At 59.2% G+C, this 57,219-nt stretch carries 50 protein-coding genes, 3 tRNA genes, 1 other RNA gene and 1 pseudogene (1 of these 55 cut by a window edge); 18 read left to right on the top strand and 37 right to left on the bottom strand.

Translation table 11 applies throughout. From position 1 onward, the window contains the following. Positions 1 to 69: the end of a carboxylating nicotinate-nucleotide diphosphorylase gene (nadC, locus tag AC3WMV_RS17835; protein ID WP_103367758.1), read on the top strand. The gene continues 780 nt to the left of window position 1, outside the view; only the last 69 of its 849 coding nucleotides appear in the window; the start codon falls outside the window, past its left edge; the stop codon is at positions 67 to 69. Positions 70 to 120: 51 nt separating this feature from the next. Here the strand turns inward: nadC and AC3WMV_RS17830 are convergent, their stop codons facing one another. The 17 genes from AC3WMV_RS17830 to rlmE form a co-directional block, all read right to left on the bottom strand. Then, positions 121 to 420, bottom strand: a complete 300-nt coding sequence (locus tag AC3WMV_RS17830) for a DUF6388 family protein (RefSeq protein WP_027610784.1) — start codon at positions 418 to 420, stop codon at positions 121 to 123. 229 nt (positions 421 to 649) lie between these two features. After that, positions 650 to 725 (bottom strand) — tRNA-Thr (locus AC3WMV_RS17825). 129 nt (positions 726 to 854) lie between these two features. Next, the gene (gene pnp, locus AC3WMV_RS17820; protein WP_007961443.1) at positions 855 to 2,960 is read right to left on the bottom strand and encodes a polyribonucleotide nucleotidyltransferase; all 2,106 of its coding nucleotides are present in this window, start codon (positions 2,958 to 2,960) and stop codon (positions 855 to 857) included. Positions 2,961 to 3,153: 193 nt separating this feature from the next. Continuing rightward, positions 3,154 to 3,423, bottom strand: a complete 270-nt coding sequence (rpsO, locus tag AC3WMV_RS17815; protein WP_003221553.1) for a 30S ribosomal protein S15 — start codon at positions 3,421 to 3,423, stop codon at positions 3,154 to 3,156. A gap of 115 nt (positions 3,424 to 3,538) precedes the next feature. Then, positions 3,539 to 4,456: a tRNA pseudouridine(55) synthase TruB gene (truB, locus tag AC3WMV_RS17810; protein ID WP_103367757.1), complete on the bottom strand. Its 918-nt coding sequence runs from the start codon at positions 4,454 to 4,456 to the stop codon at positions 3,539 to 3,541. Between the two features lie 4 nt (positions 4,457 to 4,460). Continuing rightward, positions 4,461 to 4,859, bottom strand: coding sequence for a 30S ribosome-binding factor RbfA (gene rbfA / locus AC3WMV_RS17805; protein WP_007961438.1), 399 nt, complete (start codon positions 4,857 to 4,859; stop codon positions 4,461 to 4,463). Between the two features lie 160 nt (positions 4,860 to 5,019). Continuing rightward, positions 5,020 to 7,539 (bottom strand): translation initiation factor IF-2, encoded by a 2,520-nt coding sequence (gene infB, locus AC3WMV_RS17800; protein WP_027610783.1) that lies wholly within the window; start codon positions 7,537 to 7,539, stop codon positions 5,020 to 5,022. A 27-nt stretch (positions 7,540 to 7,566) separates the two neighbouring features. Then, entirely contained in the window at positions 7,567 to 9,048 is a 1,482-nt protein-coding gene (nusA, locus tag AC3WMV_RS17795) for a transcription termination factor NusA (protein ID WP_003221546.1), read from the bottom strand. 47 nt (positions 9,049 to 9,095) lie between these two features. Next, positions 9,096 to 9,554, bottom strand: coding sequence for a ribosome maturation factor RimP (gene rimP, locus AC3WMV_RS17790; RefSeq protein ID WP_007915250.1), 459 nt, complete (start codon positions 9,552 to 9,554; stop codon positions 9,096 to 9,098). A 138-nt stretch (positions 9,555 to 9,692) separates the two neighbouring features. After that, positions 9,693 to 9,769 (bottom strand) — tRNA-Met (locus AC3WMV_RS17785). Between the two features lie 97 nt (positions 9,770 to 9,866). Continuing rightward, positions 9,867 to 9,952 (bottom strand) — tRNA-Leu (locus tag AC3WMV_RS17780). 22 nt (positions 9,953 to 9,974) lie between these two features. After that, entirely contained in the window at positions 9,975 to 10,361 is a 387-nt protein-coding gene (secG, locus tag AC3WMV_RS17775; RefSeq protein ID WP_027610782.1) for a preprotein translocase subunit SecG, read from the bottom strand. 4 nt (positions 10,362 to 10,365) lie between these two features. Further along, positions 10,366 to 11,121: a triose-phosphate isomerase gene (gene tpiA, locus AC3WMV_RS17770; protein ID WP_008088336.1), complete on the bottom strand. Its 756-nt coding sequence runs from the start codon at positions 11,119 to 11,121 to the stop codon at positions 10,366 to 10,368. A 65-nt stretch (positions 11,122 to 11,186) separates the two neighbouring features. Beyond that, positions 11,187 to 12,524 (bottom strand): phosphoglucosamine mutase, encoded by a 1,338-nt coding sequence (gene glmM, locus AC3WMV_RS17765; protein WP_027610781.1) that lies wholly within the window; start codon positions 12,522 to 12,524, stop codon positions 11,187 to 11,189. Between the two features lie 16 nt (positions 12,525 to 12,540). After that, positions 12,541 to 13,392, bottom strand: coding sequence for a dihydropteroate synthase (gene folP, locus AC3WMV_RS17760; RefSeq protein WP_027610780.1), 852 nt, complete (start codon positions 13,390 to 13,392; stop codon positions 12,541 to 12,543). Positions 13,393 to 13,400: 8 nt separating this feature from the next. Then, entirely contained in the window at positions 13,401 to 15,308 is a 1,908-nt protein-coding gene (ftsH, locus tag AC3WMV_RS17755; RefSeq protein WP_027610779.1) for an ATP-dependent zinc metalloprotease FtsH, read from the bottom strand. A gap of 202 nt (positions 15,309 to 15,510) precedes the next feature. Continuing rightward, the gene (rlmE, locus tag AC3WMV_RS17750; RefSeq protein ID WP_003221536.1) at positions 15,511 to 16,140 is read right to left on the bottom strand and encodes a 23S rRNA (uridine(2552)-2'-O)-methyltransferase RlmE; all 630 of its coding nucleotides are present in this window, start codon (positions 16,138 to 16,140) and stop codon (positions 15,511 to 15,513) included. A gap of 101 nt (positions 16,141 to 16,241) precedes the next feature. Here rlmE and AC3WMV_RS17745 point away from each other — a divergent pair, with 101 nt between their 5' ends. Next, the gene (locus tag AC3WMV_RS17745; RefSeq protein WP_003221534.1) at positions 16,242 to 16,550 is read left to right on the top strand and encodes a YhbY family RNA-binding protein; all 309 of its coding nucleotides are present in this window, start codon (positions 16,242 to 16,244) and stop codon (positions 16,548 to 16,550) included. Between the two features lie 9 nt (positions 16,551 to 16,559). On the opposite strand, the gene AC3WMV_RS17740 is transcribed toward AC3WMV_RS17745, so the two are convergent. From AC3WMV_RS17740 to grpE, 8 genes are all read right to left on the bottom strand, one after another. Continuing rightward, entirely contained in the window at positions 16,560 to 16,964 is a 405-nt protein-coding gene (locus AC3WMV_RS17740) for a hypothetical protein (RefSeq protein WP_027610778.1), read from the bottom strand. Between the two features lie 28 nt (positions 16,965 to 16,992). Next, entirely contained in the window at positions 16,993 to 17,469 is a 477-nt protein-coding gene (greA, locus tag AC3WMV_RS17735; RefSeq protein ID WP_003221530.1) for a transcription elongation factor GreA, read from the bottom strand. Next, positions 17,466 to 20,687: a carbamoyl-phosphate synthase large subunit gene (gene carB / locus AC3WMV_RS17730; protein ID WP_007961429.1), complete on the bottom strand. Its 3,222-nt coding sequence runs from the start codon at positions 20,685 to 20,687 to the stop codon at positions 17,466 to 17,468. Before carB ends, greA begins: the two co-directional genes overlap by 4 nt. A 126-nt stretch (positions 20,688 to 20,813) precedes the next feature. Then, positions 20,814 to 21,950, bottom strand: coding sequence for a glutamine-hydrolyzing carbamoyl-phosphate synthase small subunit (gene carA, locus AC3WMV_RS17725; RefSeq protein WP_027610776.1), 1,137 nt, complete (start codon positions 21,948 to 21,950; stop codon positions 20,814 to 20,816). 257 nt (positions 21,951 to 22,207) lie between these two features. Then, entirely contained in the window at positions 22,208 to 23,014 is an 807-nt protein-coding gene (dapB, locus tag AC3WMV_RS17720) for a 4-hydroxy-tetrahydrodipicolinate reductase (RefSeq protein ID WP_003221523.1), read from the bottom strand. A gap of 9 nt (positions 23,015 to 23,023) precedes the next feature. Next, positions 23,024 to 24,148 (bottom strand): molecular chaperone DnaJ, encoded by a 1,125-nt coding sequence (gene dnaJ, locus AC3WMV_RS17715; RefSeq protein ID WP_003221522.1) that lies wholly within the window; start codon positions 24,146 to 24,148, stop codon positions 23,024 to 23,026. 297 nt (positions 24,149 to 24,445) lie between these two features. After that, positions 24,446 to 26,362 (bottom strand): molecular chaperone DnaK, encoded by a 1,917-nt coding sequence (gene dnaK / locus AC3WMV_RS17710; protein ID WP_003221521.1) that lies wholly within the window; start codon positions 26,360 to 26,362, stop codon positions 24,446 to 24,448. Positions 26,363 to 26,464: 102 nt separating this feature from the next. After that, entirely contained in the window at positions 26,465 to 27,031 is a 567-nt protein-coding gene (gene grpE, locus AC3WMV_RS17705; RefSeq protein WP_007961425.1) for a nucleotide exchange factor GrpE, read from the bottom strand. A gap of 240 nt (positions 27,032 to 27,271) precedes the next feature. Here grpE and recN point away from each other — a divergent pair, with 240 nt between their 5' ends. Further along, positions 27,272 to 28,945 carry a DNA repair protein RecN gene (gene recN, locus AC3WMV_RS17700; RefSeq protein ID WP_103367756.1) on the top strand — a complete coding sequence of 558 codons (1,674 nt, stop codon included), beginning with the start codon at positions 27,272 to 27,274 and terminating at the stop codon, positions 28,943 to 28,945. Between the two features lie 75 nt (positions 28,946 to 29,020). On the opposite strand, the gene fur is transcribed toward recN, so the two are convergent. Then, the gene (gene fur, locus AC3WMV_RS17695; protein ID WP_003221515.1) at positions 29,021 to 29,425 is read right to left on the bottom strand and encodes a ferric iron uptake transcriptional regulator; all 405 of its coding nucleotides are present in this window, start codon (positions 29,423 to 29,425) and stop codon (positions 29,021 to 29,023) included. A 97-nt stretch (positions 29,426 to 29,522) separates the two neighbouring features. Here fur and AC3WMV_RS17690 point away from each other — a divergent pair, with 97 nt between their 5' ends. Then, entirely contained in the window at positions 29,523 to 30,050 is a 528-nt protein-coding gene (locus AC3WMV_RS17690) for an outer membrane protein assembly factor BamE (protein WP_027610774.1), read from the top strand. Positions 30,051 to 30,111: 61 nt separating this feature from the next. Here the strand turns inward: AC3WMV_RS17690 and AC3WMV_RS17685 are convergent, their stop codons facing one another. The 3 genes from AC3WMV_RS17685 to AC3WMV_RS17675 are packed head-to-tail and all read right to left on the bottom strand — an operon-like array spanning position 30,112 to position 32,264. Next, complete coding sequence (locus tag AC3WMV_RS17685) at positions 30,112 to 30,426, bottom strand: RnfH family protein (RefSeq protein WP_027610773.1); 315 nt, start codon at positions 30,424 to 30,426, stop codon at positions 30,112 to 30,114. After that, a complete protein-coding gene (locus AC3WMV_RS17680; protein WP_003221509.1) occupies positions 30,419 to 30,853 on the bottom strand; it encodes a type II toxin-antitoxin system RatA family toxin in 435 nt (144 codons plus the stop codon). Before AC3WMV_RS17680 ends, AC3WMV_RS17685 begins: the two co-directional genes overlap by 8 nt. A 7-nt stretch (positions 30,854 to 30,860) precedes the next feature. After that, complete coding sequence (locus tag AC3WMV_RS17675; protein ID WP_007961408.1) at positions 30,861 to 32,264, bottom strand: sodium-dependent transporter; 1,404 nt, start codon at positions 32,262 to 32,264, stop codon at positions 30,861 to 30,863. A 119-nt stretch (positions 32,265 to 32,383) separates the two neighbouring features. Here AC3WMV_RS17675 and smpB point away from each other — a divergent pair, with 119 nt between their 5' ends. Further along, positions 32,384 to 32,866 carry an SsrA-binding protein SmpB gene (smpB, locus tag AC3WMV_RS17670; RefSeq protein ID WP_003221505.1) on the top strand — a complete coding sequence of 161 codons (483 nt, stop codon included), beginning with the start codon at positions 32,384 to 32,386 and terminating at the stop codon, positions 32,864 to 32,866. A 102-nt stretch (positions 32,867 to 32,968) separates the two neighbouring features. Here the strand turns inward: smpB and AC3WMV_RS17665 are convergent, their stop codons facing one another. After that, positions 32,969 to 33,736, bottom strand: a complete 768-nt coding sequence (locus AC3WMV_RS17665) for a GntR family transcriptional regulator (protein WP_103367755.1) — start codon at positions 33,734 to 33,736, stop codon at positions 32,969 to 32,971. A gap of 261 nt (positions 33,737 to 33,997) precedes the next feature. Between AC3WMV_RS17665 and AC3WMV_RS17660 the strand changes: the two genes are divergently transcribed. From AC3WMV_RS17660 to ssrA, 8 genes are all read left to right on the top strand, one after another. Beyond that, complete coding sequence (locus tag AC3WMV_RS17660) at positions 33,998 to 35,692, top strand: lactate permease LctP family transporter (RefSeq protein ID WP_027610771.1); 1,695 nt, start codon at positions 33,998 to 34,000, stop codon at positions 35,690 to 35,692. Positions 35,693 to 35,842: 150 nt separating this feature from the next. After that, the gene (locus tag AC3WMV_RS17655) at positions 35,843 to 36,667 is read left to right on the top strand and encodes a (Fe-S)-binding protein (protein ID WP_027610770.1); all 825 of its coding nucleotides are present in this window, start codon (positions 35,843 to 35,845) and stop codon (positions 36,665 to 36,667) included. Further along, on the top strand, positions 36,664 to 38,118 hold the full coding sequence (locus AC3WMV_RS17650) for a LutB/LldF family L-lactate oxidation iron-sulfur protein (RefSeq protein WP_103367754.1): 1,455 nt from the start codon (positions 36,664 to 36,666) through the stop codon (positions 38,116 to 38,118). The genes AC3WMV_RS17655 and AC3WMV_RS17650 overlap by 4 nt, the downstream gene beginning before the upstream one ends. Next, complete coding sequence (locus AC3WMV_RS17645) at positions 38,118 to 38,789, top strand: LutC/YkgG family protein (RefSeq protein ID WP_097090466.1); 672 nt, start codon at positions 38,118 to 38,120, stop codon at positions 38,787 to 38,789. The genes AC3WMV_RS17650 and AC3WMV_RS17645 overlap by 1 nt, the downstream gene beginning before the upstream one ends. After that, entirely contained in the window at positions 38,786 to 41,596 is a 2,811-nt protein-coding gene (locus tag AC3WMV_RS17640) for an FAD-binding and (Fe-S)-binding domain-containing protein (RefSeq protein WP_103367753.1), read from the top strand. The genes AC3WMV_RS17645 and AC3WMV_RS17640 overlap by 4 nt, the downstream gene beginning before the upstream one ends. A gap of 132 nt (positions 41,597 to 41,728) precedes the next feature. Then, on the top strand, positions 41,729 to 42,010 hold the full coding sequence (locus AC3WMV_RS17635) for a PA2433 domain-containing protein (RefSeq protein WP_027610766.1): 282 nt from the start codon (positions 41,729 to 41,731) through the stop codon (positions 42,008 to 42,010). A 197-nt stretch (positions 42,011 to 42,207) separates the two neighbouring features. After that, a complete protein-coding gene (locus AC3WMV_RS17630; RefSeq protein ID WP_027610765.1) occupies positions 42,208 to 42,483 on the top strand; it encodes a PA2433 domain-containing protein in 276 nt (91 codons plus the stop codon). Between the two features lie 96 nt (positions 42,484 to 42,579). Further along, positions 42,580 to 42,969, top strand: a transfer-messenger RNA (tmRNA) gene (ssrA, locus tag AC3WMV_RS17625). A gap of 177 nt (positions 42,970 to 43,146) precedes the next feature. On the opposite strand, the gene AC3WMV_RS17620 is transcribed toward ssrA, so the two are convergent. Both AC3WMV_RS17620 and AC3WMV_RS17615 read right to left on the bottom strand, forming a co-directional pair. Beyond that, complete coding sequence (locus AC3WMV_RS17620) at positions 43,147 to 43,776, bottom strand: hypothetical protein (RefSeq protein WP_047291136.1); 630 nt, start codon at positions 43,774 to 43,776, stop codon at positions 43,147 to 43,149. 81 nt (positions 43,777 to 43,857) lie between these two features. Further along, positions 43,858 to 44,898 carry a DMT family transporter gene (locus AC3WMV_RS17615; protein ID WP_027614118.1) on the bottom strand — a complete coding sequence of 347 codons (1,041 nt, stop codon included), beginning with the start codon at positions 44,896 to 44,898 and terminating at the stop codon, positions 43,858 to 43,860. A 205-nt stretch (positions 44,899 to 45,103) separates the two neighbouring features. On the opposite strand from AC3WMV_RS17615, the gene AC3WMV_RS17610 reads away from it, so the two are divergent. Next, positions 45,104 to 46,027: a hypothetical protein gene (locus tag AC3WMV_RS17610; RefSeq protein ID WP_103367752.1), complete on the top strand. Its 924-nt coding sequence runs from the start codon at positions 45,104 to 45,106 to the stop codon at positions 46,025 to 46,027. Between the two features lie 151 nt (positions 46,028 to 46,178). On the opposite strand, the gene AC3WMV_RS17605 is transcribed toward AC3WMV_RS17610, so the two are convergent. Next, positions 46,179 to 46,751, bottom strand: coding sequence for a GNAT family N-acetyltransferase (locus tag AC3WMV_RS17605; protein WP_103367751.1), 573 nt, complete (start codon positions 46,749 to 46,751; stop codon positions 46,179 to 46,181). A gap of 142 nt (positions 46,752 to 46,893) precedes the next feature. On the opposite strand from AC3WMV_RS17605, the gene rimJ reads away from it, so the two are divergent. Both rimJ and AC3WMV_RS17595 read left to right on the top strand, forming a co-directional pair. After that, complete coding sequence (rimJ, locus tag AC3WMV_RS17600; RefSeq protein WP_103367750.1) at positions 46,894 to 47,481, top strand: ribosomal protein S5-alanine N-acetyltransferase; 588 nt, start codon at positions 46,894 to 46,896, stop codon at positions 47,479 to 47,481. A 30-nt stretch (positions 47,482 to 47,511) separates the two neighbouring features. Continuing rightward, entirely contained in the window at positions 47,512 to 48,990 is a 1,479-nt protein-coding gene (locus AC3WMV_RS17595; RefSeq protein WP_103367749.1) for an ArnT family glycosyltransferase, read from the top strand. A gap of 76 nt (positions 48,991 to 49,066) precedes the next feature. On the opposite strand, the gene pmrG is transcribed toward AC3WMV_RS17595, so the two are convergent. Beyond that, positions 49,067 to 49,738, bottom strand: coding sequence for a lipopolysaccharide core heptose(II)-phosphate phosphatase PmrG (gene pmrG / locus AC3WMV_RS17590; RefSeq protein ID WP_097090453.1), 672 nt, complete (start codon positions 49,736 to 49,738; stop codon positions 49,067 to 49,069). 255 nt (positions 49,739 to 49,993) lie between these two features. Between pmrG and AC3WMV_RS17585 the strand changes: the two are divergent. Beyond that, a pseudogene (locus AC3WMV_RS17585) lies at positions 49,994 to 51,007 on the top strand (methyl-accepting chemotaxis protein); the annotation flags it as partial. A 42-nt stretch (positions 51,008 to 51,049) separates the two neighbouring features. Continuing rightward, complete coding sequence (locus AC3WMV_RS17580; RefSeq protein WP_371260362.1) at positions 51,050 to 51,913, top strand: methyl-accepting chemotaxis protein; 864 nt, start codon at positions 51,050 to 51,052, stop codon at positions 51,911 to 51,913. 280 nt (positions 51,914 to 52,193) lie between these two features. On the opposite strand, the gene AC3WMV_RS17575 is transcribed toward AC3WMV_RS17580, so the two are convergent. The 3 genes from AC3WMV_RS17575 to AC3WMV_RS17565 form a co-directional block, all read right to left on the bottom strand. Beyond that, a complete protein-coding gene (locus AC3WMV_RS17575) occupies positions 52,194 to 53,567 on the bottom strand; it encodes a DUF1329 domain-containing protein (protein WP_027614127.1) in 1,374 nt (457 codons plus the stop codon). A gap of 151 nt (positions 53,568 to 53,718) precedes the next feature. Further along, positions 53,719 to 55,677, bottom strand: a complete 1,959-nt coding sequence (locus tag AC3WMV_RS17570) for a DUF1302 domain-containing protein (RefSeq protein ID WP_103367747.1) — start codon at positions 55,675 to 55,677, stop codon at positions 53,719 to 53,721. A 43-nt stretch (positions 55,678 to 55,720) separates the two neighbouring features. After that, the gene (locus AC3WMV_RS17565) at positions 55,721 to 57,010 is read right to left on the bottom strand and encodes a phospholipase C/P1 nuclease family protein (protein ID WP_103367746.1); all 1,290 of its coding nucleotides are present in this window, start codon (positions 57,008 to 57,010) and stop codon (positions 55,721 to 55,723) included. Between the last annotated feature and the right edge of the window lie 209 nt (positions 57,011 to 57,219).

The following is a 57,219-nucleotide window of genomic DNA, read 5'->3' as shown; positions in this document are numbered from 1 at the left end:
TACATCTCGATCGGGGCGATGACCAAGGACGTGAAGGCGGTGGACCTGTCGATGCGTCTGAGCCTCTGAGGCTGTCACGCAATAAAAAACGCCAGCCCGGTTGAGGCTGGCGTTTTTGTTTCAGACCACCAGATTGTTCATCTCGCAGTACTCGTCCCACTCGACGCCCAACACCTCGGCCGCCTCCTTGTGCAGCTCCAGGCGCTTGGCCTCAAACTCTTCAGGGGTGCTGGTGTACTTGAGCGTCAGCTCCCACGGCTGCAAGCCCTGGGCTTCGGCTTCGTCCTCGAATGCCCACTGGATCTGGTCTTTCTGATCATCAGGACTCAGGTCCTTGATCTCTTCTTTCAGGTCCGGGACGTCCTGAATGTATTTTTCCAGCGCTAGTGCGTGACGTTGCTCTTGAGTTAATTCGGTCATGGCGTTCTCGCTGATCGTAAGAATGGAGGATGGATCTGGATCATCAAGGATCTCTCTGACGCGGATTGTCCGGCCTTCGGAACCATTCGGGATCATCTGAAAACTGCTAAGCGATGCTCATGCAGGCACCGAATATAGGACGTTTGCATGACGAATTACACGGCTCTTTACATCTCTCGCACAAAAACTTTGACCTGGGAGACATAAATCGCGGGATTGCGCGAGGGGATGGTGCCCGAGACAGGAATCGAACCTGCGACCTTCGCGTTACGAGTGCGCTGCTCTACCGGCTGAGCTACACGGGCGGTGGGCTAAACCTAGCACCGGTCTTGAAGTCCGGCAACTTCAAAGCCTGTCCCGGTATTTCGCAGACAAAAAAATGCCCCGCCGTTTTCACGGCGGGGCATTTTCATTGCGCTAAAGCTGTGGGCTGATTAAACGCCCGAAGCCTTGGCCGCTGCCACGTCTTTGATGGACAGCTTGATACGACCGCGGTTGTCCACGTCCAGTACCAGCACTTCCACTTCCTGGCCTTCTTTCAGGATGTCGGTGACTTTCTCTACGCGAGCGTCGCTCAGCATCGAGATGTGCACCAGACCGTCCTTGCCCGGCAGGATGTTGACGAATGCGCCGAAGTCGACGATGCGTTCAACCTTGCCGACGTAGATCTTGCCGATCTCGGCTTCTGCAGTGATGCTCAGAACGCGCTGACGAGCAGCTTCTGCGGCATCCTTGGTTTCGCCGAAGATCTTGATCGAGCCGTCGTCTTCGATGTCGATCGAAGCCTTGGTTTCTTCGCAGATCGCACGGATGGTCGCGCCACCTTTACCGATAACGTCACGAATCTTGTCGGTGTCGATCTTCATCGCGATCATGGTCGGAGCGTTGGCCGACAGTTCGGTACGCGACTGGCCGATGATCTGGTTCATCTGGCCGAGGATGTTCAGGCGCGCTTCCAGGGCTTGGCCCAGAGCGATTTCCATGATCTCTTCGGTGATGCCCTTGATCTTGATGTCCATCTGCAGCGCAGTAACGCCTTTGGCGGTACCGGCTACTTTGAAGTCCATGTCGCCCAGGTGGTCTTCGTCACCCAGGATGTCGGTCAGGACGGCGAACTTCTCGCCTTCTTTAACCAGACCCATGGCGATACCGGCAACCGGTGCCTTCATTGGCACACCAGCGTCCATCAGGGCCAGGGAAGCGCCGCAAACGGAAGCCATCGAGCTCGAACCGTTGGATTCGGTGATTTCCGAAACCACACGGATGGTGTACGGGAACACGTCAGCGGCTGGCAGCATGGCCGAAACCGAACGACGGGCCAGACGGCCGTGACCGATTTCACGACGACCGGCACCACCCATGCGACCGCACTCGCCCACCGAGAACGGAGGGAAGTTGTAGTGCAGCATGAACGGGTCTTTTTTCTCGCCTTCCAGGGTGTCCAGCAGCTGTGCGTCGCGGGCAGTACCCAGCGTCGCGACTACCAGAGCCTGGGTTTCGCCACGGGTGAACAGCGCCGAACCGTGAGTCTTCGGCAGAACGCCGACCTCGATGTTCAGCGGACGTACGGTGCGGGTGTCGCGGCCGTCGATACGTGGCTTGCCGTTAACGATGTTTTCGCGAACGGTGCGGTATTCGATTTCGCCGAAAGCGGCTTTGACGTCAGCAGCAGAAGGCTGGCCTTCTTCGCCGGACAGCTTGGCAACGACCTGGTCTTTCAGCTCGCCCAGACGTGCGTAGCGGTCAGCCTTGACGGTGATGGTGTAAGCCTGGGAGATCGCTTCGCCGAACTCGGCACGGATCGCGCCCAGCAGTTCGGTGGCTTCTGGAGCAGGAGCCCAGGTCCAGGTTGGCTTGGCAGCTTCAGCGGCCAGTTCTTTGACGGCGTTGATCACCACCTGGAACTCGTCGTGAGCAAACAGTACCGCGCCCAGCATCTGGTCTTCGGTCAGCTCTTTGGCTTCCGATTCAACCATCAGTACGGCGTCAGAGGTACCGGCAACGACCATGTCCAGGCTCGAAGCAGCTTGCTGCTCGTAGGTCGGGTTCAGCAGGTAGCCGGTGCTTTCGTGGAAAGCGACGCGAGCGGCGCCGATCGGGCCGTCGAACGGAATGCCCGAGATGGCCAGGGCAGCCGAGGTACCGATCATCGCAGCGATGTCCGGATCGGTCTTCTTGCTGGTGGAAACGACGGTGCAGACAACCTGCACTTCGTTCATGAAGCCTTCCGGGAACAGCGGACGGATCGGACGGTCGATCAGTCGGGAAGTCAGGGTTTCTTTCTCGGAAGGACGGCCTTCACGCTTGAAGAAACCGCCAGGGATCTTACCGGCAGCGTAAGTCTTTTCCTGGTAGTGAACGGACAGAGGGAAGAAGCCCTTGCCTGGATCGGCTTGCTTGGCACCGACTACGGTCACCAATACGCTGACGTCGTCGTCAACGGTGACCAATACTGCGCCGGAGGCCTGACGGGCGATACGGCCAGTCTCGAGGGTAACGGTCGACTGACCGAACTGGAATTTTTTGATTACCGGGTTCACGGTGTCCTACCTTCTTTGTGGCTCTTGGGGGAACTGGTTTCTTGCGAAATTCTTGGGCAATGTCGGGAATCGGCCCGCTGACTGTCCGGGTAAAACGGTAGTGCAGATAAAACTTGAGGCTGGGAGCCTGCCAGCCACCAACGGAAAACCGCTGATGCCTGACAGACAACCAACCTCATAGCGCAATCGCTGATTAGCGACGCAGACCCAGGCGGCCGATCAGAGCGCTGTAACGGCTCAGATCTTTGCCTTTCAGGTAGTCCAGCAGCTTGCGACGCTGGTTTACCATGCGGATCAGACCACGACGGGAGTGGTGGTCTTTACCGTTGGCCTTGAAGTGACCTTGCAGTTTGTTGATGTTGGCGGTCAGCAGTGCAACTTGCACTTCTGGCGAACCAGTATCACCAACAGCTTGCTGGTAGTCGGCAACGATTTGAGCTTTTTCTTGAACGTCGAGAGCCATGAGGCAATCCTTTTATCAGGAAACTGTTTCAAAAACAGTTTCAACAGGCCAGGGACAAATCCCTGTATCTATAAATGAGTAGTGACCGTGCCTGTTAACAGCCACACTCGTTCGGTCATTCTGACCGAATCAGTCGACGCGGCGCGATGCGCCCGTCTTCGCTCACTTCACCGATACCGATGAAGCGACCATTGTGATCCTGTACCCGTACCATGCCGAACTTCGGAGCATCCGGGGCGCGTACCGGCTGGCCGTTGAGCCAGTAGAACGCACTCGCTTCGGAGAAGTGCAGCAGCGGCCAATCCTGCAGGCCGCTGTCCGATGGCATCAGGAAGCGGTCGACCGCTTCGTTGCCGCCTTCGGCATGTACCGCTTCCAGCTCTTCGAGGGTCACGGTCTGCGCCAGGGTGAAAGGCCCGGCCTGGGTACGACGCAGTTCCGCGACGTACGCACCACAACCGAGTTGCTCACCGATATCCTCCACCAGGGTGCGGATATAGGTGCCCTTGCTGCAATCCACCGCAAGACGCGCAGTATCACCTTCGAAGGCCAGCAATTCCAAGCGCGCAATAGTAACAGAACGCGGTTCGCGCTCCACTACTTCGCCTGCACGGGCCAGCTTGTACAGCGGCTGACCGTCACGCTTGAGTGCCGAGTACATCGGCGGTATCTGACTGATTTGCCCGCGAAATTTCGGCAGAAGCGCTTCGACATCGGCGCGACCAACGGTCACCGGGCGCTCCTGCAAAACCTCACCCTCGGCGTCCGCCGTGGTAGTGGTCTTGCCCAGTTGCGCCAGGGTTTCGTAACCCTTGTCGGAATCGAGCAGGTACTGCGAGAACTTCGTTGCCTCGCCAAAGCACAGCGGCAAGACACCGGTGGCCAGCGGGTCGAGACTGCCGGTGTGACCGGCCTTCTCGGCGTTGAGCAACCAGCGAACCTTCTGCAACGCGGCGTTGGAGGTGAACCCCAGCGGCTTGTCGAGCAGGATGATACCGCTGACGTTACGACGGATACGTTTGACCTGAGCCACCGAATTACTCCTTGGTGTCTTCAGGTGCAGCGGCCACGTGCTGATTGTCCTCAGCCACGGCGCGCTCGATCAGGGCCGACAGGTGCGCGCCACGCACGACGCTTTCGTCGTAGTGGAAGTGCAATTGCGGCACGCTGCGCAGCTTCATTTCACGGGCCAGCTGCATGCGCAGGAAACCTGCGGCAGCGTTGAGCACCTTGATGCTTTGCGCGATGTCTTCAGCGTTGTCCTGCCCCATCACCGTGATGAAGATCTTCGCGTGACCGACGTCACGGCTGACTTCCACAGCGGTAATGGTGACCAGGCCGACGCGCGGGTCTTTGACTTCACGACGGATCAGCTGGGCCAGCTCACGCTGCATCTGATCGCCGATACGTTGGGTACGGCTGTATTCTTTTGCCATGATTTTGTTACCTGTTACTGCCCCACGGTGAAACCCGCAAGGTCTGAAAGCGGCAAACGCCCGGCCTGACAAAAGCCAGACCGGGCGTTGCGTTTAGAGTCCTGACGCCGTGGCGCGCATCTGCATGCGGCGGCTCGGCGTGGCCCTTGAAGTGCGCGAGTCAGAGGCTGCGAGCAACCTGAACCTTCTCGAAGACTTCGATCTTGTCACCGACTTTGACGTCGTTGTAGCTCTTCACGCCGATACCGCATTCCATGCCGGCACGTACTTCGGAAGCGTCATCCTTGAAGCGGCGCAGGGATTCCAGCTCGCCTTCGAAGATAACGATGTCTTCACGCAGTACACGGATCGGACGGTTACGGTGCACAACACCTTCGATCACCATGCAACCGGCGATCGCGCCAAACTTCGGCGAACGGAACACGTCGCGCACTTCGGCCACGCCCAGGATGTTCTCGCGAACATCGCTGCCGAGCATGCCGGTCAGGGCTTTCTTGACGTCTTCGATGATGTCGTAGATCACGTTGTAGTAACGCATGTCCAGACCTTCCTGCTCGACGATCTTCCGTGCACCAGCATCGGCACGCACGTTGAAGCCGAACAGTACAGCGTTGGAAGCCAGTGCCAGGTTGGCGTCGGATTCGGTGATACCACCGACACCGCCACCGACTACGCGCACTTGCACTTCGTCGTTGCCCAGGCCGTTCAGAGCGCCCTGCAAAGCTTCCAGCGAACCACGGACGTCGGATTTGAGGACGATGTTGAGCGTCTTCTTCTCTTCCTGGCCCATGTTTTCAAAGATGTTTTCCAGCTTGCCGGCGTGAGCGCGAGCCAGTTTGACTTCGCGGAACTTGCCTTGACGGAACAGAGCCACTTCACGGGCTTTCTTCTCGTCGGCAACCACGCTCATCTCGTCGCCAGCGTCCGGCGTACCGTCAAGACCCAGGATCTCGACCGGAATGGCCGGACCTGCTTCCTTGATCGGCTTGCCGTTCTCGTCGAGCATGGCGCGCACGCGGCCATAGTTCGAGCCGACCAGCACCATGTCGCCTTGACGCAGCGTACCGTCCTGAACCAGAACAGTGGCTACCGGGCCACGGCCCTTGTCCAGACGCGATTCGACGACTACACCACGGCCAGGAGCCGATGGAGTGGCGGTCAGTTCGAGTACTTCGGCCTGCAGCAGAACCGCTTCGAGCAGCTCGTCAACGCCGGTACCCATTTTCGCCGAGACCGGTACGAATGGAGTGTCGCCGCCCCAGTCTTCGGAGGTCACGCCGTGAACCGACAGTTCGCTGCGGATGCGATCGAGGTCGGCACCCGGCTTGTCGATCTTGTTCACCGCAACCACCAGAGGAACGCCAGCCGCCTGAGCGTGCTGAACAGCCTCGATGGTTTGCGGCATCACGCCGTCGTCCGCCGCAACCACCAGGATCACGATGTCGGTCGCCTTGGCACCACGGGCACGCATTGCGGTAAACGCAGCGTGACCCGGGGTGTCGAGGAACGTCACCATGCCGCGGTCGGTTTCAACGTGGTACGCACCGATGTGCTGGGTAATGCCGCCGGCTTCGCCCGCTGCTACCTTGGCACGACGGATGTAGTCGAGCAGGGAAGTCTTACCGTGGTCAACGTGGCCCATTACGGTCACGACTGGCGCACGAGAAACTGCCTCACCTTCAAACTTCAGGGACTCGGCCAAGGAATCTTCCAGGGCGGTGTCGCTGACCAGGGTCACTTTGTGGCCCAGCTCTTCAGCTACCAGTTGAGCAGTTTCCTGATCGAGTACCTGGTTGATGGTCGCTGGAGTGCCCAGTTTGAACATGAACTTGATGATTTCAGCAGCCTTGACCGACATCTGCTGGGCGAGATCGCCAACAGTGATGGTCTCGCCGATCTTCACTTCACGCACGACAGGACCGGTAGGGTTCTGGAAACCGTGAGCGTTGCGTTTTTTCAGCTTGGCCTTGCCGCGACCACCACGACGGAAGCCATCGCTTTCTTCGTCGGTAGTGCGTGGCGCCACACGTGGAGCCGGCGCTTTTTCTTTGACCGATGCGCGATGCGGAGCGTTTTTGCGCTCGCCATCGCCACCACCGCCGCGACGATTGTTATCGTCGGCACGTGGCTTGTCCGGACGGCGCTGTTCGTCACGCTTGCGAGTGTCGGCAGCCGGCGCAGCAGCAACCGGCGCGGCGTCGCGCACTGGTTCAGCGACTGGCGCAGGTGCTGCAACAGCTTCGGCAGGAGCGGACGGCGCAGCAGCAGGCTGGCGACGCGCTTCTTCTTCAGCGCGCTGCTTGGCTTCTTCTTCAGCCTTCTGACGAGCAGCATTTTCTACTGCGCGACGCTCTTCCAGTTCACGCTTGCGCTCGGCTTCGATTTCTTCCGGGCTACGCTGTACGAAAACTTTCTTCTTGCGAACTTCAACGCTGATGCTCTTGCTACCAGCCACACGCAGGGTGCTGGTGGTTTTACGCTGCAGCGTGATCTTGCGTGGTTCTTCCACTTTCGCCTTGTGGCTGCTCTTCAAGTGAGTCAGCAGGGATTGCTTCTCACTGTCAGTCACATTTTCTTCGGCGGCGGTGTGCGGCAGACCTGCCTCACGCATCTGCTGCAACAGGCGCTCTACCGGTGTTTTGACCTCATCGGCCAGTTGTTTCACCGTGACTTGCGTCATGCACTTCTCTCCTCAGGCCGCGCCTAATTACTCGAACCAGTGGGCTCGGGCGGCCATGATCAACTTGCCGGCACGATCATCGTCAATGCCGTCGATGTCGAGCAGGTCGTCAATAGACTGCTCGGCCAGGTCTTCGCGGGTAATTACGCCGCGCACCGCCAGTTCCATCGCCAAATCCTTGTCCATACCCTCAAGCGAGAGCAGGTCTTCGGCCGGATGGGCGTCTGCCAGCTTTTCCTCAGTAGCGATGGCTTTGGTCAACAAACGATCCTTGGCACGAGCGCGAAGCTCGTTGACGATATCTTCGTCAAAGCCGTCGATGTTGAGCATTTCTTCCAACGGTACGTAGGCAATCTCTTCCAGGCTGGTGAAGCCTTCATCTACCAGCACCTGAGCCAGTTCTTCGTCGACTTCCAGCTCGTCGATGAAGTTGCGCAGGATGTCGCCGGTTTCTGCTTGCTGTTTAGCCTGGATGTCCGATTCGGTCATCACGTTCAGGGTCCAGCCAGTCAACTGGCTCGCCAGACGCACGTTCTGACCACCTCGACCGATGGCCTGAGCCAGATTGTCTGCGCCAACGGCGATGTCCATTGCATGGGCATCCTCGTCAACGATAATGGCCGCCACTTCTGCCGGCGACATGGCATTGATCACGAACTGCGCCGGGTTATCGTCCCACAGGACGATATCGACACGCTCGCCACCCAACTCGCCCGACACGGCCTGGACGCGCGAACCGCGCATACCGATGCACGCGCCCTGCGGGTCGATGCGTTTGTCCTTGGAACGGACAGCGATCTTGGCACGCGAACCCGGATCACGGGACGCCGCCATGACTTCGATCAGGCCTTCAGCGATTTCCGGCACTTCGATACGGAACAGCTCGATCAGCATTTCCGGCGCGGTACGCGACAGGATCAGCTGCGGGCCGCGGTTCTCGGTGCGGATTTCCTTGAGCAGTGCACGCAGACGCACACCGACACGGAAGGTTTCGCGAGAAATGATGTCTTCACGGGCCAGCAACGCTTCGGCGTTGTTGCCCAGATCGACGATCACATTGTCGCGGGTGACTTTCTTCACGGTGCCGGAGATGATTTCTCCCAGGCGCTCGCGATAGGCGTCGACCACTTGAGCGCGCTCGGCTTCACGCACTTTCTGCACGATGACCTGTTTGGCGGTCTGTGCTGCAATGCGGCCGAACTCGATGGATTCGATCTTTTCTTCGACGACGTCGCCGACCTTGGCGCCCGGATGCGTTTCGGCAACCTTGCTTGGCCAGGTTTCGATCGCAGGATCGTCGAGATCATTCTCTTCGACGACTGTCCAGCGACGGAAAGTCTCGTAGGAACCGGTGTGGCGATTAATTTCCACACGCAGGTCAACTTCGTCTTCAAAACGCTTTTTGGTAGCAGTGGCCAGAGCCAGCTCCAGCGCTTCAAAAATCACGCTTGCCGGTACGCCCTTTTCATTGGATACCGACTCAACAACCAGCAGTACTTCTTTGCTCATCGTACGCCTCGCCTTTCGCAAGCCATTGGATCCGCGGGATCCGCGTCTCAGTCAAAACTGGGAATAATGTTGGCCTTGTCGATCATATCGATCGGCAACAGGAATTCATGGTCATCTACCTGCACCACGACATCCTGTTCTTCTACACCGCGCAGAAGGCCCTGAAAGTTGCGTCGACCTTCAAAAGGCGAGCGCAGCTTGATCTTCACTTGTTCACCGGCAAATTTTGCAAACTGCTCAAGAGTGAACAGTGGGCGTTCCATGCCAGGCGAGGAAACTTCGAGGGTGTATTCAACGGAGATCGGATCTTCAACATCCAGGACACCGCTGATCTGACGGCTGACAATGGCGCAATCGTCCACCAGCACGCCACCCTCTTTATCGATATAAACGCGCAACATCGAGTGACGACCTTGAGCCGAAAACTCGATACCCCAGCATTCATAGCCTAGGGCCACGACCACCGGGGCCAACAAGGCCTGCAACTCTTCTAGCTTGCTCGACACCTGAACCCCCTCGTGCATGTAAATGCATGCGCTGCAAAATAAAAAAATGGGCGAAACGCCCATCCTTGAAACGCCGTCGAACATCGGCGTAGAAAGTGTCCAGCTAACAAAAAGCCCCTGAAAAGGGGCTCCTTAAACTGGTTGCGGGGGCCGGATTTGAACCGACGACCTTCGGGTTATGAGCCCGACGAGCTACCAGACTGCTCCACCCCGCGACAAAGCTGGGGCGGAAGTATACGACCGATCCCTTATAGGGTCAATGTAACCTTCCACCTGCAAGAAAGCCCGCAACAGCGGGCTCTCCTGACTAATTGGTACCGAGAAGGGGACTCGAACCCCTACACCCTATGGGCACAACCACCTCAAGGTTGCGTGTCTACCAATTCCACCACCTCGGCAAAACTACGTTTGAAACCCTTCTTACTTCTGCTCTTGAGCTGGAGGTACGTCAGTCGCTGGAGTAGCCGACTTTTGCTCTTGAAGCACCGGGACATCATCAGAAGCCGGTTGTTGTTGCTTAGGTACTTCCAACACTGCTGGATCTGGCAAACCTGCTTGAGTCAGCTGATGAGCCTTCTCTTTAGCAAAGTAACCTAACCCCAAGCTGGTTATGAAGAAACCGGCGGCAAGTATAGCAGTAAACTTACTAAGAAAGGTAGAGGAACCTTGGCTTCCGAACACAGTATTTGAAGCACCTGCTCCGAAAGACGCGCCAGCGTCCGCACCCTTACCCTGCTGCAGCAAAACCAGAGCAACTACGCCCAATGCACCCAGCAGATGAAAAACGACTACGACTGTTTCCAGCATTTTTTCAGTTTCCCGCGGCGCGACAAATCGCACCGAACTCATCTGCATTCAGGGAAGCTCCACCAATGAGCCCCCCATCGATATCCGGCATGCCGAACAGCTCGACCGCATTGGCCGCCTTCACGCTGCCGCCGTATAGAAGCCGCACACCTCGTGCGACTTCAGAATTCTCTGCCGCCAACTGCTCGCGAATGGCTTTATGCACATCCTGAGCCTGTTGCGGCGTTGCAGTCAGTCCGGTACCAATGGCCCAGACAGGCTCGTAAGCAATGACTGCCTTGGCAAAGGCACCAACACCCAGCTCCTCGATGATGCTGCCCAGCTGACGCCCGACAACTTCAAGAGTTTTTCCGGCTTCGCGCTGCTCGAGGGTTTCCCCTACACACAACACCGGAATCAAGCCACATGCCTGTGCCGCTGCGAACTTGCGATTCAGCATCCCGTCTCGCTCGCCCATTATCTGGCGGCGTTCGGAGTGCCCGACAAGCACCAGGGAACAACCTGCATCCACCAACTGACTCGGTGCAATTTCACCGGTCAATGCACCTTGCATGGATTCCACCGCAGAATTCTGCGCACCGACCGAAATCGATTTGCCTTTCAAGCCATCAATCACTTGATTGATATGCAAGCAAGGCGGGAATACCGCGACATCAACACCGCTTGGCAAGGCCAGATGACGAAGGCCGTTGATCAGCTCAGCGACGCTGGCGCGGGTACCGTGCATCTTCCAGTTACCAGCTACCATAGGGCGACGCATGCTGTACCTCGTCGGTCAAAGTGGGCGCAGATGTTACCCAACACAATCATGGCTGGCAAGCCGAATCAGGCAGAAACTTCACTTACCAGTTTTGCCAGTTCTTCGGCGTAGCTGCGAACCTGAGTTTCATCCTCACCTTCGACCATCACACGCACCAAAGGCTCTGTACCGGACTTGCGCAGAAGTACCCGGCCACGCCCCGCCATTGCCTGGGTGACACGCGCACTGGCTTCCTTGACCGCCGGATGCTCAAGCGGACTTTCACCGCCACCAAAACGCACATTGATCAGCACCTGAGGACACTTGCGCAAGGCCTGACGCGTTTGCGCAAGACCTTCATTGCGGGCCTTCAGTGCCATCAGCACCTGGAGCGCAGCAATGATCGCATCACCGGTGGTGGTGTGATTGAAGCAGACGATATGCCCCGAGTTTTCACCGCCTACCAGCCAGTCGCGCTCCAGCAGTTCGGCGATCACATAACGGTCACCGACATTGGCACGAATGAATGGTATCGAGAGCTCTGCCAGCGCGAGTTCAAGACCCAGGTTGCTCATCAGCGTACCGACTACGCCGCCCTGCAATTTGCCCCGCCCGTGCAGATCGCGCGCAATGATGAACAGCAACTCATCACCATCAACGATGGCGCCAGTGTGATCAACCATCAACACCCGATCACCGTCACCATCAAAGGCGATGCCCAGATCAGCGTGCTCGGCCAGAACCGCGGCCTGCAGCTGACCCATATGGGTCGAGCCGCAATTGTCATTGATGTTCAGACCGTTGGGCTGCGCCGACAGCACGACCACTTCAGCACCCAGCTCACGGAACACACTCGGAGCAACCTTGTAGGTCGCACCGTGCGCACAATCGATCACGATCTTCAAACCGGAAAAACTGGTACCGGTCGGCACACTGCTTTTGCAGAATTCGATGTAGCGGCCGGAGGCGTCATTGATGCGCGACACCTTGCCGATCTTGCTCGACTCAACCACAGTCATTGGGGTATCGAGCAGCTCTTCGATCATCAGCTCCAGCTCATCAGGCAGCTTTGTGCCCTTGCCGGAGAAAAACTTGATGCCGTTATCGTCATGCGGATTGTGCGAAGCACTGATCACGATCCCGGCTTCAGCCTGGAACGTGCGCGCCAGATAAGCAATGGCAGGCGTCGGCATCGGACCGAGCAGCATCACGTCCGCACCAGCCGAGGTCAGGCCTGCTTCAAGTGCCGATTCGAACATGTAGCCAGAGATGCGCGTGTCCTTGCCGACCAGCACCTTGCAGGCGCCCATCTTGCGAAAGGCCATACCCGCCGCCCAGCCGAGCTTAAGCATGAAGTCAGGAGTGATCGGATATTCACCGACACGACCACGAATACCGTCAGTACCAAAGTATTTCTTGCTCATAAGTGCTCCATCATTCTTATTCGGCTGATTCCACGGCCGCGAGCATGCGCACCACGTCTACCGTTTCCGCCACATCATGGACGCGCAATATACGCGCTCCTTTAACCGACGCGAGTGCTGCGAGAGCCAGACCACCATAAAGACGCTCACCCACGGGGCGGTTCAATGCGTGGCCGATCATGCTTTTGCGTGAGACACCGACCAATAGCGGACGCCCCAGCGCATGCAGGGCTTCCATATGCTTGAACAAGCTTAGATTGTGCTGCAGGGTTTTCGCGAAACCGAAACCGGGATCAAGAATGATCCGTTCGGCAGGAATGCCCGCCGCCGCACATTGAGTCATGCGCTCTGCCAGAAACTCACCCACTTCCCGGGTAACGTCCTGATAGTGCGGATTGTCCTGCATGTCACCCGGCTCGCCGAGCATGTGCATCAGGCAGACCGGCAACCCGGTCGCGGCTGCGGCATCCAGCGCGCCATCGCGGCGCAGCGAGCGCACATCATTGATCAACCCGGCACCCAGGCGCGCCGTTTCACGCATCACCGCTGGCGTCGAAGTATCGACCGAGATGACCACATCCAGCTCGCGATTGATCAACTCCACGATCGGAGCTACGCGTTCCAACTCCTCCAACGGCGAAACCGCTCGAGCGCCAGGCCGGGTCGATTCGCCGCCGACATCGATCAGCGTCGCACCAGCAGCCACCATGGCTTCGGCGTGACGCAAAGCCACGTCGAGCTGGTTGTACCGGCCACCGTCGGAAAAGGAATCGGGAGTGACATTGAGAATACCCATGACATGCGTCTGGGCCAAATCAAGAACCCGGTTGCCGCAAGGCAACCGGGTCAGGGACTGTACAGAAGTCATTTCAAACCTTAAACGTCAGCAGCCGGACCGCCGATCGGTGTTTCCGGGCGTTCATCCTGAATCACTGGAGGCGGGGGCGTACCCGTGCCACCGGTCCAGTCACGCGGTTCGCGAGGCGTACGACCCGCCATGATGTCGTCGATCTGCTCGGCATCGATGGTTTCGTACTTCATCAGCGCATCAGCCATGGCATCCAGCTTGTCACGGTTGTCCGTGAGGATCTGCTTGGCCGTGCCGTAGCACTGGTCAATGATGCTGCGCACTTCGGAGTCGATCAGCTTGGCAGTCTCACCGGAGAAACTTGCATTCTGACCGCCACCACCGCGACCGAGGAACACTTCACCCTCTTCTTCGGCGTACATCAGCGGACCGAGCTTTTCCGACAGACCCCACTTGGTCACCATGTTCCGCGCAATCTGACTGGCACGCATGATGTCGTTGGAAGCGCCGGTGGTCACACCGTCGAAACCAAGGGTCATTTCTTCAGCAATACGGCCACCGTACAGCGAGCAGATCTGACTGATCAACGCACGTTTGGACAGGCTGTAGCGATCTTCTTCCGGCAGGAACATGGTCACACCCAGCGCACGACCACGTGGAATGATCGAAACCTTGTAGACCGGATCATGCTCAGGTACGACGCGACCGACAATAGCGTGACCCGCTTCGTGATAAGCGGTGTTCTGCTTCTCTTTCTCGGACATGACCATCGATTTGCGCTCGGCGCCCATCATGATCTTGTCTTTGGCCAGTTCGAACTCTTTCATTTCGACGATGCGCTTGCCGCTGCGTGCAGCGAACAGCGACGCTTCGTTGACCAGGTTGGCCAGATCGGCACCAGAGAAGCCCGGGGTACCACGTGCGATAACGGCCGGGGCAACGTCGTCACCCATTGGCACTTTGCGCATGTGAACCTTGAGGATCTGCTCGCGACCACGGATATCCGGCAAACCTACAACGACCTGACGGTCGAAACGGCCCGGACGCAGCAGCGCAGGGTCGAGTACGTCAGGACGGTTGGTAGCGGCGATCACGATGATGCCGTCATTCATTTCAAAGCCATCCATCTCTACCAGCAACTGGTTGAGAGTCTGCTCACGCTCGTCGTGACCGCCGCCCATGCCGGCGCCACGGTGGCGACCGACGGCGTCGATTTCGTCGATGAAGATGATGCACGGCGCATGCTTCTTGGCCTGCTCGAACATGTCGCGAACGCGGCTTGCGCCAACACCCACGAACATTTCAACGAAGTCGGAACCGGAAATAGTGAAGAACGGAACCTTCGCTTCGCCGGCAATCGCCTTGGCCAGCAAGGTTTTACCGGTACCCGGAGGGCCGACCATCAATACGCCGCGAGGAATACGACCACCCAGGCGCTGAAACTTGCCGGGATCACGCAGGAACTCAACCAGTTCGCCGACCTCTTCCTTGGCTTCGTCGCAACCTGCAACGTCAGCCAAGGTGGTTTTCACCTGGTCTTCGGAAAGCAGGCGTGCCTTGCTCTTGCCGAAGCTCATCGGTCCGCCCTTGCCGCCAGCACCGCCCTGCATCTGGCGCATGAAGAACATGAACACCGCGATGATCACCAGGATCGGGAAGCTCGCCACCAGGAGTTGAGTCCAGATGCTTTGCTGTTCAGGCTGCTTGCCCTCAACCACAACGTGGTTGTCGACCAGGTCGCCGATCAGGCCATTGTCCTGGATCGCCGGACGAATGGTCTTGAAGCTGTCGCCATCGTTGCGCTTGCCGGTAATCACATAGCCGTCAACGGCTACGCGCTCGACCTTGCCATCCTTGACCTGCTGGATGAAGTCGGAATAGTTGAGGGTCTGCGGCTCGTTAGGGCTGGAGAAGTTGTTCATCACCGTCACGAGGACTGCCGCGATGATCAACCACAGGATCAGATTCTTTGCCATATCGTTCAATTAACTACCCTCTGAAGCAAGCTCCGCTACTGGCGCGCGCTTCGCATGATATTCACCGGCCTAACTTACTACATTACCTACAACTCTGGCAGGCGCCGTCTGTAACCCTTTGTGAAACACTTTCTACACAATATTCGCTTATGCACGCGGGGCAAAATACGAAAAACCTATCGCCCCGGCAAAAAACCTCGTTTTACTCGTTACCACCGCGGTAACCCCAAGCCAGCATATATTGCTCGCGGGAGCTGCCTCGGGAAGAATCCGGCTTGATCATCTGGATCTTGTCGAATTTCTTGCGAGCATCCTTCAGGTAAACATCGAAACCTTCACCCTGAAAGATCTTGATCACGAAATTGCCACCCGGCTTGAGTATCCGTTCCGCCAGATCAAGCGCCAGTTCGCAAAGGAACATGGCTTTCGGCATATCCACTTCAGGCGTACCACTCATATTGGGGGCCATATCGGAAATCACAAGGTCCACCTGCGAATTACCCACAGCCTCAAGAATCCGCGCAAGCACTTCGTCTTCGGTGAAGTCCCCTTGAATGAAGGTCACGTCCGGGATGCTGTCCATTTCCAGAATGTCCGAAGCGATCAGACGCCCCTGACCGCCGATCAGCCGGCTGGTGACCTGCGACCAGCCGCCGGGCGCTGCGCCCAGATCGACAACGCTCATGCCGGAACGGATCAGCTTGTATTTCTCCTGGATCTCCAGAAGCTTGTAACTCGCACGCGAGCGGTAGCCATCCTTCTGCGCCTGCTTCACATAAGGATCGTTGACATGTCGTTTCAGCCAACCAAGGCTTGTCTTGGAACGCGCCATTGGGCACCTCGATAATAAGGGTCGTGATTAATTGGGCGGATCCACGAACCCTCGGGTAAAATGGCCGCCATTTTACAGAATCCAGACGAAAGGGTCAGATTATGCCGCTCACTCCAGAGCAGAAGAAACAGTACAAATCCATTGGCCACCACCTGAAGCCGGTTTTGACGGTGGCGGACAACGGTCTGACTGAAGGTGTATTAGCCGAACTCGAACGCGCACTGGCGGATCACGAGCTGATCAAGATCAAGCTCAACATCCTCGATCGCGAGTCGCGCCTGGCGCACATTGCAGAGTTGTGCAAGGTCGGCAAGGCTGACCTGGTTCAGGTCATCGGCAAGATGGCACTGGTTTATCGCAAGAACTTCAGCGTCAACAAGCAGCTGTCGAACGTTCATCGCTTCAAGTGATGACAAGGGTCAAGGGTGTGCTTCGCGCACCCTGCCACTCCATCCCGGCAGCGGTTGCAACACCAACACCACACCGGAGAAGCCCAACAGCAGAAAACTGAACTCCTGCCAGCGCTGCGCTTGCGGCCAGCCGACACGCACTGCAATAAACATCGCACACGCATACAACGCCATCAGCAACACCTGCCCGCGAAAATCCCGCCATAGACTGGCAAGGCCATCGGCCTGTACCAGCACCAAAGCCTGAAAAATCACGCATGCCGCGGCAAAACCCGCCACCGGCACTTCGAATGCATCGGCAACTTCATCGATCAGCAACGGTGCCAGGCCAATCTTGCCCAACACCGGTCGCAAACCGAGATGTATCAACCAGAAGCCGCCGACCCACAACATCTGGGTCAGCTGCCAAAGCATGGCGCCCGCACGTAGCGGGCGCCTGCCTTCAGATGTGACGGACTTCGACAATCTCGTACTCGATAACGCCACTCGGCGTTTTCACGGCAACCACATCACCCTCTTCCTTGCCGATCAAGGCACGGGCCAATGGTGAGCCGACCGAAATCTTGCCGAGTTTGAAGTCAGCCTCATCCTCACCGACGATGTGGTAAGTGACGCTCTCATCAGTCTCGACGTTGGCGATTTCGACGGTAGTACCGAAGATCACTTTGCCGGTGTGCGGGATAGTCGTGACGTCGATGATGACCTGATTCTGAATCCGGCCTTCGATGTCACGGATCCGCGCCTCGACCATGCCTTGCTGTTCGCGGGCGGCATGGTATTCAGCGTTTTCCTTCAGGTCACCCAACTCGCGAGCGGTACCGATGTCCTGGCTGAGCTTTGGACGAACGACCTTGGTCAGGTGAGCGTGTTCTTCTTCCAGGGCTTTCGCGCCCTGGACGGTCATTGGGTATTTGATCATGCCTTCAATCCTGCGTGTAGATCCTGCAAGCGGCGCACGGTCTTCTCGGGACCGAACTTCAGCGCTTCGCAGATAGCTTCGCCCGCAGCAATGGTGGTGGTGCAGTAGATCTTGTGCTGCAGGGCATTACGACGAATGGAGTAGGAATCAGCGATCGACTGACGGCCTTCGGTGGTGTTGATGATCAGAGTGACTTCGTCATTCTTGATCATATCGACCACGTGCGGACGCCCCTCGGTCACCTTGTTCACACGGCGCACTTTCAGGCCTGCAGCTTCGATCAGCTTGGCAGTGCCGGCAGTGGCGACCACTTCGAAGCCCAAGTTGATCAGATCACGGGCCACGCCTGCAACCAGCGGCTTGTCATCGTCACGCACACTGATGAACGCGGTACCGCCGGTCGGCAGCACTTCGCTGGCGCCCATCTGGGCCTTGGCGAATGCTTCACCGAAAGTGTCGCCGACGCCCATCACTTCACCGGTGGACTTCATCTCTGGGCCGAGGATCGGGTCAACACCAGGGAATTTGGCGAACGGGAACACCGCCTCTTTCACGCTGTAGAAGTTCGGGATGATTTCCTTGGTGAAGCCGATTTCCTTCAGGGTCTTACCGGCCATGACGCGAGCAGCGATCATTGCCAGGGAAACACCGATGCACTTGGACACGAACGGTACGGTCCGCGAAGCGCGCGGGTTGACTTCGATGACGTAGATGTCTTCGCCCTGCAGCGCCAGTTGCACGTTCATCAGGCCGACAACGCCCAGTTCCAGGGCCATTTTCTTGACCTGTTCGCGCATCTCGTCCTGGATGTGTGCCGGCAGCGAGTACGGCGGCAGCGAGCACGCGGAGTCACCGGAGTGAACGCCCGCCTGTTCGATGTGCTGCATGATCGCGCCGATCACCACGTCTTTGCCGTCGCAGACCGCATCTACGTCCATCTCGATGGCGCAGTTGAGGAAGTGGTCGAGCAGCACCGGGCTGTCGTTGGACACTTGCACCGCGTCACGCAGGTAACGCTTGAGCTCGTCTTCCTTGTACACGATTTCCATCGCGCGGCCGCCCAGTACGTAGGACGGGCGCACCACCAGCGGATAACCGATTTTCGCGGCAGCGCGAACGGCTTCATCTTCGCTGCGCACGGTGGCGTTTGGCGGCTGACGCAGGTTCAGGCGTTCAACCATTTGCTGGAAGCGCTCGCGGTCTTCGGCGCGGTCGATGGCATCAGGGCTGGTGCCGATGATCGGCACGCCAGCGGCTTCGAGGGCACGCGCCAGTTTCAGCGGCGTCTGGCCCCCGTACTGGACGATTACGCCTTTCGGTTTCTCGACGCGGCAGATTTCCAGCACGTCTTCCAGGGTTACCGGCTCGAAGTACAGACGGTCGGAAGTGTCGTAGTCGGTGGAAACGGTTTCCGGGTTGCAGTTGACCATGATGGTTTCGTAGCCGTCTTCGCGCAGTGCGAGGGCAGCGTGTACGCAGCAGTAGTCGAACTCGATGCCCTGGCCGATACGGTTCGGACCGCCACCCAGAATCATGATCTTGTCGCGACCGGACGGTGCGGCTTCGCACTCTTCCTCGTACGTCGAGTAGAGGTAAGCGGTGTCGGTGGCGAACTCGGCGGCGCAGGTGTCAACGCGCTTGTAGACCGGGAACACTTCCAGTTTTTGACGGTGAGTACGCAGATTCTTCTCGGTCACACCCAGCAGTTTTGCCAGACGCTGATCGGAGAAGCCTTTGCGCTTGAGTTTGAACATCAGGTCGCGGTCGATGGCGGACAGACCGAGGGTCTTGACCTTCTCTTCGTCCTTGATCAGATCTTCGATCTGCACCAGGAACCACGGGTCGATCATGTTCATGCCGAAAATGTCTTCGACGGTCATGCCGGCGCGGAATGCGTCCGCCACGTACCAGATACGCTCGGCGCCCGGTACGGTCAGCTCGCGCTTGAGGATGCTCATGCTTTCCGGATTGCTCAGGTCGAGCTTCTCGTCCAGACCGCAAACACCGACTTCCAGACCGCGCAGGGCTTTCTGCAGGGATTCCTGGAAGGTGCGGCCGATGGCCATGACTTCGCCGACCGACTTCATTTGAGTGGTCAGGCGCGCGTCAGCGTTGGCGAATTTCTCGAAAGCGAAACGTGGCAGCTTGGTCACGACGTAGTCGATCGACGGTTCGAAGGACGCCGGGGTCTTGCCGCCGGTGATGTCGTTCGACAGTTCGTCGAGGGTGTAGCCCACAGCCAGCTTGGCCGCGACTTTGGCGATCGGGAAACCGGTGGCTTTCGAGGCCAGTGCCGAGGAACGCGATACACGCGGGTTCATCTCGATCACGACCATGCGGCCGGTGTCCGGGCAGATGCCGAACTGCACGTTGGAACCGCCGGTCTCGACGCCGATCTCGCGCAGTACCGCCAGCGAGGCGTTACGCAGGATCTGGTATTCCTTGTCGGTCAGGGTCTGTGCCGGAGCAACGGTGATCGAGTCACCGGTGTGCACGCCCATCGGGTCGAAGTTCTCGATCGAGCAGACGATGATGCAGTTGTCCTTTTTGTCGCGGACAACTTCCATTTCATATTCTTTCCAGCCGATCAGCGATTCGTCGATCAGCAGCTCTTTGGTCGGCGACAGGTCCAGACCGCGGGCGCAGATTTCTTCGAACTCTTCACGGTTGTACGCGATACCGCCACCGGTGCCGCCCATGGTGAAGGACGGACGGATGATGCACGGGAAACCCAGACGCTCGAGGACGGCGTTGGCTTCTTCCATGCTGTGAGCGATACCGGAACGCGGGCATTCCAGGCCGATCGACTTCATGGCCTTGTCGAAACGCGAACGGTCTTCAGCCTTGTCGATGGTGTCGGCGTTGGCGCCGATCATTTCCACGCCGAACTTTTCCAGAACGCCTTCGCGCTCCAGGTCCAGGGCGCAGTTCAGAGCAGTCTGGCCGCCCATGGTTGGCAGCACGGCATCCGGACGCTCTTTTTCGATGATCTTGGCCACGGTCTGCCATTTGATCGGCTCGATGTAGGTCGCGTCGGCCATGTCCGGGTCGGTCATGATGGTGGCCGGGTTGGAGTTCACCAGGATGACGCGGTAACCCTCTTCGCGCAGGGCTTTGCAGGCCTGGGCGCCGGAGTAGTCGAATTCGCAGGCCTGGCCGATAACGATCGGGCCAGCGCCGAGAATCAGGATGCTTTTAATGTCTGTACGTTTTGGCATGGGTTTGTCACTCAAATCCGCAGGTCAGTCGGCAAGCCGTCTTGATCGATTTCTGAAGCCCTGAGGGGCGCCACCGGTATCGGGGCCGCCCTCAAGGGCTTCTCGCTACAGTCTCAAGGCGAACGCTTAGCGTCGCTTGGCCATCTCGTTGATGAAGCGGTCGAACAGGGGTGCCACATCGTTCGGGCCCGGGCTCGCTTCAGGGTGGCCCTGGAAGCTGAACGCGCTCTTGTCGGTGCGTTCGATACCTTGCAGGGTGCCGTCGAACAACGATTTATGGATCGCACGTACGTTGGCTGGCAGGGTCGCTTCGTCAACCGCGAAACCGTGGTTCTGGCTGGTGATCATCACGACGCCAGTGTCCAGATCCTGTACCGGGTGGTTGGCACCGTGGTGGCCGTGACCCATTTTCAGGGTCTTGGCGCCGGAGGCCAGAGCCAGCAGTTGGTGACCGAGGCAGATACCGAAGACCGGAATCTCGGTTTCCAGCACTTCCTTGATCGCCTTGATCGCGTAGTCGCAAGGCTCCGGGTCACCAGGGCCGTTGGACAGGAACACGCCGTCCGGCTTGAGTGCCAGCACATCGGCCGCCGGGGTTTGCGCCGGCACCACGGTCACGCGGCAGCCGCGCTCGACCAGCATGCGCAGGATGTTCAGTTTGACGCCGTAGTCGTAGGCAACCACGTGGTATGGCAGCTCGGAGGCTTCGATGGTCGCGTGGCTGTCGGTCTTCAAGTCCCAGACAGTGGAGCGCCATTCGTACTTTTCCTTGGTGCTGACGACTTTCGCCAGATCCATGCCCTTCAGGCCCGGGAAGCCTTGCGCGGCGGCAATTGCAGCTTCTTCGGAGATGTTGTCGCCGGCCATGATGCAGCCGTTCTGTGCGCCTTTTTCACGCAGGATGCGGGTCAGGCGACGAGTATCGATACCAGCGATTGCCACAACATTGTTGGCTTTCAGGTAGTCGGACAGGGACATCGTGTTACGCCAGTTGCTCGCTACCAGCGGCAGGTCACGAATCACCAGGCCTGCGGACCATACGCGGTCAGACTCGGCGTCTTCCGGCGTGGTGCCGGTGTTGCCGATGTGCGGGTAAGTCAGGGTAACGATCTGCTGGGCGTAGGAAGGATCGGTAAGGATTTCCTGATAGCCGGTCATTGCGGTGTTGAACACCACCTCACCAACGGTTTGACCGTCGGCTCCAATGGCTTCGCCGCGAAAAATGCTGCCATCAGCAAGGGCGAGTATGGCTGGCTTAGTCAAGAAGACCTCCCGTAAATAACGCATGAAAGGGCAATCGCAGGTTGTAAAAAAGCGGAGTGACGTATGGACACGTCACCCCGCTTCTTCACTGAATTATTCTGCGCGCTTTTAGTGGACACACTAAAGCTGTAGCTTACAGAAAAAGGCTTTTTGGGTCCACCGCTAAAGAGCCTAAAAGGCCGGAGAATGCGACAGGCCGTCGCGCGGTGTAGAAAAACCAGCGCAAACCGGGCGTTTGCGCTGGGTAAAACAGTCAATCAATGCAGGTCGAGCACGTCCTGCATGTCATACAGACCCGGCTCGCGACCATCCAGCCACAACGCCGCACGCACCGCACCCTTGGCGAATGTCATGCGACTGGAAGCCTTGTGCGTGATCTCCAGGCGCTCGCCCTCACAGGCGAACAGCACGGTGTGATCGCCGACAACATCACCACCACGCACGGTGGCGAAACCGATGGTTTCCCGCTCGCGCGCACCCGTGTGGCCTTCACGGCCATAGACCGCAACCTTCTGCAGATCACGATCCAGCGCATCGGCGATCACTTCACCCATGCGCAGCGCCGTGCCCGAAGGCGCGTCAATCTTGTGCCGGTGATGCGCCTCGATGATCTCGATGTCCGCATCATCGCCCAGCACCCGGGCGGTCATTTCGAGCAGCTTCAGCGACAGATTGACCCCGACACTGAAGTTGGCCGCGAACACGATCGGAATATCCTTGCCCGCCTCGGCCAGCAGTTGCTTCTGCGCAGCGTCGAGCCCGGTGGTGCCGATGACCATGGCCTTGCCAGCCTTGCGACAGAACGCGAGGTTTTTCAGCATGACTTCCGGCAGGGTGAAATCGATCAGTACATCGAACTCTTCAGCCACCGATTCGAGATTGCCGGACAACGGCACACCGATGCGACCCAGCGAAGCCAGCTCACCGGCATCCACCCCGATCAGCGTACTGCCGGGACGAACGATCGCCGCGGTCAGGCCGGTCAGCGGCGCGCGCTGCTGCACGGCCTCGACCAGAATCTTGCCCATGCGCCCGGCGGCGCCCATCACAGCTATACGTCGCATGCCGACTCCTTACAGATCGCCGAAGAAGCGCTTCACACCATCGAACCAACCGGTGGTTTTTGGCGAGTGACTGTTGTCATCCGCCAGCGAGCTGCGGAATTCTTCGAGCAATTCGCGCTGACGACGATTCAGATTGACCGGGGTCTCCACCGCTACACGGCACATCAAGTCGCCCGCACCACCGCCCCGCACCGGCGCCACGCCTTTGCCACGCACGCGGAACTGCTTGCCGGTCTGGGTGCCTTCAGGGATTTTCAGTTTGACGCGACCGTCGAGGGTCGGGATTTCCAGCTCGCCGCCGAGCGCCGCATCAACAAAGCTGATCGGCACTTCGCAGAACAGATGTTTGCCGTCGCGCTGGAAGATGTCGTGCTCGCGCACGTTGATCACCACGTACAGGTCGCCAGTCGGGCCGCCCTGGGTGCCCGCCTCGCCTTCGCCGGACAGACGGATGCGGTCGCCGGTATCAACGCCAGCCGGCACTTTGACCGACAGTGTTTTGTACTCTTCGACGCGACCGTCGCCGTGGCAGGAATCGCACGGATCGGAAATGATCTTGCCCTGGCCATGGCAACGCGGGCAGGTCTGCTGCACCGAGAAGAAGCCCTGCTGCATGCGCACCTGACCGATGCCGCCGCAGGTCGGGCAGGTCGATGGCGACGAGCCTTTCTTCGCGCCGGAACCATCGCATGGCTTGCAATTGACCAGTGTCGGTACGCGGATATTCACGGTAGTGCCGCGCACCGCTTCTTCCAGATTCAGCTCCAGGGTGTAGCGCAGATCGCTGCCACGCTGGGCGCCACCACGAGAACCGCCGCGACCGCCACCGAAGAAGTCACTGAAGACATCGCCAAAGATGTCCGAGAAATTCTGCCCGCCGAAACCGGCGCCACCGCCACCCATGCTTGGGTCGACGCCAGCATGACCGTACTGGTCGTACGCCGCGCGCTTGCTCGAATCGGACAATACTTCGTAGGCCTCGTTGGCCTCTTTGAACAGTTCTTCCGACGCTTTGTCATCGGGATTACGGTCCGGGTGATGCTTCATCGCCAGACGACGATAGGCCTTCTTCAGGTCTGCATCGCTTGAACCGCGCTCAACACCCAATACTTCGTAATAGTCACGCTTTGCCATAAGTCTTTTGCACTCTTGAGGACGTTCGGCAAACCCCTCCTGAGGATGGCCAAACTCGTTGAGCCCCAATACAGGCCCGGACCCAACTCACGTCAATTCAACGATCCTGGTCTTTGTTTCATTTGGTACTTGCGGCGCGAAAAGCAGGAGCATTCCCGGCCATACCAGCAGCAGGCGAACCTTGTCGCATGCTGTAAAAATTCGTGTATTCCAGATACGCCAACGCGGGAGCAAGCTCCCGCGCGGCGACATCCTACCAGTCACCGCCGCAAGGCAGTCAACCGGTCGACCAACAACTTACTTGTGGTCTTTGACTTCTTCGAACTCGGCATCGACAACATCGTCAGCCTTTTCAGCTTTCTCGTCGTGCGGCGCCGCGCCTTCAGCAGGCTGAGCCTGTTCGGCGTACATCTTCTGAGCGACCGGAGCCGAGACTTTCGACAGCTCTTCGATCTTCGCTTCGATGGCAGCCTTGTCGTCGCCTTTCACAGCGGCTTCCAGTGCAACCACAGCGGCTTCGATCGCGGTCTTCTCTTCAGCGCTGACCTTGTCGCCCGCTTCGGTAACCATTTTGCGAGTCGAGTGAACCAGTGCATCACCCTTGTTACGGGATTCAGCCAGTTCAGCGAACTTGCGGTCTTCCTCGGCGTTCAGCTCGGCATCGCGAACCATCTTCTGAATTTCTTCATCCGACAGACCGGAGTTGGCCTTGATGGTGATCTTCTGCTCTTTACCGGTCGCCTTGTCTTTCGCACCAACGTGCAGGATGCCGTTAGCGTCGATGTCGAAGGTCACTTCGATCTGCGGCACGCCACGTGGAGCTGGTGGAATGTCGGCCAGGTCGAACTTGCCCAGGGACTTGTTCTGTGCGGCTTGCTTACGCTCACCTTGCAGAACGTGAATGGTCACAGCGCCCTGGTTGTCGTCGGCAGTCGAGAACACTTGCGATTTCTTGGTAGGAATCGTGGTGTTTTTCTCGATCAGCGCGGTCATCACGCCACCCATGGTTTCGATACCCAGGGTCAGCGGGCTGACGTCGAGCAGCAGAACGTCTTTCACGTCACCGGCCAGAACGGCGCCCTGGATCGCAGCACCCATGGCAACCGCTTCGTCCGGGTTCACGTCTTTACGTGCTTCTTTACCGAAGAAATCGGTCACCAGCTTCTGTACCAGCGGCATACGGGTCTGACCGCCGACCAGAATCACGTCGTTGATCGCGCCAACGTCGATACCGGCGTCTTTCATAGCGATACGGCAAGGCTCGATGGTGCGCTGAACCAGGTCTTCAACCAGTGCTTCGAGCTTGGCACGCGAAATCTTCACATTCAGGTGCTTAGGACCGGTAGCGTCTGCAGTGATGTACGGCAGGTTGACGTCGGTCGACTGAGCGGACGACAGCTCGATCTTGGCTTTCTCAGCGGCTTCTTTCAGGCGCTGCATGGCCAGCGGGTCACCTTTGAGGTTCATGCCGCTTTCTTTCTTGAATTCGTCAACGAGGTAGTCGATCAGACGAATGTCGAAGTCTTCACCGCCGAGGAAGGTGTCACCGTTGGTGGCCAACACTTCGAACTGGTGCTCGCCGTCAACTTCAGCGATCTCGATCACGGAAACGTCGAAAGTACCGCCACCCAGGTCATAAACGATCACGGTGTGATCGCCCTTGGCCTTGTCCATACCGTAAGCCAGAGCCGCTGCGGTTGGTTCGTTGATGATACGTTTAACGTCCAGACCGGCGATGCGGCCGGCGTCTTTGGTCGCCTGACGCTGGCTGTCGTTGAAGTAGGCCGGAACGGTGATTACCGCTTCGGTCACGGGCTCGCCGAGGTAGTCTTCGGCGGTCTTCTTCATCTTCTTCAGAATTTCGGCCGAGATTTGTGGCGGCGCCATTTTCTGGCCGTTCACTTCAACCCAGGCGTCGCCGTTGTCAGCCTTGGCGATTTTGTACGGGACCATCTTGATGTCTTTCTGTACGACTTCTTCGTCGAACTTGCGACCGATCAGACGCTTCACCGCGTACAGGGTGTTGTGCGGGTTGGTCACTGCCTGACGCTTGGCCGACTGACCAACGAGGATTTCACCATCGTTGGCGTAAGCGATGATCGACGGCGTGGTACGCGCGCCTTCGGCGTTTTCGATAACTTTGGCTACGCCGTTTTCCAGCACGGAGACGCAGGAGTTGGTAGTCCCCAGGTCGATACCGATAATTTTGCCCATGTTCACTCTCCCGAAACTTTGGATTTTGTTGCCGCAGCAGTGGTGGCTAACTGCGGTAATACTTAAACGCTTGACTTCTAAATGGGGGCCTTGCGGCTAATTTCAAGCCTTCTCGTCAATCGAAGGCGAAATTGGCGCCGGCGCCTTGCTGACCACAACCATGGCCGGACGCAACAGGCGGCCATTGAGCTGGTAGCCCTTCTGGAACACCTTCAGAACGCTGTTCGGTTCGACGTCGGCGCTTTCCTGCATGGCCATCGCCTGATGGTGAACGGCATTGAACGGTTCGCCATGCGGATCGATCGCTTCAAGCTGGTAACGCTTGAGGGTGTCGTGGAACATTTTCAGGGTCAGCTCGATGCCTTCGCGCATCGGACGGATGCTTTCGTCGTCCGGGCTCGACAGTTCGAGGCCGCGCTCCAGGCTGTCAACGATCGGCAGCAAGTCACCGGCGAACTTTTCCAGCGCAAACTTGTGCGCCTTCTCGACATCCTGCTCGGCACGACGGCGGACGTTCTGCAGATCGGCAGCTACGCGCAGCGACTGATCCTGCGCGGCGGCCAACTGCTCTTCGAGCACTTGTACACGGGTCGCCAGGTCGTCACCCGAAGTTTCGGGCGCCTGATTGGCTTCTGGATTTTGCGTATCTACTGTCTGTTCGTCAGCCATAGAATTCTCCTTTCAATTACGTCCGCGAGCTGTACTCACGCTTCTGCCCCGATATATGGGGCCGCAAAATCAGGCTTCAAGGGCCTGCAATGATTAACCCTACAAAAAAGTGCTGCATTTTCATTCCCGCTCGGACTAAGCATTTGATCGGATCAAGCAAATCGAGCTAAGCGAGGGCATTGTCAGCCTGAAACAAAACACTGTATAAATAACCAGACCTCAAGCCTGGGAGCGGCCTTTATGCTGGTGCACCTGTCCGTACATAACTACGCCATCGTTGAACATCTCGATCTCGAACTCGATCGCGGGATGAGCGTGATCACAGGGGAAACCGGCGCCGGCAAGTCGATCATGCTCGACGCCCTGGGCCTGACCCTGGGCGATCGCGCCGACAGCGGCGTGGTTCGCCCGGGCGCCGACAAGGCCGACATACTGGCCACCTTCGATCTGGTCGATATCCCTGAAGCCCATGTCTGGCTGGCCGAACGCGATCTTGAAAGCGATGGCCCGTGCATCCTGCGTCGGGTGATCACCGCTGAAGGCCGTTCACGCGGCTATATCAATGGCACGCCCTGCCCGCTCGGCGATCTCAAGGCCCTCGGCGAACTGCTGATCGATATCCACAGCCAGCACGAACACCAGTCCCTGCTGAAGACTGACACTCACCGGCGCCTGCTCGACGAATACGCCGGCGCTACCGATCTGGCCCGCCAGGTTCAACTCGCCGCGCAGCGCTGGCGTCAAACCCGCCAGGAGCTGGAGCGCCTCTCCAATTCTGGCGACGAACAACGCGCGCGCCACCAACTGCTCAGCTACCAGCTTGAAGAACTGGAAAACCTCGGCCTCGGCGACAACGAGCTGGAACAGCTGGAGCAGGAACACAAGAATCTGACCAATGCCGAAACCCTGCTCGGCATCTGCCGACAGGTGGTCGAGCAGTGCAGCGAAAGCGATTCCGGCAATGTGCTGAATGCACTGACCGCCAGCCTCAATCGCCTGTCGAGCGTGAACAACTCGGTTGGCGCACTGGGCGAAGCCAGCAGCCTGCTGACCAGCGCGCAGATCCAGGTCGAAGAAGCCGTGGGCGAACTCAATCGCTTCCTCGACAACTTCGATGCCGATCCGGCGCGCCTGCAGTATCTGGAAGAACGCCTCGACGCAATTTACACCCTGGCCCGCAAGCACCGGATCCAGCCAACCGAAGTCGCCGAGATGCAGCAGAAGTTGCTGGATGAGATCGAAACCCTTAACGCCAACGACGAATCCATCGAGCGCCTGGGTGAAGAACTGGCGTCCTACGCGCGCCATTATCAAGAGAAGGCCCGCGAGCTGAGCGACTTGCGTCATCAGGCCGCCGGCAGCCTTGCCAGCGCCGTGGAGCAGGAAATCCAGCGCCTGGGCATGCCGGGCGGGCGCTTCACCATCGAACTGCGCGCCAACAGCAGCGACGAATTGCTACCCAACGGCCTGGAGCAAGTCGAGCTGCTGGTCAGCGCCAACCCCGGCCAGCCACTGAAGGCGCTGGCCAAAGTGGCCTCCGGCGGCGAGCTGTCGCGGATCAGTCTGGCGATTCAGGTGATCACCGCGCAGACCTCACGGGTACCAACCCTGGTATTCGACGAAGTGGACGTGGGTATCGGCGGGCCGACCGCCGAAATCGTCGGCCAGTTGTTGCGACGTCTTGGCGATCGCGGGCAGGTACTGACCGTGACGCACTTGCCGCAAGTGGCAGCGCAGGGTCATCAGCATTTGTTCGTGCACAAGGTACGGGGCGAACAAGCGACTCACACCGCCGTGTCCAAGCTGAGCAAGAACGACCGTATAGAAGAAGTGGCGCGGATGCTGGGCGGCATCGACCTGACCAAAGAGTCTTTGGCTCACGCAAAAAAAATGGTGGTTACCGCAAAAGTTTAAGCACAGCAGAAAGCACGAAGGCGACCCTTGGGTCGCCTTCGTTCGTTTCGCGAACCTGAAATTCGCGCGACATGCTTACTTTTTCTTGCGTACGTACAGCACCAGATTGTGATCTACCAGATCAACACCGTGCTCCTCGGCAATTGCCTTCTGGAGCTTTTCGATTTCCGGACTGACGAATTCGACGACTTCACCGGTTTCCACGTTGACCATGTGGTCGTGGTGGCCACCGTCGGCCAGTTCGAATACCGCGTGGCCACCGTCGAAGTTGTGACGGACCACGAGGCCAGCGGCTTCGAACTGGGTCAGAACACGGTAAACCGTGGCCAGACCGACGTCCTCGCCCGCTTCCATCAACGCCTTGTAGACGTCTTCGGCACTCATGTGACGCTGCTCGGTAGAGTCGAGCATTTGCAGGATCTTGACCCGTGGCAGGGTCACTTTGAGGCCGGCTTTGCGTAGTTCGCTATTTTCAACCATGGTCAGCTTTCTCGCGATGCTGCTTCGCAGCTTCTCTTAATGCGGGTATGATCGGCGTTTACGTTGTCCCAGCCAAGATAGTGGAAGTCGCCCACCGATGCAAAACACCAAGCTCTTGCTAACCAGTTTCACCTTTGTGGGACTGCTCGCACTCGCCGGTTGTTCATTCCCCGGGGTTTACAAAATCGACATCCAGCAGGGCAATGTCGTCACGCAGGACATGATAGACCAGTTACGCCCGGGAATGACCCGTCGGCAAGTACGGTTTATCATGGGTAACCCTCTGCTGACCGACACGTTCCATGCCGATCGCTGGGATTATCTGTACAGCCTGCAACCTGGTGGCGGTGAACGCCAACAGGAACGCGTGAGTGTTAACTTCAACTCCAACGACCAGCTTGTCAGCCTGTCCGGTGACTTCATGCCGGGCGTGAGCCGTGACGAAGCCATTCTCGGCAAGGACAGTGGCACCAGCGTGACCGCCCCTGCTGAAAACGCCGAGAAGCCGAAGCCGGAACAACCAGCCAAACCAGGCTCCTTGCTGGATTCGATCCAGAAGGACGTGGACGGTGTTGAAACCGTTCCGGTTCCGACGCCTGAGCCGCTGGACACCTCGCCGCAGTAATGTGCGAGGCAATAAAAAACCCGGAATTTCCGGGTTTTTTATTGCCTGCGATTTGGCCCATCTACTGATTTCGCGCTTTCGCCTCGGCAGCCTTGGCCGCGCGCAGACGCCGCACCTCTTTCGGGTCAGCCAGCAATGGTCGGTAGATCTCGATGCGATCCCCCGCCTGAATCAGGCGAACCTGCGGATCCGCGATCACTTTGCCGAAGATACCCAACGGGCACTCGCTCAAGTCCAGCTCCGGAAATTCATCGCCAATACCTGACTTGAGCACCGTCTCACGCACTGTCGTCCCTTCAGGAACGCTCAAAGTGCGCAAGATCTGACGATCCACGGCGGCATACACCACCTCAATCTCGATCACCGGCTCAACCATGCATCTGTTTGGCGCGCTGGCAGAACGCATCCACCAGCGTATTCGCTGCCTGATTGAACAGCGGCCCGAGGGTCGCACGCACCAGTGGGCCGGCGTAGTCGAAAGACAGGTCAAGGCTGATCTTGCAGGCCTTCTCGTTCAACGCCTTGAAGACCCAGACGCCATGCAGTTGGTTGAACGGGCCTTCTTCCAGGTTCATCTCGATCGATTGCCCCGGCACCAGCGTATTGCGCGTGACGAAGTGCTGACTCAGACCGCCCTTGGCCACGCCAACGCTGGCACGCATGTGCTCGGGCGAACTCTCCAGCACCTCGGCGGACGAGCACCATGGCAAGAATTCCGGGTAACGCGCGACGTCGTTGACCAGGTCGTAGAGGAATTGCGCCGGGTATGGCAGCAACGCCGAACGTTGAATATGTGTCGTCATGTAAGCGTTACTTCCAGAGCTGAGCGGCAAACACTACCAGAATGCCGATGGGCGCCACGTAGCGCATCAAGAACAGGGACAGGGCAAACAGCGCCGGGTTACGAATCGACAACTCGTCACGCACCGCCTCACGCCCCATCACCCAACCGGCAAACAGCACGAAGCACAGGCCACCGAGCGGCAACATGATCCGCGAGGTGAAGAAATCGATCACGCCGAAGAAGTCCAGACCACCTGCCGCACCCCATTGATAGAGATGGAATAGCCCGCCATCGTTCACGAAAAATTTGGCTTCCTTCCAGATATTGAACGAGAAAACCGTACCCAGACCGACGAACCAGCAGATGAAGGCCAGCCAGAAAGTCACCCAGCCACGGCTGATTTTCGTGCGTTCAACCAGATAGGCAACCATTGGTTCGAGCAGGGAAATCGCCGAGCTCCAGGCGGCAATTGCCACCAGGACAAAGAACACCACGCCCATCAACTGGCCGAAAACCACGTTACCGAAGGCAAATGGCAGACTGACGAACATCAGGCCCGGGCCTTCGCTAGGGTTCAAACCGCCAGCAAACACAATCGGAAACAATGCCAGACCGGCCACCAGCGACACGAAGGTGTCGAGCAGTGCCACACCGACCACCGTGCCGGACAACGAGGCTTCCTTGGTCATGTAAGCGCCGTAGATCATGATCGAGCCGACGCCCACGCTCAGGGAAAAGAACGCATGGCCCATGGCGGGCAGCAAGCCGTCGAGGACTTTTTCCGGGTGGAAATCGAACATGAAATGCACGCCTTCCATGAAATGCCCGGTGGTCATGCTGTAACCCAGCAACACCAGCACCATCACGAACAGCAGCGGCATCATGATCCGCAGACTGCGCTCAAGCCCGGCAACCACGCCTTTGGCGATCACCACGGCCGACAACAGCATGAAAACTGTGTGCCAAAGTGTCAGGCGCCAGGGATCGGAGATGACATTGCCGAAATAAGCGCCGACCTGCTCAGCCGTAGCGCCCTGGAAGTCGCCGCGCCCCATGTCGATGATGTAATCCAGCGACCAGCCGCCAACCACACTATAGAAAGACAGGATCAGCAGCGCCGTGATCATCCCGGCAAATGCGCCCCACGACCACTTGCCCGAATGCCCGGCTTCCAGCGCCAGCACCTTCAGGGCGTTCGCCGGACTCTGCCGTGCGCGGCGGCCGATCAGGGTTTCAGCCAGCATGACCGGGATCCCGATCAGGGCGATGCAGGCCAGAAACATCAGCACGAAGGCGCCGCCACCGTAGACCCCGACCATGTAGGGGAATTTCCAGATGCTGCCCAGTCCCACGGCCGAACCGGTCGCGGCGAATATGAAAACCCAGCGGCTAGCCCAACTGCCGTGGACAGAAACCTTGTCTGTCGACATTGAATATCACGCCCAAGCGTTAGAAAAAGAGGCCGCATTGTCCGGGATTCACTCAACGTGCTCAAGCACGCAGCATCACCGTAGCCGAGGACCGTTTATCTCCATATAATGCCGCCCCTATGGCTAAACAGAAGAAACACCCAACAGGGACCATCGCGCAGAACAAAAAGGCGCGACACGATTACTTCATCGAACATCGTTTCGAGGCTGGTCTGGTCCTGGCCGGCTGGGAAGTAAAAAGTCTGCGGGCAAGCAAGCTGCAACTGGTCGACAGTTACGTGCTGCTCAAGGATGGCGAAGCCTGGCTCCTCGGCAGTCACATCACGCCGTTGATGACCGCCAGCACCCACGTCATCGCCGATCCGACCCGCACCCGCAAACTGCTGCTGAACAAGCGCGAGCTGGAAAAACTCGCCGCTGCCGTGCAACAGAAAGGCTACGCCTGCGTGTGCCTGTCCTTCTACTGGAGCAAGCACATGGTCAAGTGCGAAATTGCTCTGGGCAAGGGCAAGAAGGAATACGACAAGCGTGACACCGAGCGCGAACGCGACGCCGGTCGTGAGTTGCAGCGCGCCGTGCGCAACAAGGGCAAGGAAGAATAATTTTCCTGCTTTAAAAGATCGCAGCCTGCGGCAGCTCCTACACAGGAATGAGAATTTCCCTGTAAGAGCTGCCGAAGGCTGCGATCTTTTTGCTTCTAAAAGCTACATCCCCTTGCGCCGCTCCGCCCGAGCCATGCGCTGAACTTCCTGCCGCACCTCTTCCAGCACTTCCTGCACATACAGAATGTGCCGGCTGGAAACCTCGCGCGCCTGCTCCGCGCGCCCCTCGATAATCGCCAGATACAACTCCCGGTGCTGAGAGATCAGCATGTCGCGGGTTTCCGTGCGCTGCTTGTACATGCCGCCAATGTTGGTCACCACGTTGCGCTTGAGCAGATCGAACAGACCGCGAATGGTGTGCAGCAGCACCGCGTTATGACTGGCTTCGGCGATCGCCAGATGAAACCTGGCATCCGCCGCGCCCTCTTCCGCCCGGCTCACTTCGTCATGCCGCGTATAGCAATCCTGCAGCTCGTTGAATGCCGCGGTCAGGCGTTCACGATCCACGTCCGTAGCGCGCAATGCTGCGTAATAGGCACACGATGCCTCCAGAGTATGCCGAAACTCCAGCAAATCACGCTGCGCCTCGGGATTGCTCTCCAGCAGCAATAGCAAGGGATCGCTGAAGGTCGAGCCGAGCGTTTCCACCACATAGTTACCGCCGCCCTGGCGACTGACCAGCAAACCTTTGGCCGCCAGTTTCTGAATCGCTTCGCGCAACGACGGACGCGATACGCCGAACTGCTCGGCCAAAGCGCGCTCGGCCGGAAGCCGCTCACCGGACTTCAGCGTGCCCTCGAGGATCATCCCCTCGAGGCGCTCGACAATATCGTCAGACAAACGGCGCTGACGAATCTGATCAAACCCCATAACTCAATTCTCCACGATCCCGACCGCTCGCCGGGCTCTCTATTCTGGCCTATCGGCGCCCCGCCGACACCTGTCAGCGCACATTCGCCCGACCGGATCAGATGCCCTCTGCACCGCCTGTTCGACAAAAGTTTCAGGGCGACAAATTGACACACCGACATCAAGGCTTTTACCCTAGCCAACAGCGATTGTAAATTGGTATTACCAATTAACCAAGAACGCTGACAGTGCCTGACCAACAACAATTAGGGGCCACCCCATATGCAAACCTGGCAACAGCTCTATACCCCGCTCGGCAGTCTCGGCGTCTCCGCTCTTGCGGCCGTCATCCCCATCGTTTTCTTCTTTCTCGCGCTGGCGGTGTTCCGCCTCAAGGGTCACGTGGCCGGCAGCATCACGCTGGCCCTGTCGATTGCCGTGGCGATTTTCGCCTTCCACATGCCGGTCGACATGGCCTTCGCCGCGGCCGGATACGGCTTTGCCTACGGTCTGTGGCCGATTGCCTGGATCATTGTCGCGGCGGTGTTCCTCTACAAACTGACGGTCAAGAGTGGTCAGTTCGAGGTCATTCGCAGTTCGGTGCTGTCGATCACTGACGACCAGCGTCTGCAGGTGCTGCTGATCGGTTTCTGCTTCGGTGCGTTTCTGGAAGGTGCTGCCGGCTTCGGCGCGCCCGTGGCGATCACCGCTGCGCTGCTGGTCGGTCTCGGCTTCAACCCGCTGTATGCCGCCGGTCTGTGCCTGATTGCCAACACCGCGCCGGTGGCGTTCGGCGCACTGGGGATTCCGATCATCGTGGCTGGTCAGGTGACTGGCATCGACGCGTTCAAGATCGGCGCCATGACCGGTCGCCAACTGCCACTGCTGTCGCTGTTCGTGCCGTTCTGGCTGGTGTTCATGATGGACGGCCTGCGTGGCGTGCGTGAAACCTGGCCGGCAGCGCTGGTTGCAGGCCTGAGCTTCGCCGTGACCCAGTACTTCACCTCGAACTTCATCGGCCCGGAGTTGCCGGACATCACCTCGGCCCTGGCCAGCCTGATTTCCCTGACCCTGTTCCTCAAAGTCTGGCAGCCAAAACGCGCCGCCGGCCAACACATCGCTGGCGCCGTTTCGGCCTCGGTGGTGACCGCCAGCGCAGGAGGTTTCGGCCAGAAGCGCAGCACCGTGGCGTCGCCTTACAGCCTCTGGGAAATTTTCATCGCCTGGTCGCCATTCCTGATCCTCACCGTGCTGGTAACCATCTGGACCCTCAAGCCGTTCAAGGCCATGTTTGCCGCCGGCGGTTCGATGTACGCCTGGGTGTTCAACTTTGCCATCCCGCACCTTGACCAACTGGTGATCAAGACTGCTCCGATCGTCGCCACCCCGACCGCCATCCCGGCCGTGTTCAAACTCGACCCGATTTCCGCGACCGGTACCGCGATTTTCTTCTCGGCGCTGATCTCGATGCTGGTACTGAAGATCAATTTCAAAACTGGTCTGACCACTTTGAAAGAAACCTTTTACGAACTGCGCTGGCCTATTCTGTCGATCGGCATGGTGTTGGCGTTTGCCTTCGTCACCAACTACTCAGGGATGTCTTCGACCATGGCGCTGGTCTTGGCCGCGACCGGCGCAGCCTTCCCGTTCTTCTCTCCGTTCCTCGGCTGGCTGGGCGTGTTCCTCACCGGCTCGGATACCTCGTCCAACGCGCTGTTCAGTTCGCTGCAGGCGACCACCGCGCACCAGATCGGCGTCAATGACACCCTGCTGGTAGCCGCCAATACCAGCGGCGGTGTGACCGGCAAGATGATCTCGCCACAATCGATCGCCGTGGCCTGCGCCGCGACCGGGCTGGTGGGTAAGGAATCGGATCTGTTCCGCTTCACTCTCAAGCACAGCCTATTCTTTGCCACGATTGTCGGCCTGATCACTCTGGCCCAGGCCTACTGGTTCACCGGCATGCTGGTGCACTAAACCTATAAACAAAACGGAAATAACCGACGCCGGCTGGTGATTCCGGCGTCAGCAATTCACACCCCGGTCTGTAAGGCTGCTGAAAGCAAGGCTCTTTATATTCAGCAGTCTCAACAGACGGATAACCGGGCCCACCCGGAGACACGCCTGATGAGCGAGCTTTTTTACAACGCTGTGCCCAACGCCACCCGCGTCGCACCGCCACTGCCCGAACCTCGGCAGTACCCCAGCGAGAAACCGTCGCGGGTCTATCTGTTCGGCACCTGCGTGGTCGACCTGTTCTACCCCGAAGCCGGGATGGACGCGATCCACTTGCTCGAGCGTGAAGGGATCAAGGTCGAGTACCCGCAAGGGCAGAGCTGCTGCGGGCAACCGGCCTACACCTCGGGTTACACCGAGCAGGCGCGGACGGTGGCGCGCGCGCAACTGGCGCTGTTTGCCGGGGATTATCCGGTGGTGGTGCCGTCGGGTTCCTGCGCGGGCATGTTGCGCGAGCATTACGCCGACTTGTTCAAGGACGAGCCGCAAACGTTGAAACAGGTGCAGGCCCTCGCGGCCCGCACCTATGAGCTGGCCGAGTTCCTGCTGTTCGTCTGTAAGGTGCAGCTCAAGGACAGCGGCGAGCCGGTCAAAGTCGCGCTGCACACCTCGTGTTCGGCACGGCGCGAAATGAACACCCACCTGCACGGCCGCGAGTTGTTGGCGCAGTTGAGCAACGTGGAACGGGTCAACCACGACCACGAAAGCGAATGCTGTGGCTTCGGTGGGACATTCAGCGTCCGTATGCCAGACATTTCCGGCGCGATGGTGGCGGACAAGACCCGGGCGTTGAAGGATTCCGGCGCGCACAAAGTGTTGAGCGCCGACTGTGGCTGTTTGATGAACATCAACGGCGCATTGGAGAAACAAAAAGAAGCGCTGCGCGGGCAACATCTCGCCAGCTTCCTCTGGCAACGAACCGGAGGTGCGCAATGAGCACCTCGACGATTATTCCTACGGTTGCCATAGAAGAAGATTTCCGCACGCGGGCGCACAACGCCTTGGGTGATCAGCAGTTACGGAACAACTTCCGTACTGCGATGGATTCATTGATGACCAAGCGGGCAGCGGCTTTCAGCGATGCCCACGAAAGAGAACACTTGCGCGCCCTGGGCAACTCGATCAGGGCGCGTGCGCTCTCCAAGTTGCCGGACCTGCTCGAGCAACTGGAACAGAACCTGACCCGCAACGGTGTGACAGTGCACTGGGCGGAAACGGTGGACGAGGCCAATGGCATCGTCCTTTCGATCATCCGCGCTCACGAGGCGCGGCAAGTGATCAAGGGCAAATCGATGGTCAGCGAAGAGATGGAGATGAACCATTTCCTCGAGGCTCAAGGTGTTGAATGCCTGGAGTCCGACATGGGGGAATACATCGTCCAGCTCGACCACGAGAAGCCTTCACACATCATTATGCCGGCGATCCACAAGAATGCCGGTCAGGTCGCGTCCTTGTTCCACGACAAACTTGGCGTGGAGTACACCAAGGACGTTGACCAACTCATTCAGATCGGTCGCAGAGTCCTGCGGCAGAAATTCTTCGAAGCGGACATCGGCGTTTCCGGCGTCAACTTCGCCGTGGCCGAAACCGGCACCCTGCTGCTGGTGGAAAACGAAGGCAACGGGCGCATGACCACCACCGTGCCGCCGGTGCACATCGCCGTCACCGGCATCGAAAAGGTCGTGGAAAACCTGCGCGACGTGGTGCCGCTGTTGTCGCTGCTGACCCGCTCGGCGCTGGGCATTCCGATCACCACTTACGTCAACATGATCTCCGGCCCGCGCAAGGAACATGAACTCGACGGCCCGCTGGAAGTGCATCTGGTGCTGCTCGATAACGGTCGCAGCCAGGCCTTCGCCGACAGCGAACTGCGCCAGACCCTCAACTGCATCCGCTGCGGTGCCTGCATGAACCATTGCCCGGTCTACACCCGCGTCGGTGGTCACACCTATGGCGAGGTGTACCCGGGACCGATCGGCAAAATCATCACGCCGCACATGGTCGGTCTGGCGAAAGTCCCGGATCACCCGAGCGCTTCGTCGTTGTGCGGTGCCTGCGGTGAAGTGTGCCCGGTGAAAATTCCGATCCCTGCCCTGCTGCGGCGATTGCGCGAAGAAAACGTCAAAGCCCCGGACGCTCCACACCAAGTGATGCGAGGCCAGGGCAGCAAGTATTCGCGCAAGGAACGCTTCATCTGGAACGCCTGGGCGAAACTCAACAGCTCGCCGACGCTGTATCGGCTGTTCGGGTTCTTCGCCACGCGCCTGCGTGCGTTAACGCCGAGCAATGTCGGCCCGTGGACACAAAACCACAGCGCACCAAAACCCGCCGCCCGCTCACTGCACGACATGGCCCGCGAGCATCTGGGCAAACAGGGAGATCGCTGATGAGCGCCAAGCAAAATATCCTCGCCAAGCTACGGAAAAGTCTGACCGGCACCACACCGATTGCCGACGACTTCGACGTCGATCTGGTGACCCAGCCTTACACCTACAGCGCCGAGCAACGCATCCCGCAACTGCGAAAACTGATGGAAGCGGTCCACACCGAGATCCATCTGACTACCGGCGCAGACTGGCCGACGCTGCTCGCGCAGTTACTGCGTGACCGTCAGTTGCCAAGCCTGCTGATCGCACCGACTACGCCCCACGGGCAGCGCATCACACAACATTGGGCGAATAATCCTGATCTGCCGACGCTGAAATCCTACAACCGGCCGATGGAAGAATGGAAAGCCGAGCTGTTCAACGACACCCCGGCCAGCCTCACTGGCACCCTCGGTGCCATCGCCGCCACCGGCAGCCTGATCCTCTGGCCCACCCGTGAAGAACCGCGACTGATGAGCCTGGTGCCGCCGGTGCATTTCGCGCTGCTCAAGGCCAGCGAAATCCGCGACAACTTCTATCAGGTGCAACAGGAATTCGAGTGGGCCCAAGGCATGCCGACCAATGCGCTGCTGGTGTCCGGACCGTCGAAAACCGCCGACATCGAACAAGTGCTGGCCTACGGCGCCCACGGCCCGAAAGATTTGGTGGTACTGATCCTGGAGGACCAATGACGCTTCCGGTGAATTTCCTGCGCGATGCGCAGCAACTGATCCCAGCGGATCGCCGCTTCGACGATCCGCTGTCGACATTGGCCTTCGGCACCGACGCCAGTTTTTATCGGCTGATTCCCAAACTGGTGATCCGCGTCGAGTCCGAAGATGAAGTGGTGGCGCTATTGAAACTGGCCCAGCGCGATCAGGTTCCGGTGACCTTCCGCGCCGCCGGCACCAGCCTTTCCGGGCAGGCGATCAGCGATTCGGTGCTGATTGTGCTGGGGGATAACTGGAACGCTCGCGAGATTCGCGGCCAAGGCATGCAGATTCGCCTGCAACCGGGCGTGATTGGCGCACAGGCCAACGCGTGGCTGGCACCATTCGGGCGCAAGATCGGCCCGGACCCGGCGTCGATCAACGCTTGCAAGATCGGCGGCATCGTCGCCAACAACGCCAGCGGCATGTGCTGCGGCACCGCGCAAAACACCTATCACACACTGGCCGGGATCCGTCTGGTACTCGCCGACGGCACCCGTCTCGACACCGAAGACGCCGCCAGCGTCGCCGCTTTCCGCGTCAGCCACGGGGATCTGCTGGAGCGCCTGGCGACATTGGGCCGCGAGACCCGCGCCAATGCAGAACTGGCTGCGCGAATCCGCCACAAATATCGTCTGAAAAATACCACCGGCCTGTCACTCAACGCCCTGGTGGATTTCGACGAGCCTGTGGATATCTTGAGCCACTTGCTGGTCGGTTCCGAAGGCACCCTTGGCTTCATCAGCGCGGTGACCTATGACACGGTGATCGACCATCCGAACAAGGCGTCGGCGCTGATCGTGTTCCCGGATGTGGAAACCTGCTGCAACGCGGTCACCGTGCTGAAAAGCCAACCGGTGTCAGCCGTAGAACTGCTCGATCGACGCAGCCTGCGCTCGGTGCAGGACAAACCGGGCATGCCGGATTTCGTACAGCAGCTGTCGAATAATGCCTGCGCGCTGCTGATCGAATCCCGCGCCGCCTCTTCCACTTTGCTGCAGGAACAACTGGAGCAAATCATGGCTTCGCTGACCCTTTTCCCGGTGGAAAAACAGGTCGATTTCACTGAAGACCCGGCCGAGAACGCCAAACTCTGGGCCATCCGCAAGGACACCTTCCCCGCCGTCGGCGCCGTGCGCAAAACCGGCACCACGGTGATCATCGAAGACGTGACCTTCCCGGTCGAGCAACTGGCCATCGGCGTCAATCGCCTGATCGCGCTGTTCGACAAACACGCCTACGACGAAGCGATCCTTTTCGGACACGCTCTGGAAGGCAATCTGCACTTCGTCTTCACCCAAGGCTTCAACAGTGCGGAAGAAGTCGCACGCTATCAGGCGTTCATGGACGACGTGGCGCAACTGGTGGCGGTGGAATTCGGCGGTTCGCTCAAGGCCGAACACGGCACCGGGCGCAACATGGCGCCGTTCGTTGAGCTGGAATGGGGCAGCGATGCCTATCAGTTGATGTGGCAGCTCAAACGTCTGCTCGACCCCAACGGCATCCTCAACCCCGACGTGGTGCTCAGCGAAGATCCGCAGATCCACCTCAAGCACCTCAAGCCGCTGCCGGCGGCTGACGAGATTGTCGATAAATGCATCGAGTGCGGCTTCTGCGAACCGGTCTGCCCGTCGAAAGGTCTGACCCTCAGCCCGCGCCAGCGCATCGTGATCTGGCGTGACATTCAGGCGAAGAAACGCGCCGGCGTTGACACCACCGAGCTGGAACAAGCCTACGAGTACCAAGGCATTGAAACCTGTGCCGCGACAGGCTTGTGCGCGCAGCGTTGCCCCGTAGGCATCAATACCGGCGAACTGGTGAAAAAGCTCCGCGCCCGTAACGCCACGCATCAGAAAACCGCTGACTGGATCGAAGGAAATTTCGCCAAGACCCTGCAAGGCGCACGCTTCACCCTGCACGTGGCCAACGGCGCACGGATGTTGCTTGGCGCAACGCGCCTGGCGAAGCTGTCGGCAACCCTGACGCTTTTGTCCAAGGGGCAGGTGCCGCTGTGGACCAACGCGATGCCGCAACCGGAAAAAGCCATTCGCTTCAGCCCGAGCGTGTCCGACGAACGCCCACGCGTTGTGTATCTGGCCGCCTGTGTTTCACGGGTGATGGGCCCGGCAGCCGGCGACAAAGAGCAGATGTCGCTGTACGACAAGACCCGTGGCCTGCTGGAAAAGGCCGGTTACCAAGTGGTGTTCCCGGACAATCAGGACAACCTCTGCTGCGGTCAGCCGTTTGCTTCCAAAGGCTATGCCGAACAGGCCGAGCACAAGCGTCAGGAATTGATCAGCGCGCTGCTGCACGCCAGTCGCGGTGGACTCGATCCGATCTATTGCGACACCAGCCCGTGCACCTTGCGCCTGGTGCAGGACGTGGGAAATGTTCGCCTGGATCTGTATGACCCGGTGCGCTTCATCCGTACGCATCTTCTCGATCGACTGGAGTTCACCCCGCAAGAAGCACCGATTGCAGTTCATGTGACCTGCAGCACGCAGCATCTGGGCGAAAGCCAGGCGCTGATCGAACTGGCACGCAAATGCAGCAAAACCGTGGTGATCCCGGAAGGCATCCATTGTTGCGGGTTTGCCGGTGATAAGGGTTTCACCACGCCGGAGCTGAACAGCCACTCGCTGCGCACACTCAAGGACGCGGTGCAGCATTGCAGCGAAGGCATTTCCACCAGCCGCACCTGTGAGATCGGCCTGACGCAGCACGGCGGCATCGACTATCACGGACTGGTCTATCTGGTGGATCGGGTCACTCGAGCGAAGGCCTGCTAAAAGAAAGTTAGAACCCTTGAGCGAGGCGGTAGTCCACAGAACAAGCCCCGAACACGCGGGGCTTTTCCTCCTTTCGCTGGCCTGCTCTGACGGTCAGCGAGAGTCTGGATTCCTCAGTGCAAGGAGATACTCATGAAGCATTCTGTACTGTTTGGTCTGTTCGTTACTGCCTCGATGATGGCTTCTACTTCGTTCGCCGATGGCAAACCTGCCGACTTGTGCGAGGCGAATCTGCAAAAGATCGAAAGCGCCAAGACGCAATATCAGACGTCGCCGGATCTGAATTCGCGCGTCTCGGCAAGCGTCAGCAAAGCCCAGGCCCTCAAGGCTCAGGGCAGGATCGACGACTGCCTGGCGGAAACCCAGCAAACCCTTCTGGTAATCCAGAACTCGACGGGTGATACCAAGAAATAAACCTCGGGACGACCAGTCTTCAGGTGGCGTGATGCAGCGCGGTTCGGGTTGACGGGCCACGATGTAAAAAAAACCGAATTCCTGCGTGCGGCCGCGGTCGATTGAACAGGCCCACTACCATACACGGCCTGTTACGACCTCGGCATCGCCGCCAGACCGTCCGGCAGCACCGAGACCAACCGTTCAAGGAGATACCCATGAAGCATTCTGCAATTGCTGGATTGTTCATCGCTGGTGCCCTGCTGACGTCGCCGGTGTTTGCGGCAGACAAAGACCTTTGTGCCGGGAATCTTCAAACCATCAAAGACTTCGTTACCAGTCAGCCGTCAATTCCCGAGACGTCCATGAACAACGTCAAGGAAGCGCAGAAAAAAGCTGAAGACGCGCAGGCGGCCGGCAATGACAAGGATTGCGTTGAGGTCACCTCTTCCTTGATAACCAAAATGCAAATCCGCAATCCAACGCGCAATTGATATGCCACGAGGCCAACCTTCGGGTTGGCCTCGCCGGCCGTTTGGCGTACACTGCGCAGGCTTGTTGCCTCACCTGATGTACGAGGCAATGAGTTCGGGGCCGATTAGGATTCGACGCCGGTGACGAAACTTTAGGTGCATGCCGACTTGGTAACAGAAGTCGTAAATCCACTGTTGCAACTTCTTATAGTTGCCAATGACGACCAATACGGTGCTGCTCTCGCTGCTTAATTGCAGCTGACATGCACTCCTGGTGCCTTCGGGCCCAGCAATCATCAGGGGATGTCTGTAAACCCGAAATGATTGTCATATAGAACAGAATCGCCGTGCAGTACGTTGTGGACGAAGCGGCTAAAACTTACACAACTCGCCCAAAGCACCCTGCCCGTCGGGTCGCTGAGGGTTAACTTAATAGACACGGCTACGCATGTAGTACCGACAGCGGAGCACTGGCGGACGGGGGTTCAAATCCCCCCGGCTCCACCAACTCTCGACGACAAAGCCCGCCTTGTGCGGGCTTTGTCGCATCTGGACATCAGCCAAACCGGCCACACAAGCCCACAGCCTGCAAGCGATCGAACTCGATAACCCCGGCAATGCTCTGCCTACTCACAAAAAAGGACGACACGATGTCGTCCTTTTTCGTACCCGCATTCATCAAAATCAATGAACCGCGCTGAGCAAATCCGGGCGGCTGGATTTGAGCATAGCCTCATTGACCTTGCCTTGAATCGAGCAGGTAAACATCCCCTTGCTGCCAGTCGTCAGCTCTTGCGGAGCAGGCTCGATCAGGAACACGCGCTCGGCACTGTCGACAACCAGCTTGCCCGCCGTTGCGGATGGGTCTTCCGGCTGCCAGTTGGATTTGCCGTGGGACCAGATTTCCGCGCGTGCGTAGAGTCCCTGCGACATGTCCATACGCGGCCCGCCCGCTTTTTCCAACTGGGTGTGGAGTTCATTCGGCGTCTGTTTGGCGTAGAACCCCCAACTGATGATGCGAGTGCCCATCAGGTCTGTATCTTCGGCGTAGAAGCCGGTCAACGACATGCCGTCAATTTCGACCGGCTTGGCGAACATCCAGCGCTGCCCCATATCGCTCTTGGTGCCGCCGGACAATTTGATCTGGCCATTTTCGACCGTGCTCGGCACCAGATCCTTGAACAAAGGTGATTGCACGACTGCCAGGGAGTGATCGTCACAAGCGGCAAACGACGCCACCGGCGAAGGTGCAGCGGCAACGCTGAAAGCAGAAAAAAGGGCCGCAATGGGCAACAACAGGAAAATTGGTTTCATGGAATGACTCGAGTGAAAGACTGAAGAAATCGACAGCGACGATATCACAATGACATCAATCGACAGACTTCAGAGTTTCAATCAATGCCCATGCCGATGATGCACATCCGGAAAATGCGCATGACTGTGCCGCATCGGCGTATGCACATGCGGATGGCTATGCGGCTCCGCCCCATCCCAGTCAAAACCATGCGTATGTTGATGATGCTCATCGTGTGTATGCCGATGATCATGCTCAAGCGGTTCGTGCTGATGCTCATGAACATGGTTTTCCATCAGATGAATCCATACCCCCACGGCCATTAACGCCGCTGCGAGCAGAAACATCAGCGATATCGACTCGCCGAGCAGCAGAATCGAGATGCCTGCGCCGAGAAACGGTGCGGTGGAAAAGTAGGCGCCGGTGCGTGCGCTGCCGAGGCCGCGCAGGGCGAGGACGAACATTACCAGGCTGACGCCGTAGCCGAGAAAGCCGACCAGCATGATCGGCACCAGCGAGGTGGCGACGGGTAGTTGGGTGCCGATGAACAGGGCCAGTGTGCAGTTGACCAAACCGGCCACGAGGCCTTTGCTGCCGGCGATGAACAGTGCGTCCGAAGCCGAGACTTTACGGGTCAGGTTGTTGTCGATGGCCCAGCAAAAGCAGGCGAAAGCGACGGCCAACGGGCCGGTCCAGTCTTGCGCCGAAACGGTCTCTTGCGGCCAGGACAGCACGACACCGCCGGCGACGATGGCGAGCATGCCGATCACGATTCGTCGGTCGGCATTTTCCTTGAACACCACCCACGCCAGCAGCGCCGTGAGCACGGATTCGAGGTTGAGCATCAGTGACGCGCTCGCGCCGGACGTTCGGGTCAGACCGAACATCAGCGCCACCGGCGCCAGCACTCCGCCGAAGCCGATGGCGCCGAGCAGCCATGGCCATTCACCGGTGCCGAGCCCGGAAGGCTTCCAGCCACGATCGCGGACAAAACGCAGGGCGGTCAAGCCCAGACCGCTACCGAGATAGAGCAACCCGGCCAGCAGAATCGGCGAAACCTGTACCCCCAACAGTTTGGCAAGGGGCGTACTGGCGCCAAACAGCGCCGCCGCAATCAATGCGTGGAGAACGCTCACATTCATGCCGGGATCACTCGCTCGGGCCGATGGAATACCGACGCCCATCATCGCAAAACTCAGGTGAGAATTATGTGAACAGCTGATTCGTGTCAGCGAACATCAACTCTGGCACGTGCTCAAATCCAGCAACATTTAATCCGCGCAATCTCTGGGCGGGCACTCGAAGCAGGCTCTATGCTGCGAACATCGAGATGCAATGGAGTTGAAGATGAAGAGCTGGATTGTCGTAGCGCTGGCCGCGCTGATTTCCTTGTCCGTCCATGCGGCCGACGCCCCCACCGTGCGCGTCGAGCCGATCGCGTTCACAACCAGTGCCGACAGCATCCAGCGCAAACAGTCGATCAAGGGTGACCAGACCGCGCAGTACACATTCAACGCCAAAGCCGGCCAGATACTGACCGTCGACTTCAAACCGTCCAACACCTCCGCTTACTTCAACATCCTCGCCAAGGGTGCGGATTACGCGCTGTTCAACGGCTCGATCATGGGCAATCACTTTCTCGGCCCACTGCCCGGCGATGGCGAGTACACGGTTCAGGTCTACCTCATGCGCAACGCCGCCCGGCGTAATGAAGTGGCCAACTATCAGTTGTCGCTGAGGCTGGTCAATGGCGATGCCATCAGCCGGCAGCAGCCATTCGATCAGACGCTGGAATTGCACGGCATCGCTTTTCACGTCAGCACCGAGCAGGTCGATGGCAAACCGACGCTGCGCATCGCTCCCAAAGGGCTGGAGATCGACAACACGGTCATCAGCCAGGCGCTAACGGGTGATGTGGTACGCGCCGAAGTCGCCGACATCAATAACGACGGCTCCCCCGAACTCTACGTTTTTACCCGCTCGCCCGGGCGCGGCATGCCGGGCGAACTGATCGCCTATTCAGCCAACAACAAGAAATCCCTGAGCGCAATCTACTTGCCTCCGGTCAGCGACAACCCGAAGACCGCGTCGGGCTATCAGGGCGAGGACTCGTTTGCGGTGGTGGAAAGCACCCTGGTGCAACGTTTCCCGGTGTATGACAGTGCCGACGCTGGCGCCGGGCGTACTGGGAAGATGCGTCAGGTTCAGTACAAGTTGGTGGCGGGTGAAGCCGGGTGGATTTTGCGCGAGGACAAGGTCACGGAATTCTGAAATGACCTGGCTCGTTACGGCCGACCCGGAAGCCGATTTCGCCGCGGATCATCTGCCCTGAGGCATTGCAGAGCGGTCGCTGCCGAGATGAATTTTTCTTCACTGCTCAGGCTCGATCAACACGGTACAGTCCGCTCGCTCATTCAAGAAACTACGGTTCGCCCGCGCTCTCCCGCGGGCTTTTTTTTGCCTGGCGTTTGCTGCCGAAGCGATACACCCAAGTGTCCTGCACGCCGTGCTGCTGCGATTGCCGCGCCTGTGGGTGAACCCTGATCAGCGCAAACGCCGCCGCTTCAGCCAGACGCTGACTGCGAGCGTTGGCCGACGATGTGGTCAGGTAAAAGGTGAACTCCGGCAGGCGCCTGACCAGTTGCTGCAGTACTTCGCGCATGTAGCCCTTGCCGGCAAACGCGCTGTTGGCCCAATAACCGACGACATAACGCTTGCGTCGACGCGGCACGAGGCCGATGCAGCCAACGACGGCTTGTTCGTCTTCAGTCACGATGAATAAGCGCCGCTCACCGGTCTCGCTGGCGAAATCAGCCCGCGCTTGCAGCATGGACGAAAGCGCCCGCTCCTCACTGGTGTGTTCAACCGCCCACTCGAGAAAAGGCGCATGCTCGTGGTAACTGGCGTTCAGCGCCTCCCGCACCGGAGCGACCAGCGCTGGGTCCGGCGCCCGAACACGCAGCGCCAACCCGTTCACCGTCAATGCAAATTCCATTGCTTGTTCCTCCAATCCCGGAAATGCCGCAGTCGATAACCCTGTGCACTCAACCAAAGAAATTTACAGAGCGCCAGCGCGGTTTGTTTTTTTCCATCTCCTAGGCAATCCTGTCCCTCGATCCTGCCAACCGGAGCGCCCGATGTCACTGCTGAGCCTGCCCTGCCAACGCCTGACGCTCGCCATCCTCGCCCCGGAACAGGCCGAGCTGGAAAGTGACTTCTATGCACGCAACCAGCGCCATCTCGCCCCCTGGTCGCCGATTCGCACCACCGAATACTTTTCTACCGAACAGATTCGTCGACGCCTTGAAGTTCAGGCCAGTGCTTTCGAGGCCGGGCTGGCGATGCATTTCGCCCTGCTGACGCCGGATGGCCAACAGATGATCGGCGCGTGCAATTTCAGCGGGATCATTCGCGGCGCGTTTCAGGCGTGCTATCTGGGTTATCACATTGACCACGCGCATCAGGGTCAGGGTTTGATGCAGGAAGGCCTGGAGGCTGGCATCGGCTACATGTTCGATACGCAGAACCTGCACCGGATCATGGCCAACTACATGCCCGGCAACGAACGCAGCGCGCGATTGCTGGAGCGCCTGGGTTTCGAACGCGAGGGCTACGCCAAGGCGTACCTGAATATCGCCGGGCGCTGGCAGGACCATGTGCTGACGGCGCTGGTCAATCCGCTGTTTGAAACGCCGGAGAAGCGTTGGTCGCGTCAACTGGCGTGAGTTTCACAATTTGTTAAGCATTGGCGAAGTATGCTCAAGGCTCCTGCCCTTTCCGGTTGCCTGAAATCCATGCCGCGTGCCGCCACTTCACTGTTTCTACTCGCCGCCCTGCTGTTTTTTTTCGCTTTGGGTAACCACCAGTTGCAAGGCTCTACCGAGGCCCGGGTCGCCGGGATCGCCATGGAGATGCATCTGGACGATGACTGGGTGACGCCGCGCCTGTTCGGCGAACCGTTTCTGGAAAAGCCACCGCTGAGCCTGTGGCTGGACGCCGGCGCCATGCGCGTGTTCGGTGTTTCGCCATGGGCAGTGCGACTGGCGTCGGCGGTGGCCGGGTTGCTCAGCGTGATGCTGCTGTACGGCATGCTGCGCCGCTTCGGCCGGCCAAAAGCGGTCGCGTGGACGGCGGGGATTCTGCTGGCGACCATGGCCAGCTACTGGAGCAACGTGCGCGGGGTCGGCGAAGATGCGCTGCTGGCGCTCGGCGTGACCACGGCGCTGCTGGCGTTCTTTCAGGCGCAACGTGGACCGAACGCGGCTAACTCGCTGCTGTTTATCGTCGGCATCGCCGTCGCCACTTTGAGCAAGGGCGTGCTGGGACTGGCGATGCCGGGGTTGGTGATTTTCGCCTACCTGCTGGCCGACAACCTGATCGACAAACGCCTGAAGGTCGGCGCCTGGCTGCGTCCCGGCCTGCTCACGCTTGTAGGTCTGATTCCGTTGCTGATCTGGCTCGCCGTGCTCTATCAGCGCGGTGGTTCGCACGCTGTCGCTGAAGTGCTGCTGACCAACAGCGTCGGTCGCTTCAGCGGCTCGTTCGTCGAGGCCGGGCATTACGAGCCGTTCTATTACTACCTCGCCAAACTCCCGGAAGCGTTCCTGCCGTGGAACATTCTGGTGTACCTGGGGCTGTGGCATTTCCGCAAGGAGCTGAAGGCCAACCGCTATCTGCTGTTTTTCAGCCTGTGGATCGTCGCGCAGTTCATCATGCTGACCCTGGCCTCGAGCAAGCGCACGGTGTACCTGATGTCGATGACCCCGGCGGCGGCGGTGATCGCCGCTGAGTACGCACGCGTGTTGTTCGAGCGCTTGCAGGCGCGTGAAAACGCAGACCGCTTCATCGGAAAAGTCGCCCGCCATCGTCAGGCGATTGCCGCAGGATTGCTCACGGTGGTGATCGCCAGCTACCTCGGCGCCGCGCAGTGGGCACTGCCCAACGCCGACAAGGAGTTGTCGTTCCTGCCTTTGACCGAACACATTCAGAGCTTGCAGGCCAACGGTCAGCGGGTCGCACTGTTCCAGGCCAATGAACGGGTCGGCGGCGCCAGCGTGTTCTACACGCAACGCGTGCTCAAGGGGCTGGATACTGACGCGCAACTGCACGACTTCCTCAGCGCTTCCCCCTCGAACGTCGCGGTGATCTCGGCAGACAGCGAACCCGCCGCACCGCTCAAAGTGCTCAAGACCATGATGGTTGGGCGTCAGGCGTACTACTTCGTCGGCTACTGACGACCCTCCGCCAGACAATAAAAAACCCGCCGTCACTGGCGGGTTTTGTTTGCGCTGCCGCTTGGCAAACGTCGGTTCATCGGGTGCTCACTGAGTGCCAGTCGGAGGCTTCGATGAAGCCAAGCACCCGCGGGTCCGCTTTGTTTGCGGCAGACACAAACAGTGAGGAACCGTAGCCAGGGTCAGAAATCGGTGTATTCAAGTCCTTTTCCAGCTCCGCCATGCATTCGCTGTGGGTCACCAGGATCAGGTTGCGCCCCGCAAGCTTGTGCGCCAGCGCTTCCTGCAGGATGTGGCCCTTGCAGCTGATTAGCCAATCTTCGCCGCTGGCCGCGCGGTTGAACATGTAACTGGCGGTCTGCACGGTGCGCAGCATCGGGCTGTTGTAGATGTCGGCGTTATTCAGGCCCAGATGTTCAAACTGTGCACCGACACCGACCGCAACACTACGCGAGCGGTCGGTGATGCCGTCGTCGCCACTCAGGCACGGCGCCGGCGAGTGATCACAGCGCTCGACGTGACGCACCAGCACAATCATGTCGCCCTTGGCCCATCCGGCCGCCAGTGCACGGTCGCCGGACACATTGCCATGGGCCAGGTCCGGCACCGCCGCCGGGGCGAGCAGCCACAAGGTAAGCGGGATCACCAGCAGCAACGCGGCGAGCACCACCCAGGTATTGCGATAGCGGGCCAGTCCGCTCAGAGAAATCGAGCGTTTGACGCCGAACAGACTCAGTCTCAATTCCACATCGGGCCGCCTCGTCGGCATCCATCACAGTCAATTCGATGCGGCGAGGGTAGAGAGACGGGCGTAAGTGACGAGTGAAACGCATGTGAAAAAAGTCTTGAAGCGCCCTTGTTACAAATTCCGTCGGACAAAAACCTTTCAGCTCTCGTGTTTGCGGCCGATACAGACCTGCTAACACCCTTGCTGGCTCAAAAAAACAACAATCTTCCAGCCTGACCGACGATCAAGTAGCTCTACGTTCCTGGAGGAATTGTGATGAATAGCTGGTTCGGCAACATCAGCGTGAACATGAAATTGGGCCTGGGCTTCGGCCTGGTCCTGGCCCTGACCTGCGTGCTGGCCCTGACGGGCTGGACCAGCCTCGGCGGCCTGATTGACCGCAGCAACTGGATGAGCGACATCACCCAGCTCAATGCCGGTCTGACCAAGCTGCGCGTGGTCCGCCTGCAATACATGCTGACCAACGGCGACGAAACCGCCGCGCAGAATGTACAAACCACCCTCGAAAGCTTCGCCGCGCAACAACAGGCGCTGATCAACAAGTTCAAGAGCCCGGAAAACGTCAAACTGCTGAAAGAGCAGGCCGCGACTATCGCCGAATACCAGACCTCGCTGAACAAGATGCGCAACGCCTACCGCACCGGCAACAGCGCCCGCGACGTGATGGGCACTAACGCCGACACCGCTTACAACCTGATCGAAACGATCAGCAAGCGCGTGCAGCAAATGGACATGAGCGAGCAGCGCTTCGAGCAGTTCCAGGCCATCACCCAGGCCAAGGAAGCGTTCATCCTGGCGCGCTATGAAGTGCGCGGCTACACCGCCACCACCAACGCCGAAACCGAGCAGAAAGCCGTCGGCCAACTGGACGCAGCAATCGCCAGCCTCAAGCAACTGAACGTGCATTTCGCCGCCACCCAGCAAGACGCCCTGCGTCAGCTGGAAACCGCTTTGGCCAACTACCGCAGCGCGTTGCAGGCGTACAAGAACGCCAACAGCGAAGCGGTGCAGGCGCGTAAGGAGATGACCGATCAGGGCACCGCGATCGTCAACACCAGCGAGCAGCTGTACCAGATCCAGCTCGACCGCCGTGACATCGAAAGCGCCCAGGCGCGTACCTTCCAGCTGATCAGCACCCTGCTGGCGCTGTTGGTCGGTGTGATTGCCGCGGTGATCATCACCCGTCAGATCACCCGTCCGTTGCAGGAAACCCTGGCCGTGGTCGAGCGCATTGCCAGCGGCGACCTGACCCAGAACGTCACGGTCACCCGCCGCGACGAACTTGGCGTGCTGCAGCAAGGCATTGCGCGCATGGGCGTGACCCTGCGCGACCTGATCAGCGGCATCCGCGACGGCGTCACCCAGATCGCCAGCGCCGCCGAAGAACTCTCGGCCGTGACCGAGCAGACCAGCGCCGGTGTCAACAGCCAGAAGGTCGAGACCGACCAGGTGGCCACCGCCATGCACGAGATGACCGCCACCGTGCAGGAAGTCGCACGCAACGCCGAAGAAGCCTCGCAAGCCGCAGCCGCCGCTGACGGCGAAGCCCGTGAAGGCGACAAGGTGGTGAATGAAGCCATCGCGCAGATCGAGCGTCTGGCCAGCGAAGTGGTGCGCTCCACCGAAGCCATGAGCGTGCTGCAACAGGAAAGCGACAAGATCGGCAGCGTCATGGACGTGATCAAAGCCGTGGCCGAACAGACCAACCTGCTCGCGCTCAACGCCGCGATTGAAGCGGCGCGTGCCGGTGAAGCCGGGCGTGGGTTTGCCGTGGTCGCCGACGAAGTCCGTGGTCTGGCCCAGCGCACGCAGAAATCCACCGAAGAAATCGAAGGTCTGGTCGCCGGTCTGCAGAACGGCACCCAGCAAGTGGCGGCGGTGATGAACAACAGCCGCGCCCTGACCGACAGCAGCGTGGCCCTGACCCGCAAGGCTGGCGACTCCCTGGAGAACATCACCCGCACGGTGTCGAATATCCAGTCGATGAACCAGCAGATCGCCGCCGCGGCCGAACAGCAAAGCGCCGTGGCCGAAGAAATCAGCCGCAGCATCATCAACGTGCGCGACGTGTCGGAACAGACCGCCGCGGCCAGCGACGAGACTGCAGCGTCCAGCGTTGAACTGGCACGCCTGGGTGGCCAGCTGCAGCAGATGGTTAGCCACTTCCGCGTCTGATCTTCACCTCTGAGCTGAACGAAAGATCGATTCGCGAGCAGGCTCGCTCCTACAGGTACGGCGTTGATCACGGATCATGTGAACAACGCCAATCCCCTGTAGGAGCGAGCCTGCTCGCGATGGCGTCAGCCCAATCACACTGATGTCCCAGACAACCCGCCTTGTGTAGGAGCTGCCGCAGGCTGCTATCTTTTGATCTTGTTTTTAAAATCAAAGTCAAAAGATCGCAGCCTGCGGCAGCTCCTACAGGGATTGCGTTCGATCAGCAGTCCGGTGCCCCTTAGCGAGTCCCGCGCTGGCGCAACGCCGAGGGCATGAAATACGCGTCTTCCGGCACCGGTTGCGAGAAGTCCACGGTGGAGGCTTCTTCGTTGTCGAGGTTCTGCACGTAGTAACGGCGGGCCTGCAGGTCGTGGAACACGTCCAGTGCGCTCCAGGTGGTCGGCAGATCGTAGAAGTTTTTCAGGTAGGCCATCGACACCCGCCACAGCTCCCCTCGCCCATCGTATTGATCGACCAGCGCCGCACCCCAACTGTCCTCGTCGAGGAACAGCACGCGTTTGGAATAGACATGTCGCGCACCCGGTTTGAGGTTGCCTTCGACCACCCACACGCGGTGCAGCTCGTAGCGGGTGAATTGCGGGTTGAGGTGGCCCGGGGTCAACAGTTGCGCGTACTTCACGTCGGGGCTGCCGACCTTGTAATTGTTGTAAGGGATGTAGATTTCCTGCTTGCCCTTGAGCTTCCAGTCGTAGCGGTCCGGCGCGCCGTTGAACAGGTCGGTATCGTCTGCCGTGCGCAGGCCATCGGATGAGGCAATAGGCGTGTCATATGCCAGGTTCGGCGCACGACGCACGCGGCGTTGCCCGGCGTCATAGACCCAGGCCTGGCGCGGGTCCTTGAGCTGATCGAGCATCTCGTGCACCAGCGCCGCGCCACCGGCCAGTCGCGCCGGACTTTTCACGAAGGCGAGGTAGTAGAACAGGATGTTTTTCAGGTCGGCGTACTGCCCGCCCGGACGGTAGAAGTTGAACAGCGCTTCCTGCTGCGAGGTCACCAGCGCAAAGCTGCCGTTGCGCTGCACCGGCGCTTCGGATGCGCGACGTACCACGTAGATTCCGCGATAACGGGTGATGTGGTTCCACAGCACTTCGATGCCGTCCTTGGGCACCGGGAACGGTACGCCGCCGTAGGCATCGGCGAATCCGCTGCCGCCCTCCAGCAGCTTGGCCGAGGTCGCGTTCTTCAGGGTGTTGTCATACAGCCACTGCGGCGCCGAACCCGAGCGACGCGACGGGTAGACCGGCATCTGGAACGTGTCCGGGTAGCTGTTGAACAGCGCAATCTGACCGGGGCTGAGGTGGGCCTTGTACTGGTCGAGATTGGCCTTGGTAATGGTGAACAACGGCTTGTCCGCCGCATATGGATCCGGGTGATGTTGGCCCGGTTTGTAGCCGGCGGGCGCCTGGGTGATGCCGCCGGTCCAGGCCGGAATGGTGCCGGCGGCGTTGCCGGCGCGCTCGGCGCCCATAGGCGTGAGGGTGGTTTTCAGTTGTTCGGCTTGTTGCGGGGTGATGGCGGCGAGGGCGCTGCCGGCGGTGAGGCCCAGAACCAGCGCCAGCGAAATTCGGGTCATGCTTGAAGTGTGAAACATGATCTTCTCCAAAGTACAAAAACCTGTGGGAGCGAGCCTGCTCGCGAAAGCGGTGTATCAGTCGACATCAATGTTGAAGGTGCCTGCCTCTTCGCGAGCAGGCTCGCTCCCACAGGGGGGATGAGGTGTTGCTGAAATCTCGTGTAGTCCCTTAAAGGAAATACTTGAGGTTGAACCCGACGTTGTCGCGGTCGCGAATCCCGTTGTTCTGCCCGCCGCCCCAGAAGTTGGTGTATTGCACCTCGGCTTCGAGCTTGTTCTGGTAGTTGGCCTTGATCCCCAGGGTGCAGGCCTTACGCCCGTCGATGGTGTTGCCGGCTTGATAGCTGTTGCCCTTGAAGTCGTCCTTGTAGACGACGTAAGGCGACACGTTGACCCCGGCGTACACGTCGTTCCAGGTACCGTTGAACATCACTGTGTAGCTGTAGGAATTGCGGTTGACCTGATCGTCACGATCACCGCCGGACACATAAGAGGTGTTGCCGGTACCCGCGTAATAGCGCGTGCTGCCGTCGTAGGCGGTGTATTGCAGACTGCTGCCGCGCAGGTGTTCGGAGGCCAGTTCGAAGATGCCGAACATCGAGTCGAACGACAGCGTCGGGCCGAAGTTGTAGATGCTGCCCAGTGAGGTGTTGAACGCTTCCACGCGCTCGGCGTTGTTGATCTCCCTGTCGAGGGTGACCATCTGCCCGCCGACATTGACGGGTTTGCCGGTCACCGCCACAGCGGCGCCGTTGGCCAGGTCGCCGATCAGATCGTTGGTGGCAGCGACACCGATCGGCAGGTTCGGTCGATAGGCGATCTCGCCGAATACTGAAGCCTGACCCAAAGTGGTGTTGAAGCTGAAACCATACATGCGGATGTCTTCGGCATAACGCCGATGCGCCTGAATGTTGCCCATCACATCGGCCGTCGCCAGACCGTTAGCCAGCGCCCCGGCCTGACTGCCAGCGACGCTGGAGAGCATGTTGGTCAGGGCATTCATGTCGATGCCCTTGTAGCCCCCCAGATCAGCGGCGATGGTCGGCTCCTTGGCGTGGTAGTTGACCAGATACAGGCCGAACTCGGTGCTGTTGAGTTCCTCGGCGATGTAGCGGAAGGCGAAGCCGAACTGGCCGTCATTGCGTGCGTTGTAGTCCTTGCCGATCGACGCCACTTTCAGCGTATTGCCGTAGGCCGGGGTCACACCGTTGGCGTACAGGCCGGTGCTTTTCAGCGCCGGGCCGAGTAACGGGTTGTTGCCCAATGCGCTGTACAGGCCGATGACGTTGCCGAAGCCCGGCACCGGGGTATCAAGCGCTGTGCCGCTGAAGTTGTTGTAACCGGTGTTGCCGCCATCGGCGAACAGGTCAGTCTGCGAGTAGAACGTGCCGACCGGGTCGATGCGGGTTTCCTTCCAGTTGGTCTGGTAGAAGCTCTCCAGGGTCAGCGAATCGCTAAGGCCGATGTTGAAGCTCACCGCCTCCACCGGCATCAGCACTTCCTTGACCTCGGCGCCCGGCAAACGGTATTTCGCCGCGTCCACCGGGTTGGTGGTGTTGACCCCGCCGCGATAGAAAATCCCCTCGCCCCAGTTGAACACCTGACGCCCGACCCGCGCGGTGACCGGCATCTGCGCCACGTCCCAATTGCCGTAGACATAGGCGTCGAGCATCTCGATCCGGCTGCCGGCGATGTCGCGGGTCTGGCTGGTGAAGCGGTCATCCTGCGGGTAGCTCTGGCTCGGCTGCGTCGGGTTGTTGTTGCGGTAGTAATCGTTGCGCTTGTCCATCAACTGGGTGTCGTAGAACGCCGTGCCGCGCAGGAACATCCCGTAGTTCTGGTAGTTGGCCTCCAGCTCGGAAGTGATCTTGTACACCTCGGAAACCAGCCCGGTGTCGAAGTTGCGATTGCCGTCGTTGGTGTTGACGTCGTCGTTGTTCTTGTCGCGGCCCTGCACCCGCCACAAACGCCCATAGGACAGCGTCGTGTCGATCGAACCGCTGACCTGATTGTCCAGCACGCTGAACTCCGCAGCCTGCAGCGCATCCACCGCACAGAGTTGCAGCAGCCCTGCCAGGCCGACACCGGGAAGTGCCACGCCGGTGAGGCGCAATCGAGTGTTGATCATGGGTTCCTCCTTGTTCTTATTGTTTTTTGTGTGGCCGCGATGGCTACGGTGCCAGTCCCGCACGGACATAAATCCGGCTGTGCGCGCCGAAATTCCCGAGCAGTTTGAACAGCTGCTGATTGAGTGCCGGATGCTCGAATGTCTCGCGCTGCAACTGATTGCCGCTGCTGAAATCACTGGTCACCGGCGCCGTTTCCAGCCACAGGCCAATGGCTTCATCGAACGCCGCCGAGTCCTCGACCGACTCGGCGCTGACCACGTCGCGCAAGTAGTCCACCGAGTACGGCGGATAGTGTTGGTCTTGAGCGACATCGGCGTAGGCCGCGAGCATCGGATGCGCCTGACCGGTGCGCAGCACGCGGCGCAACCAGGTCGATTGATACTTCTCGATTTCCATATGGCGGGTGGCGACCCGTTCGATCGAGGCTTTTTTATCGTCGGCAAAACCGGCCAGCGCCTTGCCTTCCAGCAGCAACAGACTCGGCAGTTCGACCCCGGGCAGCGGCTTGGCGTGATACGGCTGGGTCAGGTCCTGCACGTGGTGCACGCCCCAACCGAGGAACCGGTAACCCCAGTAAGAATGGCCACTGGCGAATGCCAGTCGCGCCAGCCCCAGGTACTGATAGGCGCGCCAGTCCGGCCAACTGCGCTGAAGAAATCCGGCAGCGGCATACACCACCGCGCTTTCATGGAAGAAGCCCATGTGGAACGGCGCCTGCGAGCTGTACTGAAAACGCGCATCGCCAAACGGCTGCGGGCCAAAGCCATACAGCGCGCCGACCTCGCCGGGGTTGTCGCTGAACAGGTTGATGTCGTGACCGTAATCCGGCTCGTCGGCGGCGCTTGCCAGCACGGCCAGCGGCGCGACGTTCTCGCCATCCGCCACGCGAATGAAACGCTGACGATTCCATGGCGAAAGCGTCTGCTCGACCATCACCTGATCGGAACTGAGATGTTCGCGTTCGGGCAGGTCTTGGCCCGGCAGCGGCTGAATGACCATCGCCAGATGAATGCGCGGATTGAGCCGCAACGCAGTGAGAAAATCGTGGCGCAGATTGTCGCTCGGTAAGGCGGGCAGCTTCAGATTGTCGGGGCGCGGCGGGTACTGGGTGAAGTGTTCACGGGCGAAGTTTTCCTGTTGCTCCAGCAGCGCGACCACGGCTGGATATTGCTCGGCGAGAAAACGCTCCAACGGCTCGACCTCAACCGGCGGCGCATCGCGCAGCGCCGGCAATTCCTGCAACGCCAGATAGCTGCCCACCGTGTGGTTCGACCAGCCCCACGCCGTTGGGGCCGTTGCACAAAGCAGCAACAGGAGAAAGGTCAGCTTCATTGCTTTTAATTCTTATTGGAGGTGCTGTGGGGGGTTGAGCCTAACAACCGCCGCCGACGCTGACACTGTCCGATCTCACCAGAAAAAGTCTCCGATAGCGCCATGTGCACAATAGCGAGAACACCAATGTTCCCCTGTGGGAGCGGGCTTGCTCGCGAAAGCATCACCTCGGTTCAGAGCGAACCGAGGTTTTCGGGTCACCTCAAACC

The organism is Pseudomonas sp. FW305-3-2-15-E-TSA4 (assembly GCF_058787295.1).
The sequence above is the reverse complement of the archived record's forward strand: the minus strand, read 5'-3'. Positions and strand labels throughout refer to the sequence as shown.

What these genes read in the sequence shown, in the direction of transcription:
- AC3WMV_RS17830 (WP_027610784.1), bottom strand. Translation starts at nt 420, where the DNA reads ATGACCGAATTAACTCAAGAGCAACGTCACGCACTAGCGCTGGAAAAA.
- rpsO (WP_003221553.1), bottom strand. Translation starts at nt 3,423, where the DNA reads ATGGCTCTCGACGTTCAAGAAAAAGCTCAAATCGTTGCCGACTACCAG.
- rbfA (WP_007961438.1), bottom strand. Translation starts at nt 4,859, where the DNA reads ATGGCAAAAGAATACAGCCGTACCCAACGTATCGGCGATCAGATGCAG.
- infB (WP_027610783.1), bottom strand. Translation starts at nt 7,539, where the DNA reads ATGACGCAAGTCACGGTGAAACAACTGGCCGATGAGGTCAAAACACCG.
- nusA (WP_003221546.1), bottom strand. Translation starts at nt 9,048, where the DNA reads ATGAGCAAAGAAGTACTGCTGGTTGTTGAGTCGGTATCCAATGAAAAG.
- secG (WP_027610782.1), bottom strand. Translation starts at nt 10,361, where the DNA reads ATGCTGGAAACAGTCGTAGTCGTTTTTCATCTGCTGGGTGCATTGGGC.
- tpiA (WP_008088336.1), bottom strand. Translation starts at nt 11,121, where the DNA reads ATGCGTCGCCCTATGGTAGCTGGTAACTGGAAGATGCACGGTACCCGC.
- glmM (WP_027610781.1), bottom strand. Translation starts at nt 12,524, where the DNA reads ATGAGCAAGAAATACTTTGGTACTGACGGTATTCGTGGTCGTGTCGGT.
- folP (WP_027610780.1), bottom strand. Translation starts at nt 13,392, where the DNA reads ATGACTTCTGTACAGTCCCTGACCCGGTTGCCTTGCGGCAACCGGGTT.
- ftsH (WP_027610779.1), bottom strand. Translation starts at nt 15,308, where the DNA reads ATGGCAAAGAATCTGATCCTGTGGTTGATCATCGCGGCAGTCCTCGTG.
- rlmE (WP_003221536.1), bottom strand. Translation starts at nt 16,140, where the DNA reads ATGGCGCGTTCCAAGACAAGCCTTGGTTGGCTGAAACGACATGTCAAC.
- AC3WMV_RS17745 (WP_003221534.1), top strand. Translation starts at nt 16,242, where the DNA reads ATGCCGCTCACTCCAGAGCAGAAGAAACAGTACAAATCCATTGGCCAC.
- AC3WMV_RS17740 (WP_027610778.1), bottom strand. Translation starts at nt 16,964, where the DNA reads ATGCTTTGGCAGCTGACCCAGATGTTGTGGGTCGGCGGCTTCTGGTTG.
- greA (WP_003221530.1), bottom strand. Translation starts at nt 17,469, where the DNA reads ATGATCAAATACCCAATGACCGTCCAGGGCGCGAAAGCCCTGGAAGAA.
- carB (WP_007961429.1), bottom strand. Translation starts at nt 20,687, where the DNA reads ATGCCAAAACGTACAGACATTAAAAGCATCCTGATTCTCGGCGCTGGC.
- dapB (WP_003221523.1), bottom strand. Translation starts at nt 23,014, where the DNA reads ATGCGACGTATAGCTGTGATGGGCGCCGCCGGGCGCATGGGCAAGATT.
- dnaJ (WP_003221522.1), bottom strand. Translation starts at nt 24,148, where the DNA reads ATGGCAAAGCGTGACTATTACGAAGTATTGGGTGTTGAGCGCGGTTCA.
- dnaK (WP_003221521.1), bottom strand. Translation starts at nt 26,362, where the DNA reads ATGGGCAAAATTATCGGTATCGACCTGGGGACTACCAACTCCTGCGTC.
- grpE (WP_007961425.1), bottom strand. Translation starts at nt 27,031, where the DNA reads ATGGCTGACGAACAGACAGTAGATACGCAAAATCCAGAAGCCAATCAG.
- recN (WP_103367756.1), top strand. Translation starts at nt 27,272, where the DNA reads ATGCTGGTGCACCTGTCCGTACATAACTACGCCATCGTTGAACATCTC.
- fur (WP_003221515.1), bottom strand. Translation starts at nt 29,425, where the DNA reads ATGGTTGAAAATAGCGAACTACGCAAAGCCGGCCTCAAAGTGACCCTG.
- AC3WMV_RS17690 (WP_027610774.1), top strand. Translation starts at nt 29,523, where the DNA reads ATGCAAAACACCAAGCTCTTGCTAACCAGTTTCACCTTTGTGGGACTG.
- AC3WMV_RS17685 (WP_027610773.1), bottom strand. Translation starts at nt 30,426, where the DNA reads ATGGTTGAGCCGGTGATCGAGATTGAGGTGGTGTATGCCGCCGTGGAT.
- AC3WMV_RS17680 (WP_003221509.1), bottom strand. Translation starts at nt 30,853, where the DNA reads ATGACGACACATATTCAACGTTCGGCGTTGCTGCCATACCCGGCGCAA.
- AC3WMV_RS17675 (WP_007961408.1), bottom strand. Translation starts at nt 32,264, where the DNA reads ATGTCGACAGACAAGGTTTCTGTCCACGGCAGTTGGGCTAGCCGCTGG.
- smpB (WP_003221505.1), top strand. Translation starts at nt 32,384, where the DNA reads ATGGCTAAACAGAAGAAACACCCAACAGGGACCATCGCGCAGAACAAA.
- AC3WMV_RS17665 (WP_103367755.1), bottom strand. Translation starts at nt 33,736, where the DNA reads ATGGGGTTTGATCAGATTCGTCAGCGCCGTTTGTCTGACGATATTGTC.
- AC3WMV_RS17660 (WP_027610771.1), top strand. Translation starts at nt 33,998, where the DNA reads ATGCAAACCTGGCAACAGCTCTATACCCCGCTCGGCAGTCTCGGCGTC.
- AC3WMV_RS17655 (WP_027610770.1), top strand. Translation starts at nt 35,843, where the DNA reads ATGAGCGAGCTTTTTTACAACGCTGTGCCCAACGCCACCCGCGTCGCA.
- AC3WMV_RS17650 (WP_103367754.1), top strand. Translation starts at nt 36,664, where the DNA reads ATGAGCACCTCGACGATTATTCCTACGGTTGCCATAGAAGAAGATTTC.
- AC3WMV_RS17645 (WP_097090466.1), top strand. Translation starts at nt 38,118, where the DNA reads ATGAGCGCCAAGCAAAATATCCTCGCCAAGCTACGGAAAAGTCTGACC.
- AC3WMV_RS17640 (WP_103367753.1), top strand. Translation starts at nt 38,786, where the DNA reads ATGACGCTTCCGGTGAATTTCCTGCGCGATGCGCAGCAACTGATCCCA.
- AC3WMV_RS17635 (WP_027610766.1), top strand. Translation starts at nt 41,729, where the DNA reads ATGAAGCATTCTGTACTGTTTGGTCTGTTCGTTACTGCCTCGATGATG.
- AC3WMV_RS17630 (WP_027610765.1), top strand. Translation starts at nt 42,208, where the DNA reads ATGAAGCATTCTGCAATTGCTGGATTGTTCATCGCTGGTGCCCTGCTG.
- AC3WMV_RS17620 (WP_047291136.1), bottom strand. Translation starts at nt 43,776, where the DNA reads ATGAAACCAATTTTCCTGTTGTTGCCCATTGCGGCCCTTTTTTCTGCT.
- AC3WMV_RS17615 (WP_027614118.1), bottom strand. Translation starts at nt 44,898, where the DNA reads ATGAATGTGAGCGTTCTCCACGCATTGATTGCGGCGGCGCTGTTTGGC.
- AC3WMV_RS17610 (WP_103367752.1), top strand. Translation starts at nt 45,104, where the DNA reads ATGAAGAGCTGGATTGTCGTAGCGCTGGCCGCGCTGATTTCCTTGTCC.
- AC3WMV_RS17605 (WP_103367751.1), bottom strand. Translation starts at nt 46,751, where the DNA reads ATGGAATTTGCATTGACGGTGAACGGGTTGGCGCTGCGTGTTCGGGCG.
- rimJ (WP_103367750.1), top strand. Translation starts at nt 46,894, where the DNA reads ATGTCACTGCTGAGCCTGCCCTGCCAACGCCTGACGCTCGCCATCCTC.
- AC3WMV_RS17595 (WP_103367749.1), top strand. Translation starts at nt 47,512, where the DNA reads ATGCTCAAGGCTCCTGCCCTTTCCGGTTGCCTGAAATCCATGCCGCGT.
- AC3WMV_RS17580 (WP_371260362.1), top strand. Translation starts at nt 51,050, where the DNA reads ATGGGCGTGACCCTGCGCGACCTGATCAGCGGCATCCGCGACGGCGTC.
- AC3WMV_RS17575 (WP_027614127.1), bottom strand. Translation starts at nt 53,567, where the DNA reads ATGTTTCACACTTCAAGCATGACCCGAATTTCGCTGGCGCTGGTTCTG.
- AC3WMV_RS17570 (WP_103367747.1), bottom strand. Translation starts at nt 55,677, where the DNA reads ATGATCAACACTCGATTGCGCCTCACCGGCGTGGCACTTCCCGGTGTC.
- AC3WMV_RS17565 (WP_103367746.1), bottom strand. Translation starts at nt 57,010, where the DNA reads ATGAAGCTGACCTTTCTCCTGTTGCTGCTTTGTGCAACGGCCCCAACG.